This window comes from Streptomyces globisporus C-1027 (genome assembly GCF_000261345.2).
In the GTDB taxonomy this organism is placed as follows: domain Bacteria; phylum Actinomycetota; class Actinomycetes; order Streptomycetales; family Streptomycetaceae; genus Streptomyces; species Streptomyces pakalii.
Genome location: NZ_CP013738.1, coordinates 4,110,061 through 4,165,200 on the forward strand (window position 1 = coordinate 4,110,061; position 55,140 = coordinate 4,165,200).

General features: G+C 71.7%; 57 protein-coding genes, 1 tRNA gene and 1 pseudogene (2 of these 59 cut by a window edge). 21 read left to right on the forward strand and 38 right to left on the reverse strand.

The features are described from left to right. Positions 1-919, reverse strand: the 5' portion of a protein-coding gene (gene sigJ, locus WQO_RS17865; RefSeq protein ID WP_010064880.1) for an RNA polymerase sigma factor SigJ. Its footprint begins 35 nt before the window's first position; 919 of the gene's 954 nt are visible here — the first part of the coding sequence; its start codon is at positions 917-919; the stop codon falls past the left edge of the window. A 191-nt stretch (positions 920-1,110) separates the two neighbouring features. Between sigJ and WQO_RS17870 the strand changes: the two genes are divergently transcribed. From WQO_RS17870 to WQO_RS17900, 7 genes are all read left to right on the forward strand, one after another. Continuing rightward, the gene (locus tag WQO_RS17870; protein WP_237274141.1) at positions 1,111-1,635 is read left to right on the forward strand and encodes a hypothetical protein; all 525 of its coding nucleotides are present in this window, start codon (positions 1,111-1,113) and stop codon (positions 1,633-1,635) included. 9 nt (positions 1,636-1,644) lie between these two features. Then, complete coding sequence (locus WQO_RS17875) at positions 1,645-2,667, forward strand: DUF2797 domain-containing protein (RefSeq protein WP_032749475.1); 1,023 nt, start codon at positions 1,645-1,647, stop codon at positions 2,665-2,667. A 44-nt stretch (positions 2,668-2,711) separates the two neighbouring features. Further along, a complete protein-coding gene (locus WQO_RS17880; RefSeq protein WP_010064883.1) occupies positions 2,712-3,614 on the forward strand; it encodes an amidohydrolase family protein in 903 nt (300 codons plus the stop codon). An 85-nt stretch (positions 3,615-3,699) separates the two neighbouring features. Then, positions 3,700-4,446, forward strand: coding sequence for a response regulator transcription factor (locus WQO_RS17885; protein ID WP_010064884.1), 747 nt, complete (start codon positions 3,700-3,702; stop codon positions 4,444-4,446). A gap of 10 nt (positions 4,447-4,456) precedes the next feature. After that, entirely contained in the window at positions 4,457-6,178 is a 1,722-nt protein-coding gene (locus WQO_RS17890) for a sensor histidine kinase (protein WP_107115829.1), read from the forward strand. A 25-nt stretch (positions 6,179-6,203) separates the two neighbouring features. Continuing rightward, the gene (locus WQO_RS17895) at positions 6,204-7,556 is read left to right on the forward strand and encodes a bifunctional glycosyltransferase family 2/GtrA family protein (protein WP_193407209.1); all 1,353 of its coding nucleotides are present in this window, start codon (positions 6,204-6,206) and stop codon (positions 7,554-7,556) included. 73 nt (positions 7,557-7,629) lie between these two features. Continuing rightward, positions 7,630-9,813, forward strand: a complete 2,184-nt coding sequence (locus WQO_RS17900) for a mannosyltransferase YkcB-related protein (RefSeq protein WP_010056623.1) — start codon at positions 7,630-7,632, stop codon at positions 9,811-9,813. A gap of 38 nt (positions 9,814-9,851) precedes the next feature. Here the strand turns inward: WQO_RS17900 and WQO_RS17905 are convergent, their stop codons facing one another. Continuing rightward, the gene (locus WQO_RS17905) at positions 9,852-11,021 is read right to left on the reverse strand and encodes a serine hydrolase domain-containing protein (RefSeq protein ID WP_010056624.1); all 1,170 of its coding nucleotides are present in this window, start codon (positions 11,019-11,021) and stop codon (positions 9,852-9,854) included. A gap of 231 nt (positions 11,022-11,252) precedes the next feature. Continuing rightward, a complete protein-coding gene (locus WQO_RS17910) occupies positions 11,253-12,146 on the reverse strand; it encodes an endonuclease/exonuclease/phosphatase family protein (protein WP_010056625.1) in 894 nt (297 codons plus the stop codon). A 237-nt stretch (positions 12,147-12,383) separates the two neighbouring features. Between WQO_RS17910 and WQO_RS17915 the strand changes: the two genes are divergently transcribed. Beyond that, the gene (locus WQO_RS17915) at positions 12,384-13,952 is read left to right on the forward strand and encodes a DHA2 family efflux MFS transporter permease subunit (protein ID WP_010056626.1); all 1,569 of its coding nucleotides are present in this window, start codon (positions 12,384-12,386) and stop codon (positions 13,950-13,952) included. Positions 13,953-14,200: 248 nt separating this feature from the next. Further along, positions 14,201-14,944, forward strand: coding sequence for a TetR/AcrR family transcriptional regulator (locus WQO_RS17920; RefSeq protein WP_010056628.1), 744 nt, complete (start codon positions 14,201-14,203; stop codon positions 14,942-14,944). Here WQO_RS17920 and WQO_RS17925 read toward each other — a convergent pair. The 5 genes from WQO_RS17925 to WQO_RS17945 all read right to left on the reverse strand — a co-directional run bounded on the left by WQO_RS17925 (position 14,938) and on the right by WQO_RS17945 (position 20,722). Beyond that, positions 14,938-15,972 (reverse strand): D-2-hydroxyacid dehydrogenase, encoded by a 1,035-nt coding sequence (locus tag WQO_RS17925; RefSeq protein WP_010056630.1) that lies wholly within the window; start codon positions 15,970-15,972, stop codon positions 14,938-14,940. The two genes, WQO_RS17920 and WQO_RS17925, sit on opposite strands and share 7 nt — an antisense overlap. Positions 15,973-15,979: 7 nt before the next feature. Further along, positions 15,980-16,450, reverse strand: coding sequence for a PPOX class F420-dependent oxidoreductase (locus WQO_RS17930; RefSeq protein WP_010056631.1), 471 nt, complete (start codon positions 16,448-16,450; stop codon positions 15,980-15,982). Positions 16,451-16,526: 76 nt separating this feature from the next. Then, positions 16,527-17,345, reverse strand: coding sequence for a YceI family protein (locus WQO_RS17935; protein ID WP_010056632.1), 819 nt, complete (start codon positions 17,343-17,345; stop codon positions 16,527-16,529). A 301-nt stretch (positions 17,346-17,646) separates the two neighbouring features. Then, the gene (locus tag WQO_RS17940; RefSeq protein WP_470433563.1) at positions 17,647-20,082 is read right to left on the reverse strand and encodes an MFS transporter; all 2,436 of its coding nucleotides are present in this window, start codon (positions 20,080-20,082) and stop codon (positions 17,647-17,649) included. 127 nt (positions 20,083-20,209) lie between these two features. Beyond that, positions 20,210-20,722: a MarR family winged helix-turn-helix transcriptional regulator gene (locus WQO_RS17945; protein ID WP_029181926.1), complete on the reverse strand. Its 513-nt coding sequence runs from the start codon at positions 20,720-20,722 to the stop codon at positions 20,210-20,212. Between the two features lie 270 nt (positions 20,723-20,992). Between WQO_RS17945 and WQO_RS17950 the strand changes: the two genes are divergently transcribed. After that, on the forward strand, positions 20,993-21,208 hold the full coding sequence (locus WQO_RS17950; protein ID WP_010056635.1) for a hypothetical protein: 216 nt from the start codon (positions 20,993-20,995) through the stop codon (positions 21,206-21,208). A gap of 64 nt (positions 21,209-21,272) precedes the next feature. Here WQO_RS17950 and WQO_RS35155 read toward each other — a convergent pair whose 3' ends face one another. The 10 genes and pseudogenes from WQO_RS35155 to WQO_RS18000 all read right to left on the reverse strand — a co-directional run bounded on the left by WQO_RS35155 (position 21,273) and on the right by WQO_RS18000 (position 29,676). After that, positions 21,273-22,133: a hypothetical protein gene (locus WQO_RS35155; RefSeq protein ID WP_079055567.1), complete on the reverse strand. Its 861-nt coding sequence runs from the start codon at positions 22,131-22,133 to the stop codon at positions 21,273-21,275. 77 nt (positions 22,134-22,210) lie between these two features. Beyond that, a complete protein-coding gene (locus WQO_RS17965; RefSeq protein ID WP_030579030.1) occupies positions 22,211-23,077 on the reverse strand; it encodes an RNA polymerase sigma factor SigF in 867 nt (288 codons plus the stop codon). Positions 23,078-23,311: 234 nt separating this feature from the next. After that, on the reverse strand, positions 23,312-24,199 hold the full coding sequence (locus WQO_RS17970; protein ID WP_029181927.1) for an RNA polymerase sigma factor SigF: 888 nt from the start codon (positions 24,197-24,199) through the stop codon (positions 23,312-23,314). 208 nt (positions 24,200-24,407) lie between these two features. After that, the gene (locus WQO_RS17975) at positions 24,408-24,701 is read right to left on the reverse strand and encodes a Dabb family protein (RefSeq protein WP_010056642.1); all 294 of its coding nucleotides are present in this window, start codon (positions 24,699-24,701) and stop codon (positions 24,408-24,410) included. 10 nt (positions 24,702-24,711) lie between these two features. Beyond that, the gene (locus WQO_RS36415; RefSeq protein WP_010056643.1) at positions 24,712-24,876 is read right to left on the reverse strand and encodes a hypothetical protein; all 165 of its coding nucleotides are present in this window, start codon (positions 24,874-24,876) and stop codon (positions 24,712-24,714) included. A 353-nt stretch (positions 24,877-25,229) separates the two neighbouring features. Further along, on the reverse strand, positions 25,230-25,787 hold the full coding sequence (locus WQO_RS17980) for a Uma2 family endonuclease (RefSeq protein ID WP_010056644.1): 558 nt from the start codon (positions 25,785-25,787) through the stop codon (positions 25,230-25,232). 315 nt (positions 25,788-26,102) lie between these two features. Continuing rightward, on the reverse strand, positions 26,103-27,122 hold the full coding sequence (locus tag WQO_RS17985) for a hypothetical protein (RefSeq protein WP_058954024.1): 1,020 nt from the start codon (positions 27,120-27,122) through the stop codon (positions 26,103-26,105). 362 nt (positions 27,123-27,484) lie between these two features. After that, a pseudogene (locus tag WQO_RS17990) lies at positions 27,485-28,066 on the reverse strand (HD domain-containing protein). Between the two features lie 48 nt (positions 28,067-28,114). Next, complete coding sequence (locus WQO_RS17995; RefSeq protein ID WP_010063054.1) at positions 28,115-28,429, reverse strand: 4a-hydroxytetrahydrobiopterin dehydratase; 315 nt, start codon at positions 28,427-28,429, stop codon at positions 28,115-28,117. A gap of 2 nt (positions 28,430-28,431) precedes the next feature. Next, on the reverse strand, positions 28,432-29,676 hold the full coding sequence (locus WQO_RS18000; protein ID WP_058954025.1) for a hypothetical protein: 1,245 nt from the start codon (positions 29,674-29,676) through the stop codon (positions 28,432-28,434). A 172-nt stretch (positions 29,677-29,848) separates the two neighbouring features. On the opposite strand from WQO_RS18000, the gene WQO_RS36420 reads away from it, so the two are divergent. From WQO_RS36420 to WQO_RS18010, 3 genes are all read left to right on the forward strand, one after another. Beyond that, positions 29,849-30,001, forward strand: coding sequence for a hypothetical protein (locus tag WQO_RS36420; RefSeq protein WP_167552041.1), 153 nt, complete (start codon positions 29,849-29,851; stop codon positions 29,999-30,001). 660 nt (positions 30,002-30,661) lie between these two features. Beyond that, a complete protein-coding gene (locus tag WQO_RS37145; RefSeq protein ID WP_257721849.1) occupies positions 30,662-30,793 on the forward strand; it encodes a hypothetical protein in 132 nt (43 codons plus the stop codon). After that, positions 30,790-31,893, forward strand: a complete 1,104-nt coding sequence (locus WQO_RS18010) for a methyltransferase domain-containing protein (protein ID WP_010063057.1) — start codon at positions 30,790-30,792, stop codon at positions 31,891-31,893. Before WQO_RS37145 ends, WQO_RS18010 begins: the two co-directional genes overlap by 4 nt. Before the next feature lie 33 nt (positions 31,894-31,926). Here the strand turns inward: WQO_RS18010 and WQO_RS36010 are convergent, their stop codons facing one another. The 5 genes from WQO_RS36010 to WQO_RS18030 form a co-directional block, all read right to left on the reverse strand. Beyond that, positions 31,927-32,175: a hypothetical protein gene (locus tag WQO_RS36010; protein WP_148660124.1), complete on the reverse strand. Its 249-nt coding sequence runs from the start codon at positions 32,173-32,175 to the stop codon at positions 31,927-31,929. 364 nt (positions 32,176-32,539) lie between these two features. Beyond that, positions 32,540-32,627, reverse strand: a tRNA-Ser gene (locus WQO_RS18015). A gap of 90 nt (positions 32,628-32,717) precedes the next feature. Next, a complete protein-coding gene (gene tadA, locus WQO_RS18020) occupies positions 32,718-33,146 on the reverse strand; it encodes a tRNA adenosine(34) deaminase TadA (protein WP_010063058.1) in 429 nt (142 codons plus the stop codon). Between the two features lie 169 nt (positions 33,147-33,315). Next, on the reverse strand, positions 33,316-33,867 hold the full coding sequence (locus WQO_RS18025) for a tRNA adenosine deaminase-associated protein (protein WP_010063059.1): 552 nt from the start codon (positions 33,865-33,867) through the stop codon (positions 33,316-33,318). Between the two features lie 275 nt (positions 33,868-34,142). Next, positions 34,143-34,403 (reverse strand): hypothetical protein, encoded by a 261-nt coding sequence (locus WQO_RS18030; RefSeq protein ID WP_010063061.1) that lies wholly within the window; start codon positions 34,401-34,403, stop codon positions 34,143-34,145. Positions 34,404-34,505: 102 nt separating this feature from the next. Here WQO_RS18030 and upp point away from each other — a divergent pair, with 102 nt between their 5' ends. Continuing rightward, positions 34,506-35,141: a uracil phosphoribosyltransferase gene (gene upp, locus WQO_RS18035; protein WP_010063062.1), complete on the forward strand. Its 636-nt coding sequence runs from the start codon at positions 34,506-34,508 to the stop codon at positions 35,139-35,141. Between the two features lie 151 nt (positions 35,142-35,292). Here the strand turns inward: upp and WQO_RS18040 are convergent, their stop codons facing one another. From WQO_RS18040 to WQO_RS18065, 6 genes are all read right to left on the reverse strand, one after another. After that, entirely contained in the window at positions 35,293-35,895 is a 603-nt protein-coding gene (locus WQO_RS18040) for a LytR C-terminal domain-containing protein (protein ID WP_010063063.1), read from the reverse strand. Positions 35,896-36,099: 204 nt separating this feature from the next. After that, positions 36,100-36,396, reverse strand: a complete 297-nt coding sequence (locus WQO_RS18045; protein WP_003967677.1) for a type II toxin-antitoxin system VapB family antitoxin — start codon at positions 36,394-36,396, stop codon at positions 36,100-36,102. Positions 36,397-36,589: 193 nt separating this feature from the next. After that, a complete protein-coding gene (locus tag WQO_RS18050; RefSeq protein ID WP_010063064.1) occupies positions 36,590-38,122 on the reverse strand; it encodes a M28 family metallopeptidase in 1,533 nt (510 codons plus the stop codon). Between the two features lie 270 nt (positions 38,123-38,392). Further along, entirely contained in the window at positions 38,393-39,037 is a 645-nt protein-coding gene (locus WQO_RS18055; RefSeq protein ID WP_029182552.1) for an HhH-GPD-type base excision DNA repair protein, read from the reverse strand. Positions 39,038-39,123: 86 nt separating this feature from the next. Then, complete coding sequence (locus WQO_RS18060; RefSeq protein WP_010063067.1) at positions 39,124-40,428, reverse strand: RNA polymerase sigma factor; 1,305 nt, start codon at positions 40,426-40,428, stop codon at positions 39,124-39,126. Between the two features lie 18 nt (positions 40,429-40,446). Further along, the gene (locus WQO_RS18065) at positions 40,447-40,857 is read right to left on the reverse strand and encodes a YciI family protein (protein ID WP_010063069.1); all 411 of its coding nucleotides are present in this window, start codon (positions 40,855-40,857) and stop codon (positions 40,447-40,449) included. A gap of 260 nt (positions 40,858-41,117) precedes the next feature. On the opposite strand from WQO_RS18065, the gene WQO_RS18070 reads away from it, so the two are divergent. Together WQO_RS18070 and cobM are read left to right on the forward strand one after the other, a co-directional pair. Further along, positions 41,118-42,389 (forward strand): bifunctional cobalt-precorrin-7 (C(5))-methyltransferase/cobalt-precorrin-6B (C(15))-methyltransferase, encoded by a 1,272-nt coding sequence (locus tag WQO_RS18070; protein WP_010063071.1) that lies wholly within the window; start codon positions 41,118-41,120, stop codon positions 42,387-42,389. Then, the gene (cobM, locus tag WQO_RS18075) at positions 42,386-43,135 is read left to right on the forward strand and encodes a precorrin-4 C(11)-methyltransferase (protein ID WP_010063073.1); all 750 of its coding nucleotides are present in this window, start codon (positions 42,386-42,388) and stop codon (positions 43,133-43,135) included. The genes WQO_RS18070 and cobM overlap by 4 nt, the downstream gene beginning before the upstream one ends. A gap of 258 nt (positions 43,136-43,393) precedes the next feature. Here the strand turns inward: cobM and WQO_RS18080 are convergent, their stop codons facing one another. The 3 genes from WQO_RS18080 to WQO_RS18090 all read right to left on the reverse strand — a co-directional run bounded on the left by WQO_RS18080 (position 43,394) and on the right by WQO_RS18090 (position 46,063). Next, positions 43,394-44,845, reverse strand: a complete 1,452-nt coding sequence (locus WQO_RS18080) for a flotillin family protein (RefSeq protein ID WP_010063074.1) — start codon at positions 44,843-44,845, stop codon at positions 43,394-43,396. Between the two features lie 117 nt (positions 44,846-44,962). Then, positions 44,963-45,472 carry an NfeD family protein gene (locus WQO_RS18085; protein ID WP_010063075.1) on the reverse strand — a complete coding sequence of 170 codons (510 nt, stop codon included), beginning with the start codon at positions 45,470-45,472 and terminating at the stop codon, positions 44,963-44,965. Between the two features lie 105 nt (positions 45,473-45,577). Then, complete coding sequence (locus tag WQO_RS18090; protein ID WP_010063076.1) at positions 45,578-46,063, reverse strand: peroxiredoxin; 486 nt, start codon at positions 46,061-46,063, stop codon at positions 45,578-45,580. A gap of 240 nt (positions 46,064-46,303) precedes the next feature. Here WQO_RS18090 and WQO_RS18095 point away from each other — a divergent pair, with 240 nt between their 5' ends. After that, a complete protein-coding gene (locus tag WQO_RS18095; protein ID WP_010063077.1) occupies positions 46,304-47,053 on the forward strand; it encodes an alpha/beta fold hydrolase in 750 nt (249 codons plus the stop codon). Positions 47,054-47,198: 145 nt separating this feature from the next. Continuing rightward, a complete protein-coding gene (locus tag WQO_RS18100; protein WP_010063078.1) occupies positions 47,199-48,929 on the forward strand; it encodes a SpoIIE family protein phosphatase in 1,731 nt (576 codons plus the stop codon). 25 nt (positions 48,930-48,954) lie between these two features. Here the strand turns inward: WQO_RS18100 and WQO_RS18105 are convergent, their stop codons facing one another. The 6 genes from WQO_RS18105 to WQO_RS18130 form a co-directional block, all read right to left on the reverse strand. Further along, complete coding sequence (locus WQO_RS18105) at positions 48,955-49,806, reverse strand: GNAT family N-acetyltransferase (RefSeq protein ID WP_010063079.1); 852 nt, start codon at positions 49,804-49,806, stop codon at positions 48,955-48,957. Positions 49,807-49,894: 88 nt separating this feature from the next. Next, positions 49,895-50,143: a hypothetical protein gene (locus WQO_RS18110; protein WP_029182553.1), complete on the reverse strand. Its 249-nt coding sequence runs from the start codon at positions 50,141-50,143 to the stop codon at positions 49,895-49,897. Between the two features lie 146 nt (positions 50,144-50,289). Beyond that, entirely contained in the window at positions 50,290-50,943 is a 654-nt protein-coding gene (locus WQO_RS18115; protein WP_010063082.1) for a phosphatase PAP2 family protein, read from the reverse strand. Then, on the reverse strand, positions 50,940-52,211 hold the full coding sequence (locus WQO_RS18120) for an MAB_1171c family putative transporter (RefSeq protein ID WP_010063083.1): 1,272 nt from the start codon (positions 52,209-52,211) through the stop codon (positions 50,940-50,942). Before WQO_RS18120 ends, WQO_RS18115 begins: the two co-directional genes overlap by 4 nt. Before the next feature lie 66 nt (positions 52,212-52,277). Next, positions 52,278-52,865: a hypothetical protein gene (locus tag WQO_RS18125; RefSeq protein ID WP_010063084.1), complete on the reverse strand. Its 588-nt coding sequence runs from the start codon at positions 52,863-52,865 to the stop codon at positions 52,278-52,280. 10 nt (positions 52,866-52,875) lie between these two features. Further along, positions 52,876-53,451, reverse strand: coding sequence for a hypothetical protein (locus WQO_RS18130; protein WP_010063085.1), 576 nt, complete (start codon positions 53,449-53,451; stop codon positions 52,876-52,878). Positions 53,452-53,913: 462 nt separating this feature from the next. Between WQO_RS18130 and WQO_RS18135 the strand changes: the two genes are divergently transcribed. The 3 genes from WQO_RS18135 to WQO_RS18145 form a co-directional block, all read left to right on the forward strand. After that, positions 53,914-54,237, forward strand: a complete 324-nt coding sequence (locus WQO_RS18135) for a MerR family transcriptional regulator (protein ID WP_010063086.1) — start codon at positions 53,914-53,916, stop codon at positions 54,235-54,237. Positions 54,238-54,526: 289 nt separating this feature from the next. After that, the gene (locus WQO_RS18140; RefSeq protein ID WP_010063087.1) at positions 54,527-54,730 is read left to right on the forward strand and encodes a cold-shock protein; all 204 of its coding nucleotides are present in this window, start codon (positions 54,527-54,529) and stop codon (positions 54,728-54,730) included. 243 nt (positions 54,731-54,973) lie between these two features. Continuing rightward, positions 54,974-55,140, forward strand: partial view of a DEAD/DEAH box helicase gene (locus WQO_RS18145; RefSeq protein WP_010063088.1) — the beginning only. 1,402 nt of this gene lie beyond the right edge of the window; 167 of the gene's 1,569 nt are visible here — the first part of the coding sequence; the start codon lies at positions 54,974-54,976; its stop codon lies off the right edge, out of view.

Here is a 55,140-nt window from a genome sequence, read left to right on the forward strand (position 1 = left end):
CGTGGTCCGTCGCCGCCCACTGCCGCGTCGCCCGTTCGAGCTTGTCGGGGTTGACCTGGCTGCGGAACGCGGCGATGCCGTCCGGCGTGAACTCCAGGCAGATCACGCCGATGACCCGGCCGTCGACTAGGACCACCAGGGCGGGCAGCCCGTTGGCGGACGAGACGTGGATCTCCGCCGTGCCGCCGATGAGGCGGCGGGCGGCCTGGTTGGGGCTGAACAGGCTCCGCATGAACTTCGCGACGGCCACGGCCCCCTCGAACGCCTTCGCGCGGGCCGGTACCTTTCCGCCGCCGTCGCCGATCGCGACGGCGTCCGCGGTGAGCAGCTGGACCAGCGGTTCGGTCCGGCCGCTGGTGGCCGCCGTGAGGAACTCCTCGACGATGCGCCGGGCGGCCGCCTCGTCGATCTCGGTACGGGTCCGGCCCGCCGCGATGTGCTTCTTGGCGCGGTGGAGGATCTGCTGGGCGGACGCCTCCGTGATGTCCAGGATCTCCGCGATCCTCCGGTGCGGGTAGCCGAACGCCTCCCGCAGCACGTACACCACCCGCTCGTTGGGGGACAGCCGCTCCATCAGGGCGAGGACCGCGAACGAGACCGACTCGCGCTGCTCGGCGGTGTCGGCCGGGCCGAGCATCGGGTCCCCGGCGAGCAGCGGCTCCGGCAGCCACTGGCCCACGTACGTCTCGCGGCGGGCGCGCGCCGAGGTGAGCTCGTTGAGGCACAGGTTGGTGAGGACCTTCGTCAGCCAGGCCTCGGGGACCTCGATGCGGTCGATGTCGGCGGCCTGCCAGCGCAGGAACGTGTCCTGTACGGCGTCCTCGGCATCGCTCGCCGAGCCGAGGAGGCGGTAGGCGATGGCCTTGAGGCGGGGCATGGCAGCCTCGAACTGGTCCATCTGGTTCCCGGTCAGCGCCATGGTCCGGATCCTAACGGGGAGGGGCGCGGGGGCGGGAGCGGCCGTTCGTCGTGGCGGGGGCGGGGTAGCCGACGTACTGCGGGGCGTGCTGGGCGCCCCTCCGTTCGGAGGTGGGCACGGTGGGAGCGAAGGGGCAGGCGGACAGAGGGCGTTGGCGTGATCAGTGGTGGGCCGTCGGGCTGCTGGTACTGGTGAGCGGAGTCGCCGTCCGGCTGGCGTTCCGCGGGTGGTCCGCCTGGCCGGAGGCGCTGGTCGGGGGTGTTTTCTACGCCGGTTTCCTGACGTGGATCCTGATGCGGCGCAGGCGGCGGGATGCGAAGGCCGTAGGCACCGAGCCCGACAGGGTGCCGGAGCTGGAGCGGCGCATCGCGAAGAACGGCGAGCTGCCCGACGACCCGGCCGAGCAGGCGGCCATGGTCCGGCTGATCCGGCGGCGGGAGGAGAAGCTGCGGCGCAGTCGCCGGTGGGCCTTCCCCATGCTCGGGGTGATCTTCCTGGGGATGCCGTTGCTCTGGTTCACCTCCGGCGATGTGCCGGCGGGGCTGTGGACGCTCGGCTTCGGCGTGGCGTTCATGAGCTGGATGATCTGGTTCAACCGGCGCTTCGTGCGGCGCATGGTCGCGATGCGGCAGCGGATCGAAGGCGTTCGTGGCGTCGGTGGCGTCGGTGGCGTCGGGGGCGTCGGGGGGATCGAGGGTGCCGGAGGGCGCGCTTAGCATCTCCGGATGACGTGTGCGGTCCGGGAATCCGGTGGTGGGTGGCGGTGTGCCGGGGTGCGGTGGCCCCGGGAGGTGCCCGAGCTGGGGTGGAGCCGGGGCGGTGACCGGCGGGTGAGCGTGCTCGCGTACGGGGCCGGCCTCGGGTTCCGGGCCGTCGGGGAGCGGCACTGCGTGGGGGCCCGGGGGAACGTGTGTCCGCTGGGGGCCGTCGTGCCGGGGCGCTCGACCGGGGGGCGGTGCGCCGAGTGCGCGCGGCTGGACCGGGCGCATTCGGTGGCCGCCGACACGATGGCGGACGACCCCCGGACGTACCGCGTGTACCTCGCTTGGTTCGGGCCCGGCATGGTCAAGGTCGGGATCACCGGGGAGGAGCGCGGGGCCGCCCGGCTGCGGGAGCAGGGGGCCGTGGCTTTCAGCTGGCTCGGTCGCGGGCCCCTCATGGCGGCGCGGCGGACCGAGGAGGTGCTGCGGGCGGCCCTCGGGGTGCCCGACCGGATCCCTTACGCGAAAAAGCGTGCTGCGCGCGGGCAGTTGCCGGGGGCCGAGGAGCGGGCCGGGGCGGTGGCGGAGCTGTACGCGCGGGCGGCGGAGCTCGAAGGGCGGGGCTGGCCCGAGTCGTTGGAGCGGCTGCCTCTCGAAGTGGTGGACCAGGTCGGCATTTTCGGGCTCGACCGTGCGCCCGATCCCGATCCCGCGCCCGGCCGGTCGGTACGGGAGGGTGGGACCGCGCCCGGCCGGTCGGTACGGGAAAGTGCGCCCGTGCCCGTCCGGTCGGTGCGGGAGCTGGTCGACGGCGGCGTCGTCGCGGGGCGGCTCGTCGCGGCGGCCGGGCCCGATCTGCACCTCGCGGTGGCGGACGGGGGCGTGGTCGTGCTGGATACGCGGCTGATCACCGGCTGGGACCTGACGGCGGTGACCCGGGCGACCGAGGCCACCGAGGCGAGGGAGGTGAGGGAGATGACCGGGAGCGATGTACGTGTCCCCCTCATCGACATCGGCGGCGGCGGTGTGCAGGGTGGGTTGTTCTGAACGACCGGGTGGGTCGTTCCGGACGACCGGCGAAAGGCCTGCGCATGGAGACGGGAAGCGATGACGTGCTGCGGTTCCGGGAGCGGCTCGGGCTGCCCGGGATCATCGACGTGCACACCCACTTCATGCCCGAGCAGGTCCTGCGCAAGGTGTGGGCCTACTTCGACGCGGCCGGGCCGCTCACCGGGCTGGAGTGGCCGATCACCTACCGGTACGAGGAGCAGCGGCGGCTCGATGTGCTGCGGGCGTTCGGGGTGGTCCGGTTCACCGCCATGCTCTACCCGCACAAGCCCGGTATGGCCCGCTGGCTGAACGGCTGGGCCGCCGACTTCGCCGGCCGGACCCCCGACTGCCTGCACACCGCGACCCTCTTCCCGGAGGAGGGCGTCGAGGTGTACGTGAAGGAGGCCGTCGAGGCGGGGGCGCGCGTGTTCAAGTCGCACCTTCAGGTGGGCGCGTACGACGCCAATGATGCGTTGCTGGACCCGGTGTGGGGGCTGCTCGCGGAGGCCGGGATTCCGGTGGTCATGCACTGCGGGTCGGGGCCCGCGCCGGGCAGGTTCACCGGGCCGGAGCCGATCGGGCGGCTGCTGGCCCGGCACCCCCGGCTGCGGCTGATCGTCGCGCACATGGGGATGCCGGAGTACGCGGAGTTCCTGGCGCTGGCGGAGGCGTATCCGGAGGTCCGGCTCGACACGACCATGGCGTTCACCGACTTCAGCGAGCGGCTCAGCCCCTTCCCGGCGGCCGAACGCGGACGGCTCGCCGACCTCGGGGACCGCATCCTGCTGGGGACGGACTTCCCGAACATCCCGTACCCGTACGTCCACCAGCTGGAGGCGCTGGAGCGGCTCGGGCTGGGCGATGCGTGGTTGCGGGCGGTCTGCCACGGGAACGCCGCCGCGTTGTTCGAGCCGCCGGAGGCTCAGGGCCTGCTGGAGGCTTAAGGCCCGCTGGACCCCGTACCGCTTTCTCAGGCAATTCACAGGAACGGGTCAGGCTTCTCTCACGGGCGCCTCACAGAGTGGGCCCATGACGACGACGACCGCGCCCCAGGGGCGTACCGAACTGCTCAGGCCGGACCGTACCCCCGTCCGGGTCCTGGTCGTGGACGACGAGGCTCCGCTCACCGAGCTGCTCTCGATGGCCCTGCGCTACGAGGGGTGGGAGGTGCGCAGCGCCGGGGACGGGGCCGCCGCGGTCCGGGCGGCCCGCGGCTTCCGGCCGGACGCGGTGGTCCTGGACGTGATGCTGCCGGACATGGACGGGCTGGCCGTGCTGGGCCGGCTGCGCCGCGAGTACGCCGATGTGCCCGTCCTCTTCCTGACCGCCCGGGACGCCGTCGAGGACCGGATCGCCGGGCTCACCGCGGGCGGCGACGACTACGTCACCAAGCCGTTCAGCCTGGAGGAGGTCGTGGCCCGGCTGCGCGGACTCATCCGCCGCTCGGGCTCGGCCGTCGCCGCCGAACGCGGCGAGTCCACGCTGACCGTCGGGGACCTGGTGCTCGACGAGGACAGCCACGAGGTGTGGCGGGGCGGGGAGGCGATCCACGTCACCGCGACCGAGTTCGAGCTGCTGCGCTTCCTGATGCGCAACCCGCGCCGGGTGCTCAGCAAGGCCCAGATCCTCGACCGGGTCTGGAACTACGACTTCGGCGGCCAGGCCAACGTCGTCGAGCTCTACATCTCCTACCTCCGCAAGAAGATCGACGCCGGGCGCACGCCGATGATCCACACCCGGCGCGGCGCGGGGTATCTGATCAAGCCCGGTGAGTAGGGGCCCCCGCATGACGTTGCCGCACAGGCCCTGGACGCTGCGGACCCGGCTCGTCGTCTCCGCCGTGTCGCTGATCGCCGTCGTCGCGGCCGTCATCGGGTCCGTCACCGCGATCGCCTTCCACAGCTACATGTACGGCAAGCTCGACGACCAGCTGCACTCCGTCGTCGAGCGCGCCCAACGCCCGCCCGGTCCGCTTCCGTTGCCCGATTCGCTGCGCGAGGCGGGTCCGCTCGGATTCGTCGGCGGGGGCGGGCAGCCGCTCGGCACGTTCGGGGCGCTCGTCGACGCCGACGGGGACGTCACCGCGTCGAAGGTCGTCGAGGACAGCGGACTCCGCGCCCAGGAGAGCGCGAAGCCGCTGACCGGGGAGCAGCGGACCGCGCTGGAGAACGCAGCCCCGGGGGCCGGTGAGGGCACCCGCAGCGTCGATCTGCCCGGGCTCGGCGGCTACCGGGTCGAGGCCACGACCACCGCCGAGGGCGACACCGTCCTCGTCGGCATCCCCAGCGCCGAGGTGAGCGGGGCGCTGACCACCCTGATCGTCGTCGAGGTCTGCGTCACCGCCGCCGGGCTCATCGCCGCCTCGATCGCGGGCACCGTGCTCGTCGGGGTGGCCCTGCGGCCGTTGCGCCGGGTCGCCGCCACGGCCACCCGGGTCTCCGAACTCCCGCTGCACAGCGGCGAGGTGGCGCTCCTCGAACGCGTTCCGGACGCCGAGGCCGATCCCCGTACCGAGGTCGGGCAGGTGGGCGCGGCGCTCAACCGGATGCTGGGGCACGTCGGTTCGGCGCTCGCCGCCCGCCAGGAGAGCGAGACGCGGGTCCGGCAGTTCGTCGCCGACGCCAGCCATGAACTGCGTACGCCGCTGGCCTCGATCCGGGGCTACGCCGAGCTGACCCGCCGCACCGGCGGGGGAGCGGCGGGTCCGGAGCCCGATCCGGTCACCCGGCACGCGCTGGGGCGGATCGAGTCGGAGGCGGACCGGATGACGGGTCTGGTGGAGGATCTGCTGCTGCTGGCCCGGCTGGACGCCGGACGTCCGCTCTCGTACGGCACCACGGATCTGCTGCCGCTGGTGGTGGACGCGGTGAGTGACGCCCGGGCGGCGGACGGAACAGGAGCGGAGGGGCCGGACACCGGCCCCGGCGACGCCCGCCACCACTGGCGGCTCGAACTGCCCGAGGCCGCCGAGCCCGTGACCGTACGCGCCGATCCCGACCGGCTCCAGCAGGTGCTGGTCAACCTGCTCGCCAACGCCCGCACGCACACCCCGTCGGGGACCACCGTCACGGTCTCCGTCCAGCCGCCCGTACGCGGTGGGGGGCCGGTCACGGTGGAGGTGCGGGACGACGGGCCCGGCATCCCGGCGGAGCTGCTGCCGCACGTCTTCGAACGGTTCGCGCGGGGGGACGCCTCCCGGGCGCGGGACGCCGACGGCGGCGGAGCGACCGGTTCCACCGGGCTCGGCCTCGCCATCGTGCAGGCAGTCGTCTCCGCGCACGGCGGCCGCGTACGGGTGGAGTCCGCGCCGGGCCGCACGGTCTTCGCGGTCGAGCTGCCGACGAGCGACGGATCGATGAACGGCGTGCCCGCGAGCGGCGTACCGGCGGACGGCGTACCGGCGGACGGCGTACGGACGAACGGCGTACCGGCGGACGGCGTACCGGCGGGCCGCGGAATGATCCGCGCGGACTCACAGGTCGGGGACAGGCTCACCACACCGGCGTGACAGCGCGGTTGGCGAACGTCGGAGCATGACCACCGACAGCAGCCTCCGGAGCGGCCCCGGAACGACCGGCCGCCGCAGTAGCAGCAGGGACGGCGGGGACGGAGAGGCCCACGGCCGGCTGCCGGGCCGGGAGCACCTTCCGGCCCGGCAGCCGGCCGCCACGGCCCCCGCCGCCCCCGTGCTCGACGTCGTCGTCCCCGTGTACAACGAGGAGAAGGACCTCCACCCCTGCGTGGTCCGCCTCCATGCCCATCTCGCGCGGACCTTCCCGTACCCGTTCCGGATCACCGTCGCCGACAACGCCAGCACCGACGCCACCCCGGCCGCGGCCGCCGCGCTCGCCGCCGAGCTGCCCGGGGTGCGGTACGTCCGGCTGGAGGAGAAGGGACGGGGGCGGGCGCTGCGGACGGTGTGGTCGGCCTCCGACGCCCCGGTCCTCGCCTACATGGACGTCGACCTCTCCACCGACCTCAACGCGCTCCTCCCGCTGGTCGCCCCGCTGATCTCCGGCCACTCCGACCTGGCCATCGGCTCGCGGCTGGCCCGGAGTTCGCGGGTGGTGCGGGGAACGAAGAGGGAGTTCATCTCGCGCGCCTACAACCTGATCCTGCGCTCGTCCCTCGCCGCCGGGTTCAGCGACGCCCAGTGCGGGTTCAAGGCGATCCGGTGCGAGGTCGCCGAGCGGCTGCTGCCGATGGTGGAGGACAGCGGCTGGTTCTTCGACACCGAGCTGCTCGTCCTCGCCGAGCGGGCCGGGCTGCGCATCCACGAGGTGCCCGTCGACTGGATCGACGACCCCGACTCGACCGTCCACATCGTGCGGACGGCCACCGAGGACCTGAAAGGTGTGTGGCGGGTGGGGCGGGCGCTGGCCGTCGGCGCGCTGCCGCTGGACCGTCTGGCCCGGCCCTTCGGGGACGATCCGCGCGACCGGGCGCTGACCGGGGTGGAGCGCGGACTGGCCCGCCAGCTCATCGGATTCTGTGCCGTGGGGGTCCTCTCCACCCTCTTCTACCTCGCCCTCTACTCCCTCTTCCGGCTCGGCGTCGGCCCGCAGGTCGCCAACGGCGGCGCGCTGCTCGTCTCCGCCGTCGCCAACACCGCAGCGAACCGCCGGCTCACCTTCGGCGTACGCGGCCGGAGCGGAGCCGTCCGCCATCAGGCCCAGGGCCTGGTCGTCTTCGCGATCGGCCTCGCGCTGACCAGCGGCTCCCTCGCGGCGCTCGGCGCGGCCTCCGGCTCGCCCTCGCACGGCACGGAGCTGGCCGTCCTGATCACCGCGAACCTCGCCGCCACCGTGCTGCGCTTCCTGCTCCTGCGCGCCTGGGTCTTCCCGGCCGGCACCCACCGCGCCCCCGACTCCGAGGACGTCCGATGACGACGACCACCGCTCCCGAGACCACCGCTCCCGAGCCTCCTGCTCCCGAGACCCCTGTTTCCGAGGATCTGTGATGACCACGTTCACCGCCCCCGCGACCCCGGCCGACGCGCCGCCCGGGCCGTCCGTGCCGGACCACGGCCCCCGCTGGGCGCGCCCCGCGCTGTACGGGCTGCTGCTCGCCGTCGGCCTCGCCTATGTGTACAACCTCAGCGCTTCCGGTTACGCCAACTCCTTCTACTCCGCGGCCGTTCAGGCGGGCAGCCAGAGCTGGAAGGCCCTCTTCTTCGGCTCGCTGGACTCCGCGAACGCGATCACCGTCGACAAGCCCCCGGCCGCCCTCTGGCCGATGGCCCTCTCCGTTCGGCTCTTCGGGCTCAACTCCTGGGCGATCCTGGCCCCTCAGGTCCTGATGGCCCTCGCCACGGCGGCCGTGCTCAACTCCGCCGTACGCCGTCGCTTCGGGCCGGTCGCCGGGCTGATCGCGGTCGGGGTCTTCGCGCTGACGCCGGTCGCGGCGCTGATGTTCCGCTTCAACAACCCGGACGCGCTGCTGGCGTTGCTGATGACCGTCACCGTGTGGTGCGTGCTGCGGGCGCTGGAGCGGGGCCGGACGGCGTGGCTGCTGTGGGCGGGGGCGGCAGTGGGCCTCGCGTTCCTGACGAAGACCCTCCAGGCGTTCCTGATCCTGCCGCCGCTGGCCGTGCTGTACGCGGTGTGCGCCCCCGTTCCCGTACGGAAGCGGATCGGCCAACTCGCGCTCTCCGCGCTGACGATGGTGGTCGCCGGTGGCTGGTGGGTCGCGATCGTGGAGCTGATGCCGGCCTCCTCGCGGCCGTACGTCGGTGGCTCGCGGAACAACTCGTTCCTGGAGCTGACCTTCGGCTACAACGGCCTCGGCCGCATCAACGGCGAGGAGACCGGAAGCGTCGGCGGAGGCGGGGGCCGTGGGGGCGGCGGTGGCTGGGGCGAGACCGGCATCGGGCGGATGTTCAACTCCGAGGTCGGCGGCCAGATCGCCTGGCTGCTCCCGGCCGCGCTGATCCTGCTGGTGGCCGGTCTCTGGCTGACCCGGAAGGCGGCACGGACGGACTCCGCCCGCACGGCGTTCATCGCCTGGGGCGGTGCGCTGGTCATGACCGCTGCGGTGTTCAGCTTCATGGCCGGGATCTTCCACCAGTACTACACGGTGGCCCTCGCCCCGTACGTCGCGGCGCTCGTCGCCATGGGAGTCACGGTGCTCTGGGAGGAGCGGTCGGCCTGGTGGCCGCGCGCGGTGCTCGCGGGCACGGTGCTCGCGACGGCGCTCTGGGCGTACGTCCTGCTGGGCCGCACCCCGGACTACCTGCCGTGGCTGCGGTGGGCGGTGCTCGCGGGCGGGATCGTCGGCGCGCTCGGGCTGCTGGTCGCGGGGCGGTTCGGCGGGCGGGGCCTGGCCCTCGCCGTGGTGGGGCTGAGCTGCGCGGCGTCGCTGGCGGGGCCGACGGCGTACACCGTGAGCACCCTGAACAGCGGCCACCAGGGCTCGATCGTGACCGCCGGTCCTTCGGTGGGCGGGTTCGGCATGGGGGGCGGGCCTGGCGGCGGTGGTGGCCGACCCGGTGGACCCGGCGGCGGTGACGGCGGGCAGCGCGGCGGCATGCAGCAGCCTCCCGGCCAGGGGCAGGGCCAGGGCAATCAGCAGGGCAACGCTCCGGGCGGTATGCCCACCCTGCCCGGCGGCGGGACCGCACCCGGCGGTAGGGGCACCGGCACCGGCACCGGCACCATCCCCGGCTTCGGCGAAGGCATGAGGGGCGGGGGTGGCGGCGGAGGCGGCGGCATGGGCGGCCTGCTGAACGGCGCGACCGTCGATACCGAGGCGAAGGGGCTCCTGACGAAGGACGCGGACGACTACACCTGGGTCGCCGCAGCGGTCGGCGCGCAGAACGCTGCCAGCTACCAACTCGCGACCGGCGAACCGGTGATGGCGATCGGCGGCTTCAACGGGAGCGACCCGTCGCCGACGCTCGCCCAGTTCAAGAAGTACGTGGCGGAAGGGAAGATCCACTACTTCGTCTCGGGCGGCGGAATGGGCGGCGGCATGCGCGGAGGCGCGGCCGGCGAAGGCGGAGGCGGAGGCGGTACGGGCGGCGGCCCCGGCGGCATGGGCTCCTCCGGCACCTCCTCGCAGATCTCCTCCTGGGTGACGGAGAACTTCACCGAGGTCACCGTCGGCAGCGCCACGTTCTACGACCTGACGCAGCGCACGAGTTGATGGCTCACGGCGTACGCGGCCGGGTTCGGCGCAAGGGGTCAGAACCCGGCCGCGTACGTCCAGAAGTCCCGCATCACCTCGGGCGCGGCCGGTCCGCCCATCTCCATCTGGGTGAGCAGGACGGCGACCGTGCCCGTGGCCGGGATGACGTGGGCCGTGGTGCCGGTGCCGCCGACCCAGCCGTAGCGGCCGAGTACGTTCCAGGGGGCGGCGATCTCGACGTCCACGGCCCCGCCGAACCCCCATCCCTGGCCCTCCGTGAACAGCCCGCTCGCGGCGCGCTGCTCCGGGGTCAGGTGGTCGGTGATCATCTGGCGGACGGACTCGCCGGCCAGCACCCGGTCACCGGCGTCGTTCAGGCCCTCGGTGAGCAGCGTCCGGCCGAAGGCGTACCAGTCGTCGGCGGTCGAGACGAGGCCTCCGGCGCCGGACGGGAACGGGGGCGGGCTGCTCCACTGCCCGTCCGGGGCGTCGATCAGCTCGGGCTCTCCACCGCCCCCGTCCTCGCCCGCCCCGGCCCGGTAGGAGCTGGTGAACCGGTCCAGCGCGGCGGGCTCCACCCAGAACCCGGTGTCCGTCATGCCGAGGGGCTCGAAGATCCGCTCCGCCAGATACACGGGCAGCGGGCGGTCGGCGACCCGGGCGATGAGCACGCCGAGGATGTCGGAGCACGTGTTGTAGAGCCAGCCGTCGCCCGGCTGGTGGAGCAGCGGGATACGGGACAGCTCGGCCATCCAGGCGTCCGGTGCGAGACCGTTCCGCGGCTGCGGCGGGCCCTGCTTCAGCTTCTCGAACAGCGGGGCGACGGCCGGGAGCGAGAAGTCGGACGGGAAGCCGTAGCCGGCCCGGAAGGTCAGCAGGTCCAGGAGGGTGATCGGGCGGACGGCCGACACCACGTCGTCGACCGGGCTCTGCGGGGTCCGGACGACCAGGGGAGAGGCCAGCTCGGGCAGCCACGCCGCGACCGGGTCGGCGGGGGCGATCAGGCCGTCCTCGACGAGCGTCATGGCGGCCGCCGCGACGATCGGTTTGGTGATCGAGGCGATGCGGAACAGCGAGTCCCGCCGCATCGGCGCGGACCCGGCGAGGCCGGCCGTACCGGCCGACACGACCTCGACCCGCTCGCCCCGGGCGACCAGCGCCACCGCGCCCGGCATCGACCCCCTGGCGATGTGGGTGTCCAGCAGTTCGTGCAGGGTGGTGGTCATGGCCGTCCTTCGTCCGTCCGGTACCGCGTGGTCTTTCGCGGCCGCCCTCGGTAAGGAGGACGCGTTCCCACCGCAAAAGGAAGCATTCGAGCCGAAAATGGAGACTGCGGGAGCGCCCAGGACTCATCGCCCCGGGCACATCGCCCCCGGCCCGTCCCGGCTCATCGCGCCGGCTCGCCCAGGCTCATCAGCCCCGACTCGGCAGCCCCCGCGCCTGCCTCCGCCCCGCCGTCACCCCCGTAACAGCAGGTCCGCCACCACGGCCCGGTGGTCGGAGGCGAGGCTCTCCGGCACCCATGCCCTCCGCACGCCGATCCTGTTCTTCGACACCGTCACGAAGTCGATCCGCTTGACCGGGTCCTGCCCCGGGAACGTGGGCGCGCCGGGGTCTGCGTCGGCCAGTTCCCCCCACAACGGGGCAAGTTCGGGGGCGTTGGGCTCGGCGTTGAAGTCGCCGAGCAGGATCTTCGGACCCCGGTCCTCGGCCATGATCCGCCGGGTGTCGGCGACCTGGGCGACGCGGACGGCGGGGTCCGGGCGGTAGTCGAGGTGGGTCACGTACACGTGCACCGGCAGCCCCCGCACCCGGACGACGACCTCGCCGAATCCCGGGGCGGGTGCGGGCACCGGGTTCGGGTCCTGGGTCGAGAGGCGGGTGATCTCGTGGTTCTCGGCGCTGACGATCCGGTGCCGTGACAGCACGGCCACCCCGTACTCGGCCCGGGGTCCGCCCGGTTCGGCCGGGTCGAGGCTGTAGATCGGCGCGAAGGAGACGTGCATCCGCAGCCGCCGGGCCAGTTCATCCGCGAGATCCCGCCACTCGCTGCGGGAGCCCCAGTGCCGGTCGACCTCCTGAAGCCCAATGACATCGGCTTCTAGCGAACGGAGTTCGGCCGTCTGGCGGTTCAGGTCGAAGACACCGTCCATGCCCGCACCGGCATGGATGTTGTACGTGGCGACCCGCAGCGGCAGGCCCCGGGCGTCGGTCCCGCCGGTCCCGCCCGGTTCACCGGAAGGGGAGCGGTGGGCCGATGCGGCTGCGGCGGGCGGCGCGAGGAGCGCTCCCAGAAGGGAGGCGGCGAGGAGGAGTTGAGGGACACGGGACGGGCGGCGACGCAGCGACATGGCTCTCCCAAGGGCCGGAAATCGCGCACTTTGTCAGAAAACTTGTCAGGTAGGCGTCGAGAACCGTACCGCCGGGCCACCCCTCGGGTCCCGGCGGCGCGACCGGTGCGGCTCGAAAGAAATCGACTTGTACGTCGTACAGGACTGCATACGGTGTACAAGACAGCGTCCCGTACGCCGTACAACCATCGGCCGCACCACCACGGGCCATCCGCCCATGGAGCCCAAGGAGCCCGCATGACGGCGCCCGTCGCAGAGCGACCCGACCTCTCCCATCAGGGACATCCGCAACGCTGGCTGATCCTCGGCGTCATCTGCCTGGCCCAGCTCGTGGTGCTGCTCGACAACACCGTCCTCAACGTCGCGATCCCCTCCCTCACCGCGGAACTGCACGCCTCCACCGCCGACGTGCAGTGGATGATCAACGCCTACTCGCTCGTCCAGGCGGGTCTGCTGCTCACCGCGGGCAGCTCGGCGGACCGCTACGGGCGGAAGAAGATGCTGATGGTGGGCCTCGCCCTGTTCGGCGTCGGCTCGCTGGTGGCCGGGCTCGCCGAGTCCTCCGGCCAGCTCATCGCGGCCCGTGCCGGGATGGGCGTCGGCGGTGCGCTGCTGCTCACCACGACGCTCGCCGTCGTGGTCCAGATCTTCGACGAGACCGAGCGGGTCAAGGCGATCGGCATCTGGTCCACGGTCGCCTCCCTCGGTTTCGCGGCGGGCCCGCTGTTCGGCGGGTTCGTCCTCGACCACTTCTGGTGGGGCGCGATCTTCCTCATCAACATCCCGGTCGCCGTGATCGGTCTGGTCGCCGTCGCCCGGCTCGTACCGGAGTCCAAGGTCGCGCAGGGCGACCGCCCCGACCTGCTGGGCGCGCTGCTCTCCACGATCGGTATGACCGCCGTCGTCTTCGCGATCATCTCCGGGCCCGAGCACGGCTGGGGGTCCGGCCGGGTGCTGCTGACGGTGTTCTTCGGCGTCGCCGTGCTGGTCGTGTTCGTGCTGTGGGAGCTGCACATCCCGAACCCGATGCTCGATATGCACTTCTTCCGGAACCAGAAGTTCATCGGCGCGGTGGCGGGCGCGATCCTGGTCGCCTTCGGGATGACCGGCTCGCTCTTCCTGCTCACCCAGCATCTGCAGTTCGTCCTCGGGTACGGGCCGTTGGAGGCGGGCCTGCGGACGGCCCCGATGGCGCTCACCGTGGTCGCCCTCAACCTCACGGGCGTCGGCGCACGGATGGTCCAGAAGTTCGGCACGCCCCTCGTGATCGCCGTGGGGATGAGCTGTCTGGCGGCCGGTCTCGTCGCCATCGCGGTGCTCGGCGGGGGCGACGGCGGGTACGGCGGCATGCTGTTCGGCCTGATCGTGATGGGGGTGGGCGTCGCCCTGGCCATGCCCGCGATGGCCAACGCCATCATGAGCGCCATCCCGCCGGAGAAGGCCGGGGTCGGCGCGGGGGTCAACGGCACGCTCGCGGAGTTCGGCAACGGCCTCGGGGTCGCGGTGCTCGGCGCGGTTCTCAACGCCCGGTTCGCCGCGCTCGTCCCGGCCGCCGTCGGCGCCGCCTCACTGCCCGCGGCTCTGGCCGCCGCAGACGGGCCCGCCGCCCGGGAGCAGATCAAGGACGCGTTCGCCGCGGGCCTGGAGACCAGCCAGCTCGTCGGCGCGGTGGCGGTGCTGGCGGGCGGGCTGCTCGCCGCCCTGCTGCTGCGCCGGGCCGAGCGGGTGGAGGCGGCGGCTCAGCTGCCGAAGACCGACGCTTCGCAGGCCGGGGACCGGGCAGACGCGACGGGACCGGCGGCATAGCATCGGACATGACGCGCGTACCGGACCGTCAGCGTCCGGTACGCCGTTTTCCGGCGGGCCCGCACGGCCCGGCGTTCGGCTGGACCGCTCGGTGGCCGATCCGAGCACGACGAGGAGAGTGCGCCATGGTGTCCGGGCCCGGTTCCGAACCCGATTCCGCGTCTGATCCGACGTCAGAGGCTGTGCCCGCGCCCGCATCAGCTCCTGCTGCCGGTTCCGCGTCGTCCGGCGGTTCGAAGGACGCCGCCGTGCGGACGAGCGTGTGGCTGGGCCGCACGGCCCCTTCGCGCTCACGCCGGACCGATTCGCCGGCGGGCCTGGACCGCAACCGGATCACCGAGGCGTCGGTGCGGCTGCTGGACGCTGACGGACTCGCCAAGTTCTCGATGCGCCGGCTCGCCGCCGAGCTGGACGTCACCGCGATGTCCCTCTACTGGTACGTCGACACCAAGGACGACCTCCTGGAGCTGGCGCTCGACTCGGTGTACGCGGAGATCGACCGGCCCCGCGAGGACGGCGACTGGCGGGACCGGCTGCGGGAACTGGCCCGCAGCTACCGCGAACTCCTCGTCCGCCACATCTGGATCTCGCCGCTCGCCGGGACGTTCCTCAACATCGGCCCGAACTCCATGCTGTTCTCGTACGCCGTCCAGGACGTGATCCGGGACACCGGGCTGCCCCTGGAACGGCAGACGGGTGCGCTCTCGGCGGTCTTCCAGTTCGTGTACGGATTCGGCACCGTCGAGGGCAACTTCAAGGCGCGGTGCGACGCGACCGGGCTCACCCAGGACGAGTACCACCAGAACGCGATGGGCACGATCCGGGCGGAGCCGCACCTGCGGGAGATCTCCGACTACTCCGACGAGATCATGTCCGCCCGGGGCGGCGAGACGGTCGAGGAGATGCGCGAGCGGGACTTCGTGTTCGCGCTGGACCTGGTGATCGCGGGCATCGAGGCGGTGCGCGACCGGACGGGGTCCCCGGCTCAGTAGCCGCGTGCCGTGTCCACCGTCAGCCCGGGGCGGCGGCCCGCCGCCACGTCCTCCCAGCAGGCGGCGAAGTCCACGGCGATGTCCTCGTCGGTGGTGATCCCCGAGGAGTGCGAGGTGATGACCGTACGGGGCAGCTGCCACACGGGGTCTTCCGGCGCGGCCGGTTCCGTCGGCAGCACGTCCAGCACCGCCCGCCGCACCCGGCCGTCCCGCAGCGCGGTCTCCAGCGCCCCCATGTCCACGGTCGCGCCCCGCCCCACGTTGAGGAACGTCGCCCCGCGCACCGCCGCGAACCGCTCGGCGCCGAAGAAGCCCTCCGTGGCCGCCGTCAACGGCAGGGTGGAGATCACCCAGCGGGCCTCACCCAGCGCCTCGGTGTCCTCGGCGGCCCCGATCACCCGGTCGAATCCCGGCGCCACCGTGCGATCGGTGCCGGGCTCCGGCCCGTACCGCGAAGTGCGGCCGACGCCCACGGTGCGTACCCCGCAGGCCGCCAGCAGCCGCCCCACCGCCGCGCCGATGCGGCCGGTGCCGTAGATCAGGGCGGTCTGCCCGGCGACCAGCTCCGAGGGGAGGCGCTCCCAGTGCGCGCGGGCGTGCTGCTCAGTGAACTCCGGTACGGACTGGGCCTCGGCGAGCATCCAGCCCAGGACGTACTGGGCCATCCGCTCGCCCATCCGGCCCACGGTCCGGGTCAGCAGCGCCGGGCCGGGCCAAGGGCCATTGGAGAGCAGCCTGTCCGACCCCGCGGTGATGCTGTGGAACCAGAGCAGCCGGTCCGTCCGCAGGGCGTCGGGCAGTGCGTCGGCCACGCAGAGGAGGGGCGCGTCGGACGGCGGCGGAACGTCGGTCAGAGGCTCGGCGCCGCGCCCGGTGATCCGCTCCAACTCCCTTACGAGGCCGGGGCCCAGCGAGGCCGCGACCAGCAGCCGGGCCCGCGCGAGGGCGCCGGGCGCGGGCAACGGCGGGGGCGGAACGGGCAGCCCGCACGCGAGGACCGAATGGGGCGGCCCGCTGCTCTCGCTCATCGCGCGATCAGCTCCCCGGGGCCAGGTGAGCCGGGAAGCCGCCGGTGGCGACGGGGCCCCAGCGCTCCGGGGTGACCCGGATGATCGACTTGCCCTGCTTCAGCATCGCCGCCCGGTACTCGTCCCAGTCCGGGTGCTCCCCCGAGATGTTCCGGAAGTACTCCACCAGCGGCTCGACCGAGTCCGGGGCGTCGATGACCTCCGCCGCGCCGTCGACCTGCACCCACGGCCCGTCCCACTCGTCGGACAGGACGATCACGCTGACCCGCTCGTCGCGCCGGGCGTTGCGGGTCTTGGCGCGCTCGGGGTACGTCGACATGACGATCCGCCCCGCGTCGTCCACGCCGCAGGTCAGCGGGGACCCCTGGGGGCGCCCGTCGGCCCGGGTGGTGAGCAGGACCGCCCGGTGCCGGGGGCGTACGAACGCCAGCAACTCGTCGAGCTCCACGGCGGTGTTGGTCGCGATGTTCGGTGCCATGCCCACCACCCTACGACCGGCCCGTGCGGCCGCCCGGGAAGCGCCTCGCCCACGACCGGCGCGAGGCGGGCCCGGGTCACGCCATGGGCAGCGCCTCGCCCTGTACCGCCTGGATGTCCAGCTCCACGCGCAGGGTCGTGCCGATCGCGGAGATGCCCGCCTGCACGACCTGGTTGTAGTTCATCGCGAAGTCGTCGCGGCGCAGTTCGGCGGTGGCGTGGAAGGCCGCGCGCACCCCGCCCCACGGGTCGGGCCCGGTGCCGAGGTAGGTCAGGTCCAGGTCGACGGGGCGAGAGACGCCGTGCATGGTCAGCTCGCCGTGGACGGTCCAGCGGTCGGGGCCCGCCGGGGCCAGCCCGGTGGAGCTGTAGGCGATCTCCGGGTACCGGTCGACGTCCAGGAAGTCCGGCGAGCGCAGGTGCTTGTCCCGCATGCCGTTGCCGGTGTCGATGCTGGCCGCCCGGATCACCGCGTCGACCCGGGAGCTGTTGATCTCCTCGGCGATCTCGATCCGGCCGCCGAAGTCGGTGAACCGGCCGTGCACGCTGGAGATCCCCAGGTGCTGGGCGACCGCGCCGACCGAGGAGTGCGCGGGGTCCAGCGACCAGGCGCCCGGCGGTGGCAGCTCCACCCCGCCCTGCCGGGCCAGCACGATCTGCCCGGCCTCGATCCGGCCGCTCGCGGTGACGAGGGCGGTGGAGGCGGCGGGGGCGTACCCGACCGCCGTGACGATCACCGTGTACGCGCCGGCCGTCAGGGAGCCGTCCGTGCGGACGGCCCCGTCCTCGTCGGCCGCGGCCCGCAGCACCTGGGCGCCGGTCATGTCGGTGACCGTCACGACGGCGTGCTGGACCGCCCAGCCGTCCCGCGTCCGTACCTGTGCGCGAAGTCCCATCCGTATCTCTCCCAGAAGCCCTAGCTCGATGACTCGATGACCCGCGTGCGACGCCCCGACGACCCGGTGCCCCGTCGGAAGGCGACGGAACCTGACGGAACGTGGGGGTCACATGAGTCGGGCCCCGGGGCGGTCACGGCCGGCCGTCCCCTGCCTGCCGTACCCGCCACCGGGGCCCCTTTCCACCCGGTCGCGACAGCCTCTCCGCTCGAAGTGCCGCCCGACCAGGGGTCTTCGCGATCCCTTCACGTGAGCCCGTGCTCTTCACGTGCTCAGGAGCACGTGCTCACGTGAGGGACCGTCACTCGCCCGGGTGGGCGAGCTCGATGTCGTGCCCGTCGACTCCCGTACCGCTGACGGTGAGGGAGCCCGCCACCGGCGGGTAGCCGGTCGCGATGACCGAGTACTCGCCCGCGTCCAGGTCGGTGAAGGCGTACGCCCCGTCCTCGCCGGTCGTCGCGGTGGCGACCACGTTGCCCGCCGCGTCGATGAGCGTGACCCGGGCGTCGGCCAGCGGACCCCGGGCGGACCCGGCCCGCACGACGCCCCGGACCAGCGCACCGGACCGCAGCGCGGCCTCGACACGGGTGACGCCCTGGCCGCCGATCTCCACCGGCAGCGCCAGCGGACGGAAGCCGGCCGCGTTGACCGCGACGGTCACGGAGCCCGGGATCAGCTCGCCGAAGGCGAACTCACCGGTCGGGCCGGACGCGCCGGTGGCCAGCACGTCGCCCCGGACGTCGGTCACGATGACCATCGCGCCGTCCACGGGGGCGCCGGACTCGGCGGCCCGGACGGTCCCGGCCAGTCCGCTCGTACCGGACAGCAGGATGTCGAAGGCCAGCGCTTCGTCGCCGACGACCACCGTGGATGCCTGCGGCTGGAAGCCGTCGGCGGAGGCGATCAGGACGTAGCTGCCGGAGCCGGGGGCGTCCAGGGTGTAGCCGCCGTCGGTCCGGGCCACGGAGCGCCCGAGCTGCCGGCCGCCCAGCGAGATCAGGGTGACCGCCGCGCGGGCGACCGGAGCGCCCTCGGCACCGCGCACCACACCGTGGACGGGGGTGCCCTGGACGGTGTCGTGAGGGGCTTCCGCCGTGTCGACCGAGGTGACCCCGGCCGCGCCCTCGGAGACCAGACCGGCCGCGCCGACGGCGGCGGGCACGGGGATCTCGGCGGTCTCGACGGCGGCCGGAGCCGGAGCCTGGTCCGACGCCTCGGTGGGGGCGTCGTTCGCCGCGCTGGTCTTCAGGGCGACCTCCTTGATGAAGATCGTCACGATGAAGGCGATGAGCGCGCACGGAGCGGCGTACAGGAAGACGTCGCCGACGCCGTGCCCGTACGCGGACTCCATGACCAGGCGGAACGGCTCGGGCAGCTTGTCCAGGTCGGGGATGCCCCCGCCGCCGGTGCCGCCGTGGCCGAGCTTGGCGCCCTCGGGGCCGAGCGCGGCGAGGCCGTCCTTGACGTACTGGGTGACCCGGTTGCCGAGGACCGCGCCGAGCGCCGAGACGCCGATCGCACCGCCGAGGGAGCGGAAGAAGGTGACGACGGAGCTGGCGGAACCGAGGTCCTCGGGAGCGACCTGGTTCTGCGTGGCGAGGACCAGGTTCTGCATCATCATGCCGATGCCGAGACCCATGACGAACATGAAGATGGCGACGTGCCAGTACGGGGTGTCGTACCGGATCGTGCCCAGCAGCCCGAGCCCGGCCGTGACCAGGAAGCCGCCGGTGACCAGCCACGCCTTCCAGCGCCCGGTCTTGGTGATGACCTGACCGGAGATCGTCGAGGAGAGGAAGAGCCCCGCGATCATCGGGATGGTCATGACGCCGGACATCGTCGGCGACTTGCCGCGCGCCAGCTGGAAGTACTGGCTGAAGAACACGGTGCCCGCGAACATCGCGATGCCGACGAACAGCGAGGCGATCGAGGCCAGCGTGATGGTGCGGTTACGGAAGAGGCGCAGCGGGATGATGGGTTCCTTGGCCCGCGACTCGATGAGCACGAAGATCAGGCCGAGCAGGACCGAGCCCGCGACCATCACGTACGTCTGCCACGACAGCCAGTCGTACTTGTCGCCCGCGAAGGTCACCCAGACCAGCAGCAGGGAGACGGCGGCGCTGATGAAGAACGCGCCGGACCAGTCGACCTTGACGCCCTCGCGCTTGACGACGGGGAGCTTCAGGGTCTTCTGGAGCACGATCAGCGCGATGACCGCGAAGGGTACGCCGACGTAGAAGCACCAGCGCCAGCCCATCCAGCTGGTGTCGGTGATGACACCGCCGAGCAGCGGACCGCCGACGGTGGCGACGGCGAAGACCGCGCCCAGGTAGCCGCTGTAGCGGCCGCGCTCGCGCGGGGCGATCATCGCGGCCATGACGATCTGCGCGAGGGCGGAGAGACCGCCCACGCCGATGCCCTGGATCACGCGGCAGGCGATGAGCATGCCGCTGCTGGTCGACAGACCGGCGACGACCGAGCCCAGGACGTAGATGACCAGGGCTATCTGGACCAGCAGCTTCTTGCTGAAGAGGTCGGCGAGCTTGCCCCAGAGCGGGGTGGTGGCGGTCATGGCCAGCAGCGAGGCCGTCACGACCCAGGTGTAGGCGCTCTGGCCGCCGCCGAGGTCGGAGATGATCTCGGGCAGGGCGTTGGAGACGACCGTCGACGACAGGATCGCGACGAACATGCCGAGCAGCAGCCCGGTCAGTGCCTCCATGATCTGCCGGTGTGTCATCGGCGTGCCGTCGGGGGCGCCGGAGGCGTTGCCGCCGCCGTGCCCTCCGTGCTTGGCGTGGCCGCCCCGCACACCGGTGGGTGTGGTCGTAGCCATTGAGTTCCTTATCCGTGCGTATTTGCTTCTGTTACACAGGTGTACGGGCGTGAGCCTCGTCGCCGAGGCCGGTCCTGCACTCGCCGGTGTGACGTCCGGGGGCGCAGCCGCCGGATCCGCGACAGGCGAAGCTGTCACGCAGCCGGGACAGCAGCGCGATGAGCAGGCCGACGTCGTCGTCGGACCAGTCCTGGAGGTTGTGGGCGAACACCTCGGTGGTCCGCCGGGTCAGTTCGTCGAGCTGCGTGTGTCCGCCGGGGGTCAGCCGCAGGATGCGGGACCGCTTGTCCGCCGGGTCCGGGGACCGTTCGATCCAGCCGCGATCGGCCACATGGGCCACGTGGCGACTGGTCACCGACATGTCCACGGACAGCAGCTCGGCGAGCCGGCTGATCCGCATCTCGCCGTGCCGGTCCAGGAGGGTCAGTACGGCGGCGGATCCCGCGGGGCACTCGGGGGGCAGCGCTCGGGCGAGCCCCCTTTTGACGGCCCCTACGGCGCTGAGCTGTCGGGCCAGTTCCTCGTAACTACTCCGTGCGGCCACGGGAACCCCCAGCACACTCACGACTATGTTGTTGCTTAGGGCAACGATAGAAGCCGTTGGTTGCTGCAGGCAAACGAAAATGGCCTTGCATAAGTAAAGGAACGCAAAAGCCTCCGTAGGGTCGAGGTCAAGCGCCTGCGCCGACGGTCTCCGGCTTCCTCGTCCGTACGATTTTCGGACGATCTTCAGATGTGCCGCCGCAGGTAGGGCGGGGTGCCCGGTGGCCCCGGGGGTTGGGCCGGGGGCCCGAGTTCGCTAGGGTCCTGCCCCATGGCACACAACCCCCACGCCCCTCAGCCGGGCCCCGAGGGCAACCAGGATCCGGCGGGCAGCACGCAGATGTTCCGCGCCTTCGTCGACGAGGGCGAGCCGCAGCGCCGGCAGCAGCCCGCGGCGACCTCGTCCGGGCCGAAGGCCGGGGTGATCGCGGCCGTGATCGCGGTCGTCGTCGTCCTCGGTGCGGTGGCCTGGCTCGCACTGAGCTGACGAGCGGCCGTACGGGCGTGCTGCCGTAGGGCAGCATGCTGATACGACACCCGCCGTGTGGGGGTCACTCCCACACGGCGGAGACATCCTGGGTCTCGACGCGCATCCCCAGCGGAACCCGCCAGGACTCCACACAGACGGTGTACGTCTTCGAGCGCGTGGAGCGCGCGTCGATCGGGGCGGGCAGGGGCTGGGACGAGGTGATCGTCGCCCAGTCGACGCCGAGGGCCCCGATGATGTGCGTGGCGAAGGTGACGGCCCCCGAGCGCGCCGGGGAGCCTCCGGTGTTGCGGAACTCCACGGTCACCTTCTCGCACCACCGCTTGTCCGCCGCCGCCCGCTGCGGGGCGCTCAGCGTCAGCGCGGCCGGGGTCGCGGGCGGAGCGGGAGGCTTCGGGCTGCTGGGTGTACCGGGACTGCCGGGTCCCGGAGGCGACGGGTTGCCCGCGTCCCCGCCGCCGGGTTTCGGGGGCGCGGAGGGGGCTGCGGGCTGCGCGGGGGTGCTCCCCGACCCGCCGGACGAACCGGCCGCCTGACGCCCGTCCGGCGCTCCCGTACGCGCCCCACCGGACCCGTCCTGGGCGCCGCCGGACCGGCCGTCACCCGGGGAGCCGGCGCCCGGTGACGTACCGGTACCCGGCGACGTACCGCCGCTCGGTGACGTACCACCGCCACCACGCCCCCTGTCCTCAGCGCCCCCGCTCCCGCTCCCGTTCGCGTCGAGGGGGGTGAGCGTCACGTCGCCCGAGGGCGCCCCGTCCGAGGGGGGCTTCGAGCTTCCGGCGGCCGCGCCCACGGCCGCGTAACCGTCGCCCGGCCCGCTGCCGCAGCCGGTCAGCAGGCCGGTGCCCAGGCACAGCGCGGCCGCCGAGGCGGCGATGGCGGCACCTCGGCGGCCGGAGGAGCCGTATGTCTGACGTCGCATCGCGTCAGTGTGTCTGACGTCCCGTCACATAAGAACCCTCGTGAACCACTTTTTCCGACGGCCGGTGGCTCTTCGCCTCAGTCGGCGATGAGCCCTTCCCTGAGCTGCGCGAGCGTGCGGGTCAGCAGCCGGGAGACGTGCATCTGGGAGATGCCGACCTCCTCGCCGATCTGCGACTGGGTCATGTTCGCGAAGAAGCGGAGCATGATGATCTGGCGCTCGCGCGGGGCGAGTTTGGCCAGCAGGGGCTTGAGGGACTCGCGGTATTCGACGCCCTCCAGTGCCGTGTCCTCGTACCCGAGGCGGTCGGCGAGCGAGCCCTCGCCGCCGTCGTCCTCGGGGGAGGGTGAGTCGAGCGAGGAGGCGGTGTAGGCGTTGCCGACGGCGAGGCCGTCGACCACGTCCTCCTCGGAGACCCCGAGCGCGCGGGCCAGCTCCGGGACGGTCGGCGAGCGGTCGAGCTTCTGCGCGAGCTCGTCGCTGGTCTTGGTCAGGGCGAGCCGCAGCTCCTGGAGGCGGCGGGGGACCCGCACGGACCAGGAGGTGTCGCGGAAGAAGCGTTTGATCTCGCCGACGACGGTGGGCATGGCGAACGTCGGGAACTCGACGCCGCGTTCGCAGTCGAACCGGTCGATCGCCTTGATCAGGCCGATCGTGCCGACCTGGACGATGTCCTCCATCGGCTCGTTGCGGCTGCGGAACCGCGCCGCGGCGTACCGCACCAGCGGGAGGTTCAGTTCGATCAGTGTGTCCCGCACATAGGTCCGCTCCGGACTGTCCGTTCCCTCGGGGCCCGATGCGGGGCCGAGCGCGGCGAGCCGCAGGAACAGGGAGCGGGACAGCGTGCGGGTGTCGATGGCTTCCGGCGAGCTGGTGAGCACGGCGGGTGCCGGCACGCTCTTCGTGAGCGTGAGCACCTTCGAGCTGCCCTGTTCTTCGGACATGCCACCCCCTTGAGGTCGCGGACGGTCGCGGTGGCCGCGACCATCGGAGGAACGCAGCCTCCACCTGAATACCGGAGGTGGGGCTGCGGCAAACGCGCTTCGAGCAGAATGTCACATGTCGGCAACACGCTGTAGTGACATGTCGACAAGTCAGCGCCGAATACGCCCTGGAAACAGGGGGTGTAGCCCTTTTATGCCGTCAGAACTGCTCTGTGGACGGTCTACCCGTTCCGGTTACGCCTCGATCCTGTTTGCGGATCTCAGCCGGGCGAAACTTCGGGCGAGGAGCCTTGACACATGCATCTGGGAGACGCCCAGCTCGGCGCTGATCTGAGACTGGGTCAAGTTGCTGTAGTAGCGCAGCAGAAGGATGCGCTGTTCGCGCTCGGGAAGCTGGACGAGGAGGTGCCGGACGAGGTCGCGGTGCTCGACACCGGCGAGCGCCGGGTCTTCATAGCCGAGCCGGTCCAGCAGCCCGGGCAGCCCATCGCCCTCCTGGGCGGCCTCCAGTGAGGTCGCGTGGTACGAGCGCCCCGCTTCGATGCAGGCCAGGACCTCATCCTCGGAGATCTTCAGCCGCTCGGCGATCTCGCCGGTGGTCGGGGACCGCCCGTGAGCGGTCGTCAGATCCTCGGTGGCGCCGGTGACCTGGACCCAGAGTTCGTGCAGCCGGCGGGGGACGTGGACGGTGCGCACGTTGTCGCGAAAGTAGCGTTTGATCTCGCCGACGACGGTGGGCATCGCGAACGTGGGGAACTGGACGCCGCGCTCCGGGTCGAACCGGTCGATGGCGTTGATCAGACCGATCGTGCCGACCTGGACGACGTCCTCCATCGGCTCGTTACGGCTGCGGAAGCGCGCGGCGGCGTACCGGACGAGGGGGAGGTTCGCCTCGATGAGAGCGGCCCGGACCCGGCGGTGCTCCGGAGTGCCCGGCTCCAGATTCTTGAGCTGACCGAAGAGGACCTGCGTGAGCGCCCTGGTGTCGGCGCCGCGAGCCCGGGCGGGCCGGGCCGAGGGGTCCGGGGTCTCGGTCTGGATGTCCTCGGCCGGAACGGTCGGGACGGCCGGGGAGGCTTGGACGGACTGGGGAGGCACTTGAGGCGCTGTACTGGCCGGCACGGTGACGCCACCCCTTTGCGGTCAACTAGTCAACTACGGTCAACTCATCCGTCAAAAGCGGTCATAGCATCACAAGACATGTCCACTGTGTGCAAGCACCTCATAGTGCCGTGTTGACGGCATAAGGGTTTAAAAAGGAATAAAGAAACCCCCCGCCAGGACGGCGAGGGGTCGAAGGAACCGGGCGTACCGGCCCCCATCGGCACGATCAGAAGGGATAGTCCGCGATCACCCAAGTGGCGAATTCACGCCACTGCCCGGCGGCGGCCTGGTGGGCGGGGGGCTCGATGTACCGCTTGAGCGCGTCCTCGTCGGCGACGGCGGAGTTGATGGCGTAGTCGTACGCGATCGGCCGGTCGGTGATGTTCCAGGCGCACTCCCAGAACTCCAGCTCCGGAATCTGCCCCTCCAGCTCCCGGAAGGCCCGGTCCCCGGCGACGACCCGCGGGTCGTCCCGCTCGACGCCCTCGTTCAGCTTGAAAAGGACCAGGTGGCGGATCATCGCACTACTCCTACTTCACCAGCTCTGACATGAAGTCACCGACGCTCTGCGCGGCGGTGGAAATGCCTTCGAACCCTACCTGGACCAGTTCGGCGGCCCGCTGGGGAGACATGATGATCGTGTACAGCACGAAGACCACCAGCATGTAGATGATGATCGTCTTTGCCTTGGCCACAACCGTGCCTCCCCGTCGACCTCACGTGCGATCGGGCGATTGTATCCGCACGAATGGCCGTATCCGGTGGCCGTTTTTGATCACTGATGCGCCTTTTAAGGACCTACGACCCAGCTATCAAGGCCTTTCGCCGGACCTCACGAGCCTCGCCGCCCGGCACGATGGAAAGCGAGCCCGACGGGACCAGGCAGGACCCGGAAGGCCGGAACGGGGCCTCTCTGTGGGGCCGCCCGCCGCGCGATTTCCCCCTGACCGCGGCGGACGACCAGCAGGCCCTGTTCCCACCGGGGGAAGCGGCTTGTCCCCCCGATGCCGCTTCCCCCGACCTGACCTTCCCCGCAGGCACGCGCCGGTCAGGCGAGCCCGCTCGTGTCGATGTCGAGTTCGAACGGCACCGGAAGACGCACGGCTGTCCCGAACGGGTAGGGGCCGTCCACACGGGTGTATCCCAGTTTTCCCGGCTCCGAGAACAGCGTCACGCAGTGGTCGATGCGGTCGACGAGCAAGTACAGCGGCGCCCCGTACTCGGCGTACCTGCGCCGCTTGACGATCCGGTCCGTCTCCGCGTTCGACTCGGGCGTCACTTCCACGATCAGCAATGTCTGGTCGGGGAGAAGCGCGCTGCCTCCCTTCGCCAGTTCCTCCGGCACGACAGCGATATCGGGGATGTACCAGTTCGACGAGCCGGGCAGATCCAGATTCCCGGACCCTTCGACGCAGCCGAGCTCGTCCACCCGGTTCTCGATCTGACGGCGCACGAGCTTCGCGGCGCGCTCGTGGTCCCACGTAGGTGACACCGGTTCGATGATCCCCTCGATGATCTGGACGCGATCCCCACGGATCCGCTGCACGGCGAACTTCAGGGCGCGCTCGGCGTTGATGCCTTGGCTGTAGTCCGGTGCGCTGGTCATTACACCCTGCTTCCCTCTGTGGGCCCCGCACCCGCGGGGGCGTTCCTGGTCAATCTGACCAGATAACCCGAGCGCCCCCGGTGGTCCCCGCGCCTGCGGGGGTGTTCCCGGCGTTTGTGAGACAGAGCGGCAGTACTCGTCATGCTCCCCGCCTCGATGGTGATTCTGCCCCCTGGCGGCTGTACGGCGCGGCTTCCTCGTAAGGGGACGGCTGTCTCCGTCACCCTCGGGCAGGAGTGTTGGTCTTGCCGGGTGAGTTTCGCTCGGCAGTTCCGTCAGCCGAACAGTGGTGGGCTGGGCAGCTGTGGCGAGGGCTCAGACGGGTTTGAGGAGGTCGCGGAGGTTGGCCATGTGGGCTTTGACGGCGGTGATCTGGGTGGGGTCGGGTGAGGGCGGGCCGTCTGCGGAGTGGGCGGTGTGGCAGGGGCGGCAGAGGCCGTCGGGGAGGGCTTCGGGTCGACCGGGGCGGCGGCAGTCGGTGCACTCCATCAGGAGGCGAGGGGCTGGGGTGCCGCCGCTGGGGGAGGGGCTCGGGGCGGTGGGCAGTTGCGGCGGGATCTTGTCGGTGAGGCGGCGGCGGACGAAGCGGGGCGGGCAGTCGACCTGGCCGGGGAGTCCTGCGGTGAGGGCGGCGGTCAGGTAGTCGGTGGTCACGCCCCGGGCGAGCCATTCCGCGGCTTGTGGTTCGAGGGCGGCGCAGTCGTCGGCGGACAGCGCCAGCCGGATGTCCTTGCGGCCGAGTTCGGCCAGGGCGAGGTAGGCGGAGGAGAAGGCTGCTGGCCGGGCTGCCGGGGCCGTCGGAGTCGTCGCCGGAGCCGGTTCTTCCGGTGCGGGTACGGGTGCCGGTTCCGGGGTGGGCTCGGGCGCGGTGCGCTGCTGCGGTACGGCGACGGGGGCCGGGGCGGGCGGGGGCGAACCGGCGCTTCGGGAGGCGGTCTCGGTGGCGAGGTAGGTGGTCCACCACTCGTTGTCGCGGGCGGTGCGGGACCAGAAGGTGCGGAAGACCCAGCGGGTTTCGTCGCCCGCGCCGACAGCGCACCGGACGCGCCGGAGGTGCCCGGCGACGGACAAGGCCTTCAGAGCGGTGGAGATGGCCTGCTGCCCGTACAGCGGGAGCTGCTTGGCCAGTTGCTTCACGCTCATCGCGGCACCGTCGGGGAGGTGGTCGACGAATCCGGCGACGTACCGCTCGCGAGTGGGCAGCAAGGCGAAGTCGTCGCGCGTACGGGCTTGTTGGCCGGGCGTGGAACGTTTGCCGTAGCCGGGCTTGGCCATCGGGTACGCGGCGGGGACTGCGGGGGCGGATAGGGCAGAGCTATGGTGCTGGGTAACCATGGGATCGGCTTTCTGGGTATCGATCTTGTGGTGAGACCCCGGCCTGGTGCTTCCAACACCACGTCGGGGTCGCTTAGTTCTCTGGTGCTCGCACCGTAAGCGGCCGTCACGCTGCGCCGCAAGCTGTCACGATTAGTCATACTGGCTGGCCGTGACGGGGTGGGGAGGGAGGGGAGGTTTTCCCAACCCCCCTCGTTTCCTCGCCGGTTAAAGAAGGCGCTCGAACCCCGGGTCCCGCATCCCGATGCCCGCATCCCGGAACCCGAGCTTCGGGCCGAAGCCCCGTCCACGTACCCCCGGAAGAGTGACCCGACCGCCCCCGAAGCCCGAGGCTTGCGGCTCGGGACCCAAGCTTCGGGGTTCTACGCCTTGCCCTCGCCCAGGGCCGCCCGCAGCCAGTCGAGGCTTCCTTGCGCCAGGAGTTCGTCGGCGAGGCGGTTGGCGGTCTGGGTGACGAGCCGGCCTCGGCTGTTGTCGATCCACCGTTGAGCGTTCTCGTAGCCCTGGGCCTTGTACTCGATACCTTGCAGCAAGCACTCCAGCTTGTCCGCGTCCCGGACGCAGACCGCCTCCGGCGACTCCTTCGCCTCCTACTCCGCGACCAGTTCACGGACCGCCGAGGCCAAAACCTCCGGCATTCCGGCCGACTGGTCGGCGGTGACCTCCTGGGGGTCGCCGGCGGGCGCGTACTTCTTCCCGAGGTGGTTCACGTCCCCGGTCCGGCTCTCCTGCGTGTCGTGCCAGACGGCGAGGTACGCGGCTCGGGCGGGGTCGGCGCCCTCCAGCTTCGCGATGATCGTGGCGATCAACGCCGTACGCCACGAATGCTCGGCCACACTCTCCGGATCGCGTACTCCGGCCATCCACCAGCCGGCGCGCCGGGTCTGCTTGAGCGTGCCCGCCTCGTACAGAAAGCGGCCCACCGCAGCCAGGTCGTCGGTCACGACCCTCTCCTCTCACGCCTCGCTGAGGCGGATCGCATACCGAATGCCTCAGGCGTTGTGAGCCTGCGCCTGATGCGCCGCCGCGATCCGGTCGATCCGCGCGGCCAGCTCGAAGTCGGCCGCTGTGAGCCGGTGCCCGGCGTCGTGCGTCGTGATCCGGAACCGTACGTGGTCCCACCGCAGGTCGATGTCCGCGTGGTGGCCGACGAGCCGCTCGACGTCCGCGACATTGACGATCAGCGCGACGCCCCCGTGGTACCGGACGCCGAACGCGCGAGTGATCGTGTCCCCTTCCCGGTCCCACCCCGGCAACTCAGCCAGGCACGCGGCAATCTCCTCGTCCGGCAGCGGATCTTTGCCCATCGTCAGCTCCCCTCGGTCACCGGTGCCAGGATCTCTGCGAGGTCCCGGCCGACCGGGGCATCGTGCCACGGGCGCATCGCCCGCTCCAGCGTGGCCAGTTCGCGGCACATACGGGCTGAACGGGTCTCAACAGCGATGGTGGCTACAGTGCGGGCGATCTCCACCGCCTGGTCCGGCTCCCGCGCCACTGCGGCGGCGGGGGCCTGCCGGGCCATGTACACCCCGCGGTCTCGGCGGGCCGTCTCCGGTACCACCGCCAACACCTGCGTCCAGAGGGAACCTGCTTCGGCGCTCAGGCCTAGCCGCCCGTAACAAGTGGCTCGCTGCACCTCCAGGTAACCCGGAGTCCGGCGGCATGCGTTGCCCCAAGGCAAGTCGTCGTCCACGCTCGGCAGAAGACGGACAGCCTGGTCCAGGAGGTGATCGACGGCGCGCCGTTCGCCGGTGAGGCTGGCACCGTGGGCCTGCTGCTGCATGGCCATGATCCGCACTTTCGGTACGAGCCGGTCGGCATCGTCGAGAACGGCCTCGCACATCTCGACGACCGCGTGCCCGTCGCCCAGGTCGGTACGCACCTGGGCTTGGTTCACCAGTGAGTAGCCGATCAGATGCGGGTCGCGGGACCGGGCCGCGATTTCCTGCGTCACTCCTCGCCAGAACGAGGCTCCGTCGATGTCACCGGCATCCTGGTACAGCCAGCCGACGAGAGCCGAGTAGGCCGCGCCGGCGCGGAGAAGTCCACGCCGCGTCTCACCCTTCGCGGAGCGCACAAGCTTGTCGATGAGCTGGTACTGCGCGGACACCGTCCCGATCAGATCATGGGGGCCCAGGAACATGTCGGCCCGGTAGTGACCCTCCAACTGCTGCTGGAAGTAGTCGACCAGAGCAGGATCCACGTGCTGCTGAGCCGTCGGCCCCGTGACGAGCGCAGCCGCAGTAATGGAGGTGAAGGCTCGGCGGTTCACCTGCTCCTCCTCGTGGTGCTCCGGTCGGATCCAGCCCGGCGGGGTCGTGAAGCCCAGGTCCTCGGGCCAGCGGCCGAGGGCGTCGTGGAGAACGATTGCGGTTTCCTCGGCCGGCCAGCCCGGGCGCTCTCCTTCCCAGCGGCGCCACGTCCGCGCCGAGACCGTGAACTGGCGGTCGTCCAGCAACTGTTGCCCGTGCTTGGTGAGTGCCCCAGCAGCGGCCTCGATGCTCCGCCACCCTCGGCGCAGGCGGGCGGCTCTTAGTGCGTCGTTGCGGCCCATGCGTTCAGTGTGGGGTGTCATCGTCCGGACTCCTGGCCGTGGCCGCCGGATGGCCGCGCGTGGCCATCGCACGACCTATTTCTCACTCGACGTACTCGCCCATCATCAGGGTGTGACAGCGGGCCATGCGGCGGAATGGCCGAGAGCCCGATGATTGGTCAGGGAGAACGTCGTGCCGATGACGCTGAAGGTGTACGAGGTGAACCGCACAGGCACTGTCCGTGTCCTGCGGGATGAGGTCGAGGTGATCCCGTTCGAAAGGCCGGAATTTTCACACGAGTTCCCCGCCTGTGAATGCCCCAATTGCGCCGAAGGCGCGTTGTGAAGACCACTGCCCTGGGCGACACCGTCTACAAGACCTGGCTCGGTCACACCCAGTTCTGCGCCGCCTGTCGTGCAGGGGTCTGCTGTCCGACGGCTGTGCGTTTGGGGCGTGCTTGGCGGGAGGTTCGGCGCGGATGAGGTCTTACGTGAACGGGGACTCGCATGTCGTCCCGGTCGAGGATGAGCAGGTGGCTTACTGCGCCGAGCGTGGAGTGACGTTGCTGTGGCGTGGTGATCCGATCACCGTCGCCGAGGGGGTCGGACGGCCGGTCGTTGCCCTGGATGCCCTGTCGGCGGGGGGCGGATGGTCCGTGCAGCGTTGTGTGCCGTAGTGCGCTGGTGACCGACTTGGCCGACGTGCATGCTCTGTGCCGCCTGCCGGGGTGTGCTTGCCCGTGCCACGCGGTGGCCACCGCTCTCCGGAACGTCGGGTGACGCTCGCCTTGTCGGTCACGGATGTCCGTGTCTGCGAGGCATGTTGGCGATCCCCGGTGACCTCCGTGCGGCACACGGTCCTTGGCCGGGACCTGCTGTGTCGGGCGTGTGCTGAGGGTGGTTGTCCGCGCAGGGTCGATCTGTTCCCGCCGTACGGGATTTACCGGCTTAACCGCACCGTGAGCCAGTCAGTTGTATCGAATGCATCGAACAGAGGAGATGGACGATGACCAGCATCCAGGTTCCGGTTGAGGCCGGCAAGCATGGCGGGCAGCCGTCGGACAAGCCGTGGACTCCGCCGCAGGAGCCGAAGCCTTCTCCGGACGGCAGCCGCCCCCAGGTCGTGCAGCAGTCGTGAGCGGCGTATCGCAGGCACCGACGTACCCGGATCTGGTGCGGGATCTCGCTGATCGCGGGTTGCTGACCGGTCGTTGGCGGCAGGTGTTCGAGGCTGTGCCGCGCAGCCGGTTCGTCCCGGCCGCTGTCTGGCGGCAGCTCCCCGACCGGTGCGAGCCGGTCGTGGGGACGGACGACTGGCTGGCGCTGGTGAACAGTGACGAGCCGGTGGTGACGCAGCTCGATGACGGGGCCGAGGGCGGACCGGGTATCGCCACGTCGTCGAACTCGATGCCGTCGATGGTGGCCCGGATGCTGGGGCTGCTCGCTGTCGAGGACGGGCAGCGGGTGCTGGAGATCGGCACCGGCACTGGATACGTTGCCGCGCTGCTCTGTGAACGGCTCGGTGACGATCTGGTCCACAGTGCGGAGCTGGACCCGGTTGTGGCCCGGCAGGCCGCCGAGGCCCTTGCCCAGGCCGGGTATCGGCCGCATCTGCGGGTCGGGGACGGCGAACAGCCGTGGACCGGACTGGGGCCGGTGGACCGGCTGATCGGCACCTGCGCGTTGCGCTACGTCCCCTACGCGTTGCTGCGACAGGTCCGTCCCGGCGGGGTGGTTGTGGCCCCGCTGGCCCGGGAGTTCTGGTCCGGGGCCTTGGTTCAGCTTCGAGTTCAGGCCGACGGCACTGCGGTGGGGCCGTTCTGGTGCGGGGCCACGTACATGCCGATGCGATCCCACCGCGTCCCCGACCTCCACGAGGTCCGGGGGAAGGGGCGGGCCCGGGCGGCCGGCCTGGACCCCGCCCTCCTCCTCGACCTCGGGTTCGCCCTGTACGCCGGGGCCCGGCTCCCCGGCGTACGGCTCATCCATAAGGGCACCGACGCAGGCGTCCAGGTCTGGGTCACCCGAGAGAACGGGAGCGCCGCGACGGCCGCCACCGGCGAGGAGGTGTGGCAGTACGGTCCCGGGTTCCTCTGGGAGGAGATCGAGCAGACCTGGTGGGAGTACGAAACGGAGGGCCGACCCGAAGCCGACCAGTTCGGGCTGACCGTCACCGACCGTGGCCAGCAGGTATGGCTCCGGGACCCGAGGGAGATCATCCGGCCTGGCAGGACGTAACCCAATGGTCGGCCGCAACGTCCACGGCTGGCTTCAACCGTCGGTCGGACCAGTTCGACGTACGATCAACGCCGATATCCACTGCCCTGCGATCGCGGTGACGACCACGATGAGTGCCGCGGTGAACGAATCCTCCCAGGACCGCTCCAGCACCACATGCCAGAACACGGTGCACAGCCCGATGACGACGCTTGAGAAGACCAGTAGGGCGAGCCAACGCCGCCATCCACGCCGACGCCACGGCGAAGCTGGTTTTCTGCCGCTCTGCTGAGGTTCCGTCATGTGAGGCACCTACCCCCAGCTCTGCAGATGTCGTCGGACATCGAGGCGTACCGAAGGGAAGACCGGCTCGCCGGCCGACTCAGCGCTCACGCCGCCTGAGCACCGGGGCTCGGGCTCACCCCACGCCCAGCCACTGCAGGAAGCCGGTCACGTCGGCGACGGCCCACACCAGCACGAACCCCGCAGCGACGAACAGGCTGTCGCGCCCGATGCGCACCCTCCCCGGTCTGCGCCCACCAACACCCACGAGACCCCCCACCCGCGTACCGATCCGACCCCGGTGACTTCGGCCGGGTCCAGCCGCCCAGCTCCTACAGCAACGACGAAGGACCCGGCTCATCGAGCCGGGCCCTTCGTTCTCAAGCGGTAGCGGTGGGATTTGAACCCACGGTGACGGGTTACGCCACACTCGCTTTCGAGGCGAGCTCCTTCGGCCGCTCGGACACGCTACCGAGAGAGAGCTTAGACCATCTCGGGCCGTGGACAGAAATCGGTTCTCGGGGCAGGAGCCCGACGTCGCCAGGCGGCCGGGTCTCACCTGGTCAGAGGGTGCGGAAGAACGCCGTCAGCTGCTCCGCGCACTCCGGCTCCAGGACGCCCGCGATGACCTCCGGGCGGTGGTTCAGGCGGCGGTCGCGGATGACGTCCCAGAGGGAGCCCGCCGCGCCGGCCTTCTCGTCGCGGGCGCCGTAGACGACGCGGGCGACGCGCGACTGGACCAGGGCGCCCGCGCACATCGTGCAGGGCTCCAGGGTGACCACCAGAGTGCAGTCGGTCAGGCGCCATTCGCCCACCGCCTCGGCCGCCCGGCGCAGGGCCAGGATCTCGGCGTGCGCCGTCGGGTCGCCGGTGGCCTCGCGTTCGTTGTGGCCGGTCGCCAGCTCGGTGCCGTCGGGGCCGAGCACGACGGCGCCGACCGGCACATCACCGGCCGACGCCGCCCGCGCGGCCTCGGCCAGCGCGCGGCGCATCGGGGCCTGCCAGGGATCGCGTACGGGATCGGGCTCCGGTACGCGTACGGGATCCGGGGCGGGCTCGGGTGAGGGGTCCGGCGGTCGTGCGGTCACTCGCGGACCCTAGCGGACGGGGTGGGAGAGGTGGGCGGGGGTGCGGGGCCCGGCAGCGGCCCGTGCACCCCCCTCAGCGGACCGACTCCAGGACCTCCGCCGCTCCCACGGCCTCCGCGATCTCCGCGAGCGCGTCGGTCTGCAGGGTCAGCAGCTCCTTCTCGGACATCCCGAGGTCCGCCAGGACCCCGAGTTCGCCGATCGGGCCCGCCGGAACGGCGTCCGGGTCGGGGGCGTCGTCGTCCGTGTCGGCCGCGGGGGCGGTCCGTTCCGGTTCGCCGTCCTCCGTGCCGTCGAGGTCGACGAGCTCCTCCAGGGCGGCGATCTCGTCCTCGGCCCCTGGTTCGCGGCCGAGCATTTCGTCGGTGAGCAGGATCTCCCCGTAGGAGGAGCGGGCGGCGGCGGACGCGTCCGAGACGTAGATTCGGGGGTCCTCCTCACCGTCCACCCGGACGACGCCGAACCAGGCGTCCTCCTGCTCGATGTAGACCAGGACCGTGTCCTCGTCCACCGAGGCCTCCCGGGCCAGGTCCGTCAGATCGGACAGGGTCTCCACATCGTCGAGCTCTGTATCGCTCGCTTCCCACCCGTCTTCGGTGCGCGCGAGCAGTGCGGCGAAGTACACCGTGACTCTCCCACTGGTCATAGGCGAATCGGTCCGACGGGAGGGCGAACGGTGATCCGTCCGTCCTGAGCCCCGCCCAATCGGCATCGTGGCAGAAACAAGCGCTGTGCGAGACCTCTTCGACCGTTGCGTCGGCCATCAGTTCCAGGAGTGCCTGGTCGGCCCTCACCCTGACGCGCCGATCGGTGGGGGAGTGCGCCGGTGGTACGGGGAGGGCTCGCCGGGGGGTTCACCAGGGGATTCGTCAGGTGATCGGCCCGCAGCCATTCGCCGGTTCACCAGCGGAACGTGCGCATCCGCATCTGTTGCCGCATTCGGGCGGCGCGGGCCCGGCGCGGCTGCACCCGGTCCCGCAACTGCTTGGCCTCATGGAGCTCACGGAGGAACTGGGCGCGTCGGCGGCGGCGGGCCGCTTCACTCTCCTGCGCGTCCTCGGCATCGCCCGTCGCGCTCGTCACGACCGCCGCGCCCTCGGCGTCGCGCCTCTCGCGCGGTCCGCGCGCGGCCGGGTTGTCCCGCAGATCCCCGTCAGCCATCGATACACCACCCCAGTGCTGGGTCCGTATGCCCCCAGCTTCCCCCCGAACAGGTGGTTGATGCCAGCGCAGAGTGCCGGGCGGCGCGGTTACTGTTGACGCATGCGGATCCACGTCGTCGACCACCCGCTGGTGGCGCACAAACTCACCACGCTGCGCGACAAGCGCACCGACTCCCCGACCTTCCGGCGGCTCGCCGACGAGCTGGTCACCCTCCTCGCCTACGAGGCCACCAGGGATGTGCGTACCGAGCAGGTCGACATCGAGACCCCGGTGACGCCCACGACGGGCGTCAAGCTCTCGCACCCCCGGCCCCTCGTCGTGCCCATCCTGCGCGCCGGTCTCGGCATGCTGGACGGCATGGTCCGGCTGCTGCCGACCGCCGAAGTGGGCTTCCTCGGCATGATCCGCAACGAGGAGACGCTCCAGGCGGAGACGTACGCGACCCGGATGCCCGAGGACCTCTCCGGCCGCCAGGTCTACGTCCTCGACCCGATGCTGGCCACCGGCGGCACCCTCGTCGCGGCCATCCAGGAGCTGATCAAGCGCGGCGCCGACGATGTCACCGCCGTCGTCCTCCTCGCGGCGCCCGAGGGCGTCGAGGTCATGGAGCGCGAGTTGGCCGGGACCCCGGTCACCGTCGTCACCGCCTCCGTAGACGAGCGGCTCAACGAGCACGGCTACATCGTGCCGGGCCTCGGCGACGCCGGCGACCGGATGTACGGGACGGCCGAGTAGGGCCCGGTCCCGGACCCTTCCCTCACGACTTCGCGCCCCGTTCCGGTGCGTACGTCACGCACGGTCTCGTGCTCGTGCGTACGTGCCGGAGCGGGGCGCTTCCGTGACGGGGCGTTTCTGCGTGCGCCGGGGTGCGCCCCGGCAGCAGGCTTCAGCAGGAGGGGGACGGGGCCGGGGCCGGCTTCGTCAGGGCCGTCATCGCCGCCGTGGCCTCCTTCGGCGTGCTGAACGCCTTGAACTTCGCCCCGAGGATCAGATCGACCTCGCCCGTCTTCCGGGTGTCCGTCTTCTGCACGGTGCCCGCCAGCTGGGTGCCGAGCACCGTGAAGCTGCCGTTCTTCGCGGCCGGGGCCCCGAGCAGCACGCCCGTACCCGGCACCTTCTTGTCGTACTCCTTCGGCGCATTGCCCACGTCGCCGATGGCGAAGCCGCGCTTCTTGAGCTCCTCGGCGGCGGCCTTGGCCAGCCCGGTGCGCGTCGTCGCGTTGTAGACGTTCACCTTGATCGCGGCCGGCTTCGGCAGCGCCCTGGCGGGGGCCACCGAGGGCTTCGCGGTGGGGCAGTCCCGCTTGTGGTCGGCCGCGTTCGCGGTCTTGTCGCCGCCGGTGAACACGTCGATGAGCTGCAGACTGCCCCAGCCGACGAGACCGAGGACGACGACGGCTCCGATGCCCGCGAGGACCAGCCTGCGGCGGTGCCGGGGGCGGCGCATACGGGGGTAGGTGTCGCCCGTGATGCGGTACTTTCCGCCCATGCCGGGGGGAGTGAGCATGCTCATGGAGGCAGCGTAGTGCGACCCGGTGATGATGCGTACTAAATGATCAACGTATGGCACCCGGATGAGCGGGAAAGCACCCGAAAGCCCGAATCAGGGACTCGGGGGGACGCCTCGAGATGCGTAAACCCCAGTGGGGTGTGTGGGGTGCCGCAGCGGAGGGCCGCCGGTGCTGGGGCGGTGTCAGCCCAGGTCGAGGACGCGCGCGTGCAGGACCTGGCGCTGCTGCAGCGCGGCGCGGACCGCCCGGTGCAGGCCGTCCTCCAGGTAGAGGTCGCCCTGCCACTTCACGACGTGCGCGAACAGGTCCCCGTAGAACGTGGAGTCCTCGGCGAGGAGGGTCTCCAGGTCCAGCTGGCCCTTGGTGGTCACGAGCTGGTCCAGGCGGACCGGACGCGGCGCGACATCCGCCCACTGGCGGGTGGATTCCCGGCCGTGGTCGGGGTACGGCTTCCCATTTCCGATGCGCTTGAAGATCACACGGAAAGCCTACCGGTCAAGAGCCACCGGGCGCAGCCACGGAAGCTCGACGCTGTGCCGGTGCAAAGGGCGTATAGCGCTGGATAGGGCGGGATACCGGGGCAGGGGACCTTCCTGCGGTGCTTACGGGCTCCGGTCCGGATGCCGGATACCGGATACCGGGTGCAGGGTGCCGGAGCCCGTAAGGCCGTCGTTACTCCGTCACGCGGCCGTGGCCCTCGCGCAGGCCGCCGCCGCTGCCGCCGCTGCCGGGCGTTCCGGTGCCGGTGTCGGGGTCGACCGGACGGGTCAGCGAGCGCAGGTCGTGCGCGTACGTCCCGACGGCGTTGGCGATCACGTCGATGTTGGTGTCGAAGTGACCCATGTCGATGTTGTCCAGGTCGTCGCAGGCCGCGTGGTAGCAGGGGTCGTACGCGATCCCCGCCTCGCCGCCGAACACCTCGGCCTGGGCCGCCGTCTTGATGCCCTCCGCCCCGGTGTCCGTACCACCGGAGGGGATGCCGACCTCGATGAACGGGCCGTAGTCCGAGCGTCCGGTGAAGTCCGTGCCCGCGTGCGGCTTGCCCTTGCCGTCGAGGAACTCGTTGATGTCCCGCTCCAGTTGGGCCGAGCCCTCCGGGCCCGGGCCCTCGCCGACCTCGTCGGAGTTGTCGCCGTCGAAGACGAACTGGACGCCGTTCGGCGAGGCGATCATGTCGAAGTTCAGGTAGAGCTTGATCTGCTCGCGCTGCTTCTCGGTGAGCGCCGCGACGTACTTCTCCGACCCGATCAGGCCGTTCTCCTCGGCCGACCACCAGGCGAACCGCACCTTGTTGGCCGGCTTGCTCTTCGACTTGGCCAGCTTCAGGGCGACGTCGAGCAGACCGGCGGAGCCGGAGCCGTTGTCGTTGATGCCGGGGCCCTCGGTGACCGAGTCGAGGTGGGCGCCGAGCATCACGGTCTTCGCCGCGCTGCCGCTGGGCGTCTCGGCGATGACGTTGCGGGTGGGGCGGTCCTCCTGGAGCTCGCGGATCTCGAAGGAGACCGTGACCTCGCCGGCCGCGAGGTCGGCGACGAGCTTCTCGCCCTCCTCCTGGGTGAGCCCGCCGGTCGGGATCTTCCCGGCGGCGACCTCGCCGAGCGTGCCGGACAGCGCGCCCTCCACGTTGTTGTAGATGGCCGCTCCGGCCGCACCCGCCGTGGCCGCGGCCGCCTGCTTCTCGGCGAAGGAGCAGCCGCCGCGCTTGATCAGCGCGATCGTGCCGGTGAAGTCCGCGGCGGCGTAGTCGGTGGCCTCGCAGCCGGTCGTGTCGTCGACGGGTACGGCGACGAGCTGTGCCGTCAGGCCGCCTTCCTTCGTCGACGGCGTGTACGTCATGGCCTTGATCGTCACGTCGCGGGGCGTCGGCGACACCACGGCGAGCTTTTCGGCCAGCGTCTCCGTGTAGGTGAAGCGGAAGCTCTCGTACGAGACCTTGTACCCGGCGCGCTGCAACTGCCGGTAGACGTACGCGGCCGAGGCGTCGTGACCCAGCGAGCCGGCGGCGCGGTGGCCCTCGGTGGAGTCGGCTATCGCCTGGAACTGCTGGAGGTGCTTGTAGGCGTCGCGTGCGGACGCGTTCCTCACCAACTCCCGCGACAGCTTGGCCGCTTCCTTACCGGGGTCGTGCGAGGCGGGGCGTCCGGGATGCGGGGACGCGGCCAGGAGGAGCGGTGTGGCCAGGGCGGTGGCGGCCACGACAGCCATGGCTCTGCGACGTGTTGCGTGCACAGGAGTCCTTCCGGTCTGAACGGCTGGTGCCCCGAGCCGCTGGTGCCTCGAACGGCTCGGTGACGGAAACGGCTGAACGGCTGAACGAATGTGCTGCGAAAGCTAGCGAGTGAGGTGACGCCTGGGAACCGGTGTGGCTGATTCTGATCGGTGGGGTGGGGGTGTCGGCCGGTTCCCGTGCATGGCCATGTCACTTTCGCGCCCCGGGGGCGTCTGCTTCCGTGTCCGCTTCTTCTCTGTGACGCCCTACTTCTTCCGCGACGTCCCGGGCTTCTTCGCCGTCTTGGCCGCCTTCGCCTCTTTGGCTGCCGCCTTGGCCTCCTGTTTGTACGCCCGCACCTCGACCAGCGACTCCGGGCCCGTGATGTCGGCGACCGACCGGTGCGATCCGGCCTCGCCGTACGGTCCCGCCGCCTCCCGCCACCCCGGTGGACGTACGCCCAACTGCTTGCCGAGCAGCGCCAGGAAGATCTGGGCCTTCTGCGCGCCGAAGCCGGGCAGGGCCTTGAGGCGTTCCAGCAGGTCGGCGCCGGTCGCGGCGTCCCGCCACACCGCGCTCGCGTCGCCGCCGTACTCCGCGACCAGGTACTGGCACAGCTGCTGCACCCGCTTCGCCATCGAGCCGGGGTAGCGGTGCAGGGCCGGTTTGGCGGTGAACAGCTCGGTGAAGGCGTCCGGGTCGTAGGCGGCGATCCGCCCCGCGTCCAGGTCGTCGGAGCCCATCCGTTCCGCGAGGGTGTAGGGGCCCGTGAACGCCCACTCCATCGGCACCTGTTGGTCCAGCAGCATGCCGACCAGGGCGGCCAGCGGGCTGCGGCCCAGGAGCTCGTCCGCCTCCGGGTTCTGGGCGATGTGCAGGGTGACGTCCTTGCCGCTGTCGCTCGTGGTCATGCCGCCGATCATCGCGAGCGCGGCGGGCGGCGGCGACCGGGACTGCGCCGATGGCCTCTTCCCTGTCGGCCGAAGGGAGTAACCCCCTATGCGTCCGGCCGGTCCAGCCGGTCCGCGCGCCTGCGCAGGTAGCGGGCCTCGGGCTCGCTGAGGGTGGCGTCGGCGGCAGCGCGGTATGCGGTACGGGCGGCGGCCATGTCCCCGGCCCGTTCCAGGAGATGGGCGCGTACGGCGTCGAGGCGGTGGTTCCGCTGCCCGGCCGTACCCGACGTACCGGCCGTCCCCGCCGTCTCCGCCAGCGCGTCGACCTCCGCCAGCCCCGCCCGCGGCCCGTGCACCATGGCCACGGCGACCGCCCGGCCCAGCGCGGCGGCGGGGTCGGGGGAGCGCCGCACGAGGAGGTCGTACAGGGCGAGGATCTGCGGCCAGTCGGTGTCCTCGGCGCGCTCCGCCTCGTCGTGCAGGGCGGAGATCGCGGCCTGGAGCTGGTAGTCGCCGGCCGGTCCCTGGGCCAGCGCCTCCTCGGCCAGGGCGGTGCCTTCGGCGACGGCCGTACGGTCCCAGAGGGCCCGGTCCTGTTCGTCGAGGGGGATCAGCTCACCGCCCGGGCCGGTGCGCGCCGGGGTGCGCGCCTCGGTGAGGACCATCAGCGCCAGCAGCCCGGTGACCCGCCCCTCCTGGGGGAGGAGCCGGCGGACGGCGCGGGTCAGCCGGATCGCCTCGCGGGCCAGGTCCGTGCGGTGGAGGTCGGGGCCCGCGGTGGCGGAGTAGCCCTCGTTGAAGATCAGGTAGAGGACCTGGAGCACGGCGGCGAGCCGCTGGTCGCGGTCCCGGGCGTCCGGCTGGCGGAACTGCGTCCCGCGCACCGCCCGCTTGGCCCGGCTGATCCGCTGCGCCATCGTCGCCTCCGGCACCAGATGGGCGCGGGCGATCTCCGCCGTGGTGAGGCCGCCGACCGCGCGGAGGGTCAGCGCGATCTGGGCGGCGGGGGAGAGCGCGGGGTGGCAGCAGAGGAAGAGCAGGGTGAGCGTGTCGTCCTCGGAGGGGGCCCGGCCCAGCCCGGAGGGCCCTGTCCCGGCGGGCCCTTCCCCGGGCGGCGGGGCGACGAACGCGTCCGCCGGGGTGAGGGCCGCCGCCGTCTCCTCGCGCCGGCGGCGGGCCTCGTCGCTGCGCAGCCGGTCGGTGAGGCGGCGGGACGCGACCCGGATGAGCCAGCCGCGCGGGTTGTCGGGGATCCCGTCCCCGGGCCACTGCTCGGCGGCCGCGATCAGGGCCTCCTGGACGGAGTCCTCGGCCGGGTCGAAGTGACCGTACCGGCGTACGAGTGCGCCGAGGACCTGCGGCGCGTGGCGGCGCAGCAGGTCCTCGATGTCGTCGGTCGCTCGGCCCACCTGGACCTTTCGGCTCGGTCAGTCGTCGAGCCCGCCGTCGACGGGCCGGATGAGCACCGGGTACTCGGGCGCCCCGGCCGGCTGCGGACAGCGTGCCACGCGGGCGGCGATCTCGGTCACCCTTTCCAGGCTCTCGCAGTCGAGGATCCAGAACCCGGCGAGCAGTTCCTTGGTCTCGCTGTACGGCCCGTCCGAGACGACCGGGCGGCCCTCGGCGTCGACGCCGACGGCCCGGCCCGACGCGGGCTCGCGCAGCCCGTAGCCGGTGACCAGCTCACCGGACTCGGAGAGGTCGTCGTTGATGCTGCCCATGTGGGCGTACATCGCCTGCACGGCCTTCTCGTCCCAGACCGGGCTGCCGGCGCTTCCCTTGCCGCTCTGCGCGTCGTAGTCCGCCTGGCTGCCCTGGACCATCACCAGATACTTCATGACTGTCGCCTCCATGGTGGCTTCGTTCGTGGCGCGGTTTCTTCCTCTTGCACAGGGGACGTCGGGGCCGATGGGGGCTTCTCGACACCACGCGCGAAGTTTTTCGGATTCACCCGGCGGGGTGGCGTTCCCCGGTGGGGTGGCGTTCCCCCGGCGGGGCGGGCGGAACGGGGCGTTCAGTAAAGTTCGGCTGCGCTTCGTTTCCGCTTGTCGCGCCCGCTTTCCGCCTTCCTGAAACCCGAACGACGAGGTCCCGGCCCGTGCCCGCATCCCCCGCCCCGCGTCCGTACCCCGTCGCCGTCGTGGGGATCGGCGCGGACGGCTGGTCCGGGCTGTCCGGCACGGCACGGGAGGCGCTGCGCGGGGCGGAGGTGCTGATCGGCGGGGCGCGCCAGCTGGATCTGCTGCCGCCGGAGTGCGCCGGGGTGCGGGTGGCCTGGCCGTCCCCGCTGCGGCCTGCCGTTCCGAGGCTGCTCGCCGAGCACGGGGAGCGGCGGATCGCGGTGCTGGCGAGCGGGGACCCGATGTTCTACGGGATCGGGCGGGCGCTCGCGGAGGAGCTGGGGCCGGAAGGGCTGCGTGTGTTCCCCCACCCGTCCTCCGTTTCGTACGCCTGCGCGCGCCTCGGCTGGCCGCTGGAGGACACGGAGGTCGTGACGCTGGTGGGCCGCCCGGCGGCGCGCCTGGCCGCCTCTTTGTACGAGGGGCGGCGGCTGCTCGTCCTGAGCGCGGACGCGAGCACTCCGGCGACGGTCGCGGCGCTGCTGACGGACCGGGGGTTCGGTCCGAGCAGGGTGCGGGTGCTGGAGCAGCTGGGCGGCGAGGACGAGGGGCATGTCGAGGGCATCGCGGAGGCCTGGACGCACGAGCCCGGGGACCGGCTGAACGTCGTCGCGATCGAGTGCCGGGGGGCGGCGGATGCGCTGCGGCTCGGTACGGTGCCCGGTCTGCCGGACGAGGCGTACGAGCACGACGGCCAGCTCACCAAGCGGCACATCCGGGCCGCCACGCTGGGCACGCTGGCGCCCGCGCCGGGGGAGCTGCTCTGGGACGTGGGCGGCGGATCGGGCTCGATCGCGATCGAGTGGCTGCGGGCCCACCGGTCCTGCCGGGCGGTGAGCGTGGAGCGGGACCCGGTGCGGGCCGAGCGGATCACCCGTAACGCGGAACGCCTGGGCGTCCCCGGCCTGCGGGTCGTCACGGGCCCGGCGCCCTCGGCCCTGGCCGAACTCGACGCTCCGGACGCGGTGTTCATCGGCGGCGGGCTGACCGCGCCGGGCCTGCTGGACGCGTGCTGGGAGGCGCTGCGGCCGGGGGGCCGGCTGGTCGCGAACACGGTGACGCTGGAGTCGGAGGCGCTGCTGGCCGAACGGCACAAGGCGTACGGCGGCGAGCTGGTGCGGCTGTCGGTCGCGCACGCCGTCCCGGTCGGCGGGTTCACGGGGTGGCGGCAGGCGATGCCGGTGACGCAGTGGTCGGTGACCAAACCCTCATCCTCAGACGTAAGTTCGCACATGGGAGACAGACGATGACCGTGTACTTCATCGGTGCGGGCCCCGGCGCCGCCGACCTGATCACGGTGCGCGGCGCCCGGATCCTCGCCGCCAGCCCGGTCTGCCTGTACGCGGGCAGCCTGGTCCCCGTGGAACTGCTGGCCGAGTGCCGGGAGGGCGCCCGCCTGATCGACACGGCGAACCTGGACATCGACCAGATCACGGAGGAGCTGGTCCGTGCCCACGCGGAGGGCCACGACGTGGCGCGGCTGCATTCGGGGGACCCGTCGGTGTTCAGCGCGGTGAACGAGCAGATGAAGCGCCTGGACGAGGCGGGCGTGCCGTACGAAGTCGTCCCCGGCGTCCCTGCCTTCGCTGCTGCCGCCGCCGCCCTGAAGCGCGAGCTGACGGTCCCGACGGTCGGCCAGACGGTGATCCTCACCCGCATCGCCCAGCGCGCCACGGCGATGCCGGAGGGCGAGGACCTGGCCACGCTGGGCCGCAGCGGCGCGCTGATCGTGCTGCACCTGGCGGCGAGGTACGTGGACCGCGTGGTCGACGAACTGCTCCCGCACTACGGGGCGGACTGCCCCACGGCGGTGGTGGCGATGGCGTCCCGCCCGGACGAGATCATCCTGCGCGGCACCCTGGACTCGATCGCGGAACAGGTGAAGGCGGCGGGGGTGATCCGGACGGCGGTCATCATGGTGGGCCGCACGCTGGGCGCGGAGCAGTTCCGGGACAGCCACCTGTACTCCCCGGGGCGGGACCGGCACGTGTGCTGAGGAGTTCAGGGGAGGGCGGCTTGCGAGGCGACGCGAGCGCGGGCTCGAACGGCAGGATGAGCCGCGACGAGGCGCTGTCGTTGGTGCGGCGCTTGCTGGTCGCCAACGGCCAACGGCCTGGGGGAGCTTCTTGCGCTGCAGGAGGCTCGGGGTGCCGCCGAGGCGTAGCGCGGGCGGTTCGGCGGGGGTGGCGGACATGGGTGTGCCCGGGGGCCACCGTGTGGCTCCCGGGCACGGGTGCGCTCGTCGTGCTGCGCGTCAGCCCTTGATCTCGATCTCCCCGTTCGCCGCGGAAGCGGAACCGGACGCGTCCGGGGTCGTGCTCGGGGCCGGGACCGTCGTCGTGCGGTTCTTCAGGTTCTCCAGGAGGGACGCGAGGTCCACGCCCGTCGTCGAGCTGAGCAGTTCCATGCCCTGCGAGACGTTGTCGGTGACCGTGCGGGCCAGCTGGCTCGCGCCGTCCGTGGAGATGACCGTCATCTTGTCGATGGCGCTCAGCGGCTCCGAAGCCTTCGCCACGACGCTCGGGAGGACCTCGACGAGCATCTGGAGGACGGCCGCGTCGCCGTACTGGGCGAACGCGTCGGCCTTCTTCCGCATGGCCTCGGCCTCGGCCGCACCCTTGGCGGCGATGGACGCGGCCTCCGCCTCGCCCTCGATGCGGACCGCGTCGGCCAGCGCCGAACGGTGCAGCTTCTCGCCCTCACCGGTCAGGCGCGAGCGCTGCGCGTCGGCCTCGGCCTCCTTGACCAGGGCGATGCGGCGGGCCTCCGCCTCCTGCTCGGCCTGGTAGCGGGCGGCGTCGGCGGGCTTACGGACCTTCGTGTCCAGCTCGCGGTCGGTCAGGGCCGCCTGGCGCTCGGCGACCTTCTCCTGCTCGGTGAGGACCTCCTGCTGGCGGGCCGCCTCGGCGAGCGGGCCCGCGGCGTTGGCCTTGGCGGCCGCGGCTTCCGTCTCGGCCTTGATCTCGGCCTGCTTCAGGTAGTACGTCCGCTCGGCGATGGCGATCTCCTCGGCCGCCTTCAGCCGGGCCTGCTCCGAGGCCCGCTTCGCGATGGCCTCGGCGATGTCCGCCTCCTGCTTGGCGCGGGCGGCCTCCGGGCGGCCGAGGTCCTCCAGGTAGGAGCCCTCGGTGGTGATGTCCTGGATCTGGAAGGCGTCCAGGATCAGGCCCTGGCCGGAGAGGCTGGCCTCGGCCTCCTCCGCGACCTGGCCGGCGAACGCGGCCCGGTCCCGGATGATGTCCTCGACCGACATGCGGCCGACGATCGCGCGCAGCGCGCCGGAGAGCACTTCCTGGGTGAAGCCGACGATGCCGTCCTGCTGCTGCAGGAAGCGCTGGGCCGCGGCGCGGATCGCGTCCTCGCTGCCGCCGACCTTGACGATCGCGACGCCTTCGAGGTTCGACTTGACGCCGCGCAGCGTCACCGCGCCGCGCACGGAGATCGGGATGTGCCGGCTGGAGAGGTCCAGGGTGAACTTCTGCTGGACGAACGGCACGACGAAGACGCCGCCGCCCACGACGACCTTCTGGCCGCTGTTGTCGATGCTGGTGCGTCCGGTGACCGGGTCCGTCGACTTCTTGCCGCGGCGGCCGGTGATGATGAACGCCTCGCTGGGCCCGGCCACCTTGTAGCGCGTGATGACGACGAGGCCGAGCAGGACGAGGAGTACGACGATGCCGATGACGGCGATGACTACTGGACTCATGAGGTTTGTCCCCCCTGCCTCCCTGGGGGGACGGCAGATCGTTGTGGAGCGGGCCTTGCTGTGGAGATGGAGTTGGTCGGGGTGAGGCGGTCAGGTGGTGGAGCCGGTGGTGCGTGGTCAGCGCTCCACCGGGCGTACCGCGACCGACGTGGTCGACAGTGCCTCTTCCACCCAGATCTCGGTCCCGCGCGCGACGGGCGTGGCCGATGTGGCCGCGTACTTCACCGGCTGGCCGCCCAGGCGCAGCAGCACCTCGCCGTAGCCCTCGGCCGGGATGGCCGTCACCACGGAACCCGAGGTGCCGACCAGGTCGGAGTCGCGCGGCGTGGCGTGCGTCTGGTCGCGCATCAGGGCCCTGCTGAGCTTCCAGGTCAGCCAGCCCGCGACCAGGCCGGCGGCGACGCCGACGACCGTGGCCACGAGCGTCCCCGCGCCGGTCGCGCCGAGCACGATCGCGCCGCCGAAGCCCAGCATCGAGAGGAATCCGGCGATCACCGGAAGCGAGAGCAGCCCGTCGAAGATGCCGTCCACCACGCCGTCGAAGAGCCCTTCGAGGACCCCGTCGAAGATCAGGGAGAGGGCCAGCAGGACGATTCCCGCAATGCCGAGACCGAGAAAGAAGGTCACGCGATCACTCCCCTGCCTGTCGACTTCCCCCGAGTGTTTTTCGTCGATCTGGCTGGATGATCCCATACACGACCAGCTCCGGTCACTGCCGGGATCCGGCAATCTTTACGCGTCTTTAATGCCGGACAGATGGTTCGTGAGGGTGTCGAGTGACTGGAAGGTCGCCCCGAGCAACGCCACGTGCTTCCAGCGCAGGACCCCGTCCGGACCGATGAGGAAGACCGCCCGCCGCACCCCGATGCCCGGCGCGGAGACTCCGTACGCCTTGGCGATCTCCCGGCCCTCGTCGGCCAGCAGCGGCATGCGCAGGCCGAAGGCGCGGGCGAACGACTCATGGCTGTCCACACCCTGTGGACTGATTCCCCAGACGTCGGCGTCGAGGCCCTCGAAGGCCTCCATGCCCGAGGAGTACGAGCACAGCTGCTTCGTGCAGACCGAGGTGTTGTCCCCCGGGTAGAACGCCAGGACCACGGATCGGCCACGGGCCGCGGAGAGGTGGTAGTCGGAGCGCTCGAAGGTCTCGCCCGACAGGACTCCGCCCGGGAGGGTGAAGTCGGGTGCCTCGGTGTTGAGTTGGGGGCCTGATGCCATGGGAAGGCTCCTTCTGTGTCTGGCTGTGTCTGGTACACGGATGCTCCGTGGTCGTGACCGTACCGGGGGCGGCACTTTCCGGGTCCGGCGAGTCGTTGATCCGGGGGATCCCGTCGGTCACGTCGGGGCCCCTGGAGAGCCGTCGGGATCCGTCCAGCCGTTTCGCCCATCCGGGGCGGCCTCGGCGCCGAATAAGGGGAGAGGGGGCGCCGCGCCCCGCACCCGGACCTGGAGGTACGCGTGGCCCAACGACCGCCGTCGGCAGCGGTTCTCGTCCTGCACGGAGGGCGCGAGACCGGTACGGAGCCCCCGCCGCCGGGTCTCCTCAATCTGCCCGGCACCCGCATGCGCCCCTTCGTCCGGGCCGTCGACCGGGCCGCCCGCGCCACCGGTGGGAACGTGCTCGTGACGCAGGTGCGGTACGGCCACCGGGGCTGGAACGGCGACCGCGCGAACCCCTTCCACGACACCGTGGCCGCCCTCGACGCGCTGCGGGAGGAGGCGGGCGACGAGCTGCCGGTGGTGCTCCTGGGCCACTCCATGGGCGCGCGTGCCGCCCTCCGCGCCGCCGGGCACCCCCTCGTGCGGGGCGTCGTCGGGCTCGCCCCCTGGTGTCCGCCGGGGGATCCGGTCACTCAGCTCGCCGGCCGTGACATCGTCCTCGTCCACAGCAACCGGGACCGGATGACCAGCCCCCAGGCCACCCAGTCCCTCACCGCCCGGGCCCGTCGCGCCGGCGCCCGTACGTGCATGGTCACCGTCCGGGGCGGCGACCACGCCATGATCCGGCGGGCCTCCGCCTGGCACCGGCTCACCACCGGGCTGGTCACCGGACTGCTGGGTTCCGGCAGCCTGCCGGGTCCGGTCGGCGAGGCCCTCGCCCTGCCGCCCACCGCCGAGGCCACCGAGGGCACCCTCGATCTGGATCTCGACCTCGGCCTCGATCCGGGCCCGGATCCCGGGCGGTTCCGGGCCCGGACGCGCGCCTAGGGGGCCTTCCGAACTGCCGCCTGCCTCGCGACGCCCGGCCCAGGAGCCCCTCGCCCGGCCCGGGACCCGCCTGCTGTCCTGCGGATGCGGTACGGGAGGCCGCGGCCGACGATGGAGGCTCGGGAGCCGACGAGCGGCGGGAGGCATGCTCTTGCAGGCCGACACGTGCGACGACGGCATGCCGTCGTTCTTCGACCCGAAGATCGTCGCGGCCCTGTTCGACGGCAATCCCGCCGCCGTCGCGGTGCTCGACCACGAGCTTCGCTACACCTACGTCAACCCCGCCCTCGAACGGCTCAACGGCCTCCCCGCCCGCGCCCACATCGGACGGACCTTCTCCCAGGTGCTGCCCGGGCTGCACGGGCAGGCCGCAGCCCTGCGCGACGTGCTGGCCGACGGCAAGCCCCGGGAAGTGACGATCAGCGGGCGGACCTGGGCGCCGACCGAGGAGGAGCAGCAGCTCTGGCGGGCCACGTACCACCGGCTCGACGCGGAGGGGGAGGGCTGCGGGCTGATGGCGATCGTCGTCGAGATCACCGACATCGCCCGGCAGCGCGAGGAGCTGGAGCAGGCCCGCGGCCATGTCGCCCTGCTCTCCACCGCCGCCGTCCAGATCGGCACCACGCTCGACATGGACACCACCTGCCGGGAGCTGGCCGACTTCGTGGTGCCCGACTTCGCCGACGTCGCGGCGGTCGACGTGTTCCCGGCCGAGGTGGGGCACTCCGTACGCCGCCCGGCGCCCGGTGTCGTACGGCTGCGGCGGGCCGCGCTGCGGGGCGACGGCGAACTCGACGCGCAGGTGCAGCGGTTCGGCCACCCCGGGGAGTACGTCGACTTCACCGCGGACTCCGCGGTGACCCGCTGTCTGCTGGAGAACGAGCCGGTCGTCGACGACTGGGAGAACCACCAGCGCGGGCGCAGCACCATCACCTCCGACCGGATCACCGCCTCCCTGGCGCTCGGGCTGCGCCAGGCGCTGGTCGTTCCGCTGACCGCCCGCAGCCGGCCGCTCGGCACGCTCACTCTCATCCGGGCCGAGGGCTCACCCCTCTTCGACGACCAGGACGTGGCCGTCGCCCGCGAGCTCGCCGTGCGCGCGGGCGTGGCCCTCGACCACGCCCGCCGGTACGACCACGAGCACAGCATCGCCCGCGAACTCCAGCGCTCCCTGCTCTCCGAGCCGTGGGGCCCCCACTCCCACGTCGAGGTCGCCACCCGCTATCTCCCCGCCGACGAGGGCGTCCTGGTCGGCGGGGACTGGTTCGACGTCGTCCCGCTCCAGGACGGCCGGCACCTCAAGGCGATGGGCGACGTGATGGGGCACGGGGTGGAGGCGGCCGTCGCGATGAGCCAGTACCGCTCGCTGCTGCGGCTGCTGGCGCAGGAGGACCTGCCGCCGCACCGGATCCTGGAGCAGCTCGACACCATGGTGGAGCGGTCGGGTCTGGACCGGGCGGCGACCTGTCTGCTCGCCGTCGTCGACCGGTTCGCCGGAGTGTGCGAGGTGGCCAGCGCGGGCCATCTGCCCCCGGTCTTCATCGACCCGGGCGCCGCCGGGGCCCGGGTCGTGCCGGTACCGGTGGGGCCGCCGCTCGGCACCGGGTTCGGCGGGTACCGGACCGCGTCCGAGCCCTGCGGTCCGGGGACCGTGCTGTTCATGTACACCGACGGTCTGGTGGAGCGCCGGGGCGAGGACATCGACGTGTCCGTGCAGCGGCTGGCCTCGCTGACCATGCCGGCGGGCGGGCGCCTGGAGGACCTGCTGGACCGGGTGCTGGACCGGTTCGGCGAGGACGCCGAGGACGACATCGCCGTCCTCGCCTCCCGGATCCGTGAGGGCCCGCCGGTGGTGCGGCCCGCCCCGGCGGAGTGACGGCCGCTGTTTGCCTGACCCCCGGTCAGCCCAGTTCCAGGCTCGTGATGCCGTACAGGCCCGGCCGGTCGATCACCGGTTCCGGGCCGCTGTACATGCGCGCCGTGTCGAACGACGGGGTCAGGCCCAGCTCCCCGGCCAGCCGCACGGCCGCCGGATTGATGTCGGGTACGTCGACGGCGACCGGGGTGTCCGGTGCGGTGGCCGCGACCGCGCTGACCAGGGCCGCAGCCACGGCGGGCGAGTCGGCGTACAAGGGGCCGATCCGGGACGCCGCGCGGCAGGCCCGCAGCACCGCGAGGCCCTGGAGCCCGTCGTCCCCGACCGCTGCGAGGGCCGTGCGGCCGGGGGCGGTGATCCAGGCGGCCAGAAAGGTGTCGCGGGCGGCCGGGAAATACCGCCGGTCGTAGGCGGCGAGCAGGTCGAACGGCACGCTGCGGGCGTCGATCAGGGTGGTTCCCGGCGGCGGTGCGATGTCCGGCGGGGGCGTCCCCTCGTACCGCGCGTTGCTCCAGCAGGTGCGGAAGCCGGAGCGGCGGTAGTTGTCCTGTTGCGCGGGCACCCCGTCGAGGCCGACGGTGCGCCCGGCGAGGCGGGCCGTCCCGGCCTGCCAGGTCCGCAGCCCGTAACCCTGTCCGCGCAGATGGGGGCGGGTCAGATAGAAGCCCAGGAAGCCGTACGCGTCGCCGTAGCGGACGACGGAGACGGAGGTGACCGGTTCACTGTCCAGCCGGCCGAAGAGGAAGCCTCCGGGGTCGGTCGCGAAGAACACCCCGCCGTCGTGCAGGCCCGGGTTCCAGCTCTCCTCGTGGGCCCACGAGGCCAACGTCACGATGTCCTCGGCGCGGGCCGCGGTGATCTCGAAAGGGTTCGGCACGGCACAGTCGTACCCCGGGCGGGCACCGCTCAGTGGCCGGAAGCGGGGCGATTTCCGGCCTTTCGGGCGGGGGCGGGGAGCGGCCCGCTCAGGCCGTTTCCGGGTTCTCCCGCTTCCGGCCGCGCAGCTGCCGCAGGACGAGGGCGGCCGAGGTGATCAGCGGCAGCATCCCCGCCACCGCGTCGGCGGTGTTCAGCTTGTCGTGCGTGCCCTTGGCCCGGCGGACCTGCTTGGACGCCCTGATGACCGCGAGCGCGCTGCTGCCCAGGCTCAGCACGAGCCCGGCCTTGCTGCCGCGCAGGCCCTTGGCGGGCGACGCGGACCGTTTCTTCGCCATCGGGGACACCTCCAGCCGGTGGGGCCGTCCGTTCGCGGGCGCGCCCTCCCCGTCCACGTAACCGGGTGTCCGCCACCTCCGCAAACGCGGGACCGGCCGCGGCGCGCTGCCCCGGCGGCCGCGGGTCGTCCCGGTGCGGCGCGCCCTCAGACGAACACGTACGCCACCGTCGTCGCCGCCCCCAGGCCCGCGCCCGCCAGGGTCTGGGCGACGGTGTGGTAGCCGAGGGCGACCCGGGACCAGCAGACCGCAGCGGTCAGCGCGTACGCGGCGATCCACCAGGGGGAGTGCACGACGGCGAGGAGCGAGACGGCCGCCGAGGCCACCGCCGAGTCGACCGAGATCTTCCACACCGTGTTGACGGCCAGCAGACCGATCGTCATCACCCACAGCGCGAGCATCGCGACGAGGATCCCGGTCGGCGCGTTCCCCAGCACCATCACCACCGAACCGGTGCCGATCGAGCCCAGGATCACGAAGAAGATCGGCGCCCGTTTCGTACGGTCCACGACGTGGCGGTCGCCCCAGGTGCCGCGGCCGCGCTCCCACTCGATGTACCCGGCCGGGATCAGCCCGGCGCAGAGCGCCCCGAGGAAGCCCCAGAGCAGCCCGGTCCAGTCGCCGCCCGCCGCCGCGAGGCCGATGCCGAGCATGCCCGCCAGCAGCACGTTGCGCGGCTGGAGGACGTCGGTGACGGTGCGGGCCACGGAGGCCGTGCGGGCGGAGGTGGTGGGGATCCCCTCGCCGGTCGTCCCCCGGCCCGGGTCGCCGTCGGTCGTGGTGGCCGTGGTGCCGGTCATGCGCTCGTCTCCGTCGTGCGGGCCGTGTCGGCCGTGGCCGTGGCGAGGACGGCGCGGGCGCGCTCCTCGTCGACCGTGCGGTACGCGGCGGCGACCCGGACCAGCCGGGCCACCTCGCCGTCCTGGTCCGCGGCGTGCTGGGAGGCGACCGTCGCGGCCCCTCCGGCGGGCGCGCCGGACTCCTTGGCGAGCAGGGCGGCCCGGATCCAGTAGGCGTCGGTGAGGGACGCGGCGCGGCGCGGATCGTCCGTGTCGCGGGCGGCGGCCCGTCCGGCGGCGTCGAGCAGCCCGTCGGGCACGTAGTGGCGCAGCTTCTCGGCGGCGTCCGCGATGTCGGCGGCCCAGCGGTCCACCCGCAGGTCGGCCGGGACGTTGAACCGGGTCAGCTCGCGGGGGAGGGACGCGGGCGGGTCGAACGGCTGCTCCGGGAAAGCGGTCATCAACTCGTACCAGAGGGCGTGCAGTCGGACCTGGGCCCGCCACAGCCTGGCCCGGCGCGCCCCGGCCGCGAACGCGGGGATGGACGCGCCGAGGGCGAAGAAGGCGAACAGCACCAGCTGCGCGGCCTCGGTGATCTGGTCGAAGCGCAGGGCGAACGCCTCGGTCGGCTCGTCGACCACGCTGATCCACAGGAAGAGCGTGCGGCTGACGGTGTAGCCGACGCCGATGAACATCGCGAACGTCATCATCCCGAGCCCGATGCGCAGATGACGGCGGCGGGCGTCGAGGGTGGCCAGCGCCCACTGGAAGGCGCAGACGGCGGACGCGGCCCCGAGGTAGAGGTAGAAGACGCTCATGTAGAGCGTGGCACCCCACTCCCCGGCGTGGTCGGAGACGAAGCGGTCCGAGGGCTCGGAGCGGTCGACGACGGTGAAGAACAGGACGGTCAGCAGGATCAGCGTGGCGACGGAGGCCTTGGCCGCCAGCTTCTGCACGAGCCGTGCGAACCGTACGTGGCGGGGGACCGCGCCCTCTTCGGGGTAGCTGCCGTAGATGGCCACGATGTAGCTGAGGATGGCCAGAATTGCCACCGTGGCGGTGTAGTGCTTGATGAGGACGGCGAGGTCGGTGACGGCGCTGTTGTTGAGGCCGATGCGGACCGCCTCGGTCTTCGTCCACAGGGCGATGGCGAAACCGGCGTAGCAGCCCCACAGCGCCCGGCGTCTGCGGTCCTCCTCGTCGCCCCAGAGGGCGGCGGGCATACGCCACAGGGCAACGGCCGTCATCAGGCCCGCTATGAGGTAGCCGGCGAGATCGAGGGGGGTCACGGCGGTGTTCGTCCTCGGGGTCGGGGTGCGGGGGTGGGGTCCGCGGGCGGAGACCGGTGGCACGTGTCAGGTGTCGCCGGACCGTCTTCCGGGGAAGAGGCCGCGCCTCCGGTGGGCCACCGGGCGGGACAGGGAGTTGTCCAGCCGCCCCACCATGTCATCGGTGGTGAGGTCCCGCGCCATCCGGGGGATCAGGGAGGCACCGAATTCGGCCATGCGTTCGTCGTGGGTGTCGTACTGGGCACGGGCCTGGACGATGCCCCCGCCGGAGGCGAAGGAATCGGCGGCGGCAGGGGAGATCATCCGGGCGATCAGCGAGGTGTCGAAGACCGGCAGGAGCGTGCGCAGCTGCTCCGCGTCGAGGGTCGTGCCGTGGTCGAACCACTCGTGGCACAGCTCGTGCAGGATCACGTGCTGGGTCTGGTACGCGGTCGGCCTGCGGCGGTAGAGGACCAGGCTGGTACCGCCCGCCTTGAGGCGCAGCCCGCAGGCGGCGTTGACGCGGGCGAGGCGGTCCGGCATCTCGTGCAGCCGGATCGTGCGCCCGCCGGCCTCCTCCATATTCGCGACGAGCCCGTCCAGCGTGAAGGGAACCGGGAGGGGCAGGTCGGCGAGCCCGGCCTCGCACTCTTTCCGCAGTTTCCGCAGGGACATGACGAAGACGCTACGCTGCCGGGCCCCCGGGGCGGTGGTTCGCGGCGGAATCTTTGCCACCGCTCTCCCCGGCGGGGCCCTCCCGCTCCCGGGCGGCGTCCTCCAGCAGGGCCAGGGCGAACCGCAGCAGTTCCGGCGGGAGGCCGTCGTCGTCCAGGCCCCGGCCGGCCACGCCGCTGATCTCCCCGGTGCGCCGCTTGGCCAGGAACTGGAGTCCGGCGACGACGTCGTCGACGACCTCGGACTCCTCCTTGAAGAAGCGCCAGTCCACGCCGAACCCCAGCCCGAGGGCCTTGAGGATGTCCTCGGAGGGCTGGGTGACCTTGCCGGCCAGGATGTTGGAGAAGTAGCTGTGCGACAGCGAGCCGCCGCGGTCGCGGACCAGTTCGGCGAAGACCCGGCCCGAGATCCTCTGGCCGGGGAAGGTCTTCTCGACCATGTACTCGACTTTTTCCCGCAGCGAGTCGAGGCGGGGCAGCTCGTCGGGACCGGGGGCGTCGACGGGTTCCGGACCGCGTTCGTCGCCGTCGTCCATGGCCATCCGGGCCTCCACGATCACCTCGGAGTCGGAACTGAGCTTGCGCAAACACTCTACGTCACTGTTAACTCGAAAAAACACGGGCAGGGGACCACGAGGGGAGTCCCTTGCCCGTGAATGATCCTGTGCCCCGCCCTGCGCGGAACAGGCCCCGTGCAGGCCTGGTGCAGGCTCCGGACCGCCCGTCGGGCCCGGCTGCGAACCGGCTCCGGACAGGGGTGTAGCCCTTCACGACGGGGGATGCGTGAAGGGCTACGCGTGCATTATGGCCCCGCGGTACTCCCGACGACAACTGACCGGTCGGTCAGTGATCCGGGGAAGGGCTGCGCGGGCGGACCCGTGCTGCCCTTCGCGGCCACCCGAATCTGTTCCGGTCGCGATAGACATGCCCGTGCCGGGCGATTAGGGTTTTGTATGCAGTCACGGAAAACAGTGGTACGCAGCAGAGGTGCACCCCGCAGGCGTACGGCGCCCGGCTCCTCCGGTCCGCGCGTGACGGAAGAGGTGCAGATGCCCCCGGAGACCCCCTCGCACGCCGCCGACCGTCTCGACGACGACGACTACCCCGCCTACACGATGGGGCGAGCCGCGGAGATGATCGGTGCGACGCCGGGGTTCCTCCGGGCGATCGGCGAGGCCCGCCTGATCACCCCGCTGCGGTCCGAGGGCGGCCACCGCCGCTACTCCCGCTACCAGTTGCGCATCGCCGCCCGCGCCCGCGAGCTGGTCGACGCCGGCACGCCCATCGAGGCCGCCTGCCGCATCGTCATCCTGGAGGACCAGCTGGAGGAGGCGCTGCGCCTCAACGAGGAGCTGCGCGGCCGCTCCGGCTGAATATCTGTTTTCGGCAGCACAGAATTTCGCGCAATGCGCGATGAGGCTTTTCCGGCGCGATCCGGCCGGTGATATCGGGCACTGCCTGTCCCGGGTCACCGTGCTAGTGTTGATCTCAGTTGCAGTTGTGGTTCCCAAAAACTTCAAGTGCCTCTGCCGACCGGATGTCGGTAGGTGCATTTTTGTCTTTCCGGTGTTCATGTGTTCTTCCGGACGGGGTAATCATCGCGGCGACGTGGGGTCCGCACAGTGCGGGCCCACGGGCTCTGCGCCCTTAAGGAGATATGACATGGCTACTGGCACCGTGAAGTGGTTCAACTCGGAAAAGGGCTTCGGCTTCATCGAGCAGGACGGCGGCGGCGCCGACGTCTTCGCCCACTACAGCAACATCGCTGCCTCCGGCTTCCGTGAGCTGCAGGAGGGCCAGAAGGTGACCTTCGACGTCACGCAGGGCCAGAAGGGCCCGCAGGCCGAGAACATCGTCCCCGCCTGATCATTCAGGCAGCACGGCGCAGCTGGGGCCCGCACCTTGGGGTGCGGGCCCCGGCTCGTTGTCGTTTCCGGGGCCCGCTGCGCGCGGCCCCCGACGGAGCCGCGTCCGGTGACCTGATTCCCGGCGGCCGGGCTTCGTTTTCTTTTGTCATTTCATCGGCTCGTTCTTGCGATTCCGGGTGCCGTTCACGGTCGTTTCCCGAAAAGAATCCCTCGATACGCGCCCATCGAGGAGAGGTTCTGCATGAATCGCGAACGCACGCCCCGCTCGAACGACCGGTTCTCCCGGACCCGTTCCGGCGGCGCCCCCCGCTACTCCGGCGGTGGCGGCGAGCGCCGGGCCGCGGGCTTCGGCGGCGGCCCCAAGCGCTCCGGCGGCTCGGGCCGGCCCGGTGGTCACAGCCGCCGTTC

Excerpts from the sequence above, each read along its gene's own strand:
- WQO_RS17875 (WP_032749475.1), top strand. The coding sequence starts at position 1,645 with ATGACGTGTGCGGTCCGGGAATCCGGTGGTGGGTGGCGGTGTGCCGGG.
- WQO_RS17880 (WP_010064883.1), top strand. The coding sequence starts at position 2,712 with ATGGAGACGGGAAGCGATGACGTGCTGCGGTTCCGGGAGCGGCTCGGG.
- WQO_RS17885 (WP_010064884.1), top strand. The coding sequence starts at position 3,700 with ATGACGACGACGACCGCGCCCCAGGGGCGTACCGAACTGCTCAGGCCG.
- WQO_RS17890 (WP_107115829.1), top strand. The coding sequence starts at position 4,457 with ATGACGTTGCCGCACAGGCCCTGGACGCTGCGGACCCGGCTCGTCGTC.
- WQO_RS17895 (WP_193407209.1), top strand. The coding sequence starts at position 6,204 with ATGACCACCGACAGCAGCCTCCGGAGCGGCCCCGGAACGACCGGCCGC.
- WQO_RS17900 (WP_010056623.1), top strand. The coding sequence starts at position 7,630 with ATGACCACGTTCACCGCCCCCGCGACCCCGGCCGACGCGCCGCCCGGG.
- WQO_RS17905 (WP_010056624.1), bottom strand. The coding sequence starts at position 11,021 with ATGACCACCACCCTGCACGAACTGCTGGACACCCACATCGCCAGGGGG.
- WQO_RS17910 (WP_010056625.1), bottom strand. The coding sequence starts at position 12,146 with ATGTCGCTGCGTCGCCGCCCGTCCCGTGTCCCTCAACTCCTCCTCGCC.
- WQO_RS17915 (WP_010056626.1), top strand. The coding sequence starts at position 12,384 with ATGACGGCGCCCGTCGCAGAGCGACCCGACCTCTCCCATCAGGGACAT.
- WQO_RS17925 (WP_010056630.1), bottom strand. The coding sequence starts at position 15,972 with ATGAGCGAGAGCAGCGGGCCGCCCCATTCGGTCCTCGCGTGCGGGCTG.
- WQO_RS17930 (WP_010056631.1), bottom strand. The coding sequence starts at position 16,450 with ATGGCACCGAACATCGCGACCAACACCGCCGTGGAGCTCGACGAGTTG.
- WQO_RS17935 (WP_010056632.1), bottom strand. The coding sequence starts at position 17,345 with ATGGGACTTCGCGCACAGGTACGGACGCGGGACGGCTGGGCGGTCCAG.
- WQO_RS17940 (WP_470433563.1), bottom strand. The coding sequence starts at position 20,082 with ATGACACACCGGCAGATCATGGAGGCACTGACCGGGCTGCTGCTCGGC.
- WQO_RS17950 (WP_010056635.1), top strand. The coding sequence starts at position 20,993 with ATGGCACACAACCCCCACGCCCCTCAGCCGGGCCCCGAGGGCAACCAG.
- WQO_RS35155 (WP_079055567.1), bottom strand. The coding sequence starts at position 22,133 with ATGCGACGTCAGACATACGGCTCCTCCGGCCGCCGAGGTGCCGCCATC.
- WQO_RS17965 (WP_030579030.1), bottom strand. The coding sequence starts at position 23,077 with ATGTCCGAAGAACAGGGCAGCTCGAAGGTGCTCACGCTCACGAAGAGC.
- WQO_RS17975 (WP_010056642.1), bottom strand. The coding sequence starts at position 24,701 with ATGATCCGCCACCTGGTCCTTTTCAAGCTGAACGAGGGCGTCGAGCGG.
- WQO_RS17980 (WP_010056644.1), bottom strand. The coding sequence starts at position 25,787 with ATGACCAGCGCACCGGACTACAGCCAAGGCATCAACGCCGAGCGCGCC.
- WQO_RS17985 (WP_058954024.1), bottom strand. The coding sequence starts at position 27,122 with ATGGTTACCCAGCACCATAGCTCTGCCCTATCCGCCCCCGCAGTCCCC.
- WQO_RS17995 (WP_010063054.1), bottom strand. The coding sequence starts at position 28,429 with ATGGGCAAAGATCCGCTGCCGGACGAGGAGATTGCCGCGTGCCTGGCT.
- WQO_RS18000 (WP_058954025.1), bottom strand. The coding sequence starts at position 29,676 with ATGGGCCGCAACGACGCACTAAGAGCCGCCCGCCTGCGCCGAGGGTGG.
- WQO_RS37145 (WP_257721849.1), top strand. The coding sequence starts at position 30,662 with ATGACCAGCATCCAGGTTCCGGTTGAGGCCGGCAAGCATGGCGGGCAG.
- WQO_RS36010 (WP_148660124.1), bottom strand. The coding sequence starts at position 32,175 with ATGACGGAACCTCAGCAGAGCGGCAGAAAACCAGCTTCGCCGTGGCGT.
- tadA (WP_010063058.1), bottom strand. The coding sequence starts at position 33,146 with ATGCGCCGCGCGCTGGCCGAGGCCGCGCGGGCGGCGTCGGCCGGTGAT.
- WQO_RS18030 (WP_010063061.1), bottom strand. The coding sequence starts at position 34,403 with ATGGCTGACGGGGATCTGCGGGACAACCCGGCCGCGCGCGGACCGCGC.
- upp (WP_010063062.1), top strand. The coding sequence starts at position 34,506 with ATGCGGATCCACGTCGTCGACCACCCGCTGGTGGCGCACAAACTCACC.
- WQO_RS18040 (WP_010063063.1), bottom strand. The coding sequence starts at position 35,895 with ATGGGCGGAAAGTACCGCATCACGGGCGACACCTACCCCCGTATGCGC.
- WQO_RS18050 (WP_010063064.1), bottom strand. The coding sequence starts at position 38,122 with ATGGCTGTCGTGGCCGCCACCGCCCTGGCCACACCGCTCCTCCTGGCC.
- WQO_RS18055 (WP_029182552.1), bottom strand. The coding sequence starts at position 39,037 with ATGACCACGAGCGACAGCGGCAAGGACGTCACCCTGCACATCGCCCAG.
- WQO_RS18065 (WP_010063069.1), bottom strand. The coding sequence starts at position 40,857 with ATGAAGTATCTGGTGATGGTCCAGGGCAGCCAGGCGGACTACGACGCG.
- cobM (WP_010063073.1), top strand. The coding sequence starts at position 42,386 with ATGACCGTGTACTTCATCGGTGCGGGCCCCGGCGCCGCCGACCTGATC.
- WQO_RS18080 (WP_010063074.1), bottom strand. The coding sequence starts at position 44,845 with ATGAGTCCAGTAGTCATCGCCGTCATCGGCATCGTCGTACTCCTCGTC.
- WQO_RS18090 (WP_010063076.1), bottom strand. The coding sequence starts at position 46,063 with ATGGCATCAGGCCCCCAACTCAACACCGAGGCACCCGACTTCACCCTC.
- WQO_RS18100 (WP_010063078.1), top strand. The coding sequence starts at position 47,199 with ATGCTCTTGCAGGCCGACACGTGCGACGACGGCATGCCGTCGTTCTTC.
- WQO_RS18110 (WP_029182553.1), bottom strand. The coding sequence starts at position 50,143 with ATGGCGAAGAAACGGTCCGCGTCGCCCGCCAAGGGCCTGCGCGGCAGC.
- WQO_RS18115 (WP_010063082.1), bottom strand. The coding sequence starts at position 50,943 with ATGACCGGCACCACGGCCACCACGACCGACGGCGACCCGGGCCGGGGG.
- WQO_RS18125 (WP_010063084.1), bottom strand. The coding sequence starts at position 52,865 with ATGTCCCTGCGGAAACTGCGGAAAGAGTGCGAGGCCGGGCTCGCCGAC.
- WQO_RS18135 (WP_010063086.1), top strand. The coding sequence starts at position 53,914 with ATGCCCCCGGAGACCCCCTCGCACGCCGCCGACCGTCTCGACGACGAC.
- WQO_RS18140 (WP_010063087.1), top strand. The coding sequence starts at position 54,527 with ATGGCTACTGGCACCGTGAAGTGGTTCAACTCGGAAAAGGGCTTCGGC.